The following is a 40,787-nucleotide window of genomic DNA, read 5'->3' as shown; positions in this document are numbered from 1 at the left end:
CAATAATTTTCCAGTTTTCATAATACCAAAGTTTTTTTGAATCAGGTTGTAATATTAGAACAAAGCATTTATAAGTTTTATCTAACCAGCCCATTTTATTCCTTTATTTTGCAATGTCGCCCAACATCTCAAACATGGCCGACGCCCGCGAAGCGGGTGTGCCGAGCGCCCCGCCGGTGAGGAGCGCTCTATAACTCCCCAAACACGCGACGAATCCGGCGGGATAAGCGCGAGCGCCGAGCACCGCAGGGGCACAGCCCCGAGGAGCGCAGCGGCCATGTTTTGTTGGGCGCCCGTTTTCGCAAGGCCCTTAAACAGATTACCATTCAATGATGGCGAAAGCCCAAAACACTGTTGAACGGGACGTCTAAAAAAGTGTACTTATAGCCATCCTAAATATTTTGCGATAACATAAATAAAAATAATATTCTTACAGAATGATTTATTCCAAAAAACTTACTGTCAATTCACACTTTAAAGAAAACCCTACATAATAAAGCCCATGATTCAGGCGAAAATGGCGCCTAACAAACCTTGGTTGAATTATTGTTAATGTAAAAAAGCATGATGTAGATGGAGCCAATGTCAACCGAAAAAAAAATTGGGGGAAAATAGGATAAATATTTTATAGTGCGATGGTATTGTTCGTATAACATATCAGAATGAAGAAATGGAGGAAACAGAGATGGGATCCCATAAGATTCTCGATATGTTGCTTAATACCTACTCTTACAAAAATGAGCCTCAATATATATCCAATAAAGATATATACGAATTCTTTCTCCAAAATAAAAAAATAATCAATTACAATGACTTTCTCATTATAAAAAATTACTTCTTTGAGAACCTGAAGGCCCCCCGGAAAGTCTTCTTTGAGCTTGATAAATGGTTTAAAGAATCAGGAAATGACGACCGGGTGTCGGTTATTGATGGGAAAAATATCCCGCGTCCGATATACCCCCGTCATTTCAATGAGTATAAAGAAGCCCTGAAGTTGAAGCGTTATTCTCAAAAAACCATTACAATGTATTGCGGGGCCCTTGGGGCCGTAAATCATTGGCTCCTATCCAATGGGTTTGGCCTCATTGATGATGCGTCGGACCATCAATTGCGGTCGTTTTTTCTCTATATGACCAATACGAAAAAAGCGTCCCTCTCCTCGATGCGCATTCACCGGTTTGCCATTTCCTATTATTTCAGACAGATTCTGGGAAGGGATGTGGATCTTTCTTTTGTTGAGGGATTGAGGGATTCCAAGCATCTGCCGGTCGTATTGACCCGCGAAGAGATACAGCGGATCCTCAATGTCATATATAATCTCAAGCACCGTACCATGGTGGCGCTGATGTATTCATCGGGCCTCCGGCTGTCTGAGCTTCTGAACCTGAGAGTGCGGGATGTCGGCCTTGAGGACCTGACCATTCATGTAAAGGAAGGGAAGGGCAGAAAGGACCGTATAACGATCTTTTCGGAAATAATCAGAGACGATGTGAGCCGCTTCATGCGGGGCAAGGAGCCGGATGAGTATCTTTTTCAATCAACGATAAAGGACGCCCGGGGTAAGTATTGCCGGCTTTCCGGCAGGACTGTGCAGAAAGTCCTTGAAGCGGCGCTGAAGCGCGCGGCCATAGCTAAAAAAGCCACGCCCCACGACCTGCGCCACAGCTTCGCCACGCATCTTCTCGAGAACGGCATCTCCATCCGCCACATCCAGCAGCTCCTGGGGCACAAGAACATAACCACGACGACTATATATACAAAGGTGTACAATCCCCGGCTGAAAGGGATCAAGAGTCCGCTGTGACAATTGTATTATAGTGCTGGAGAAAATTTGATATATCGCGGCCGCCTTGGCGGGCACGAGACCTGGCCCTTGACAGGTTTAACCTGGGCGAAGCCGAGGGCTCGATTCGACAGTTTAACGGCTCACTGCGGCGCCTTGGTAGCGTGGCCCCTTAAGCCCCGCGTCAGGGATGACGCGGGGATGCGATCGTCTGCAGGAGGCTGCATACGATCGCCGCATAGAGTAAGATTTTTTTAATGAAAAGGCCCAGCCTGTCGCGGCGCCTGAGCGACCGGTGTGAGTGGGAGCGCGAGGAGGCCATAGCCCCGGGTTTAAACCCGGGGCTATGGCCTCCTCGCACAATTGCCGAACAGCTCCCGGCCCGGGGTAAATGAAAATGATTATTCACGCGCCCCGCAGGGGCAATTAAAAACGATACCCTATGTTCGCCAGCACGAGGAACTTTCTCGACTCGCTTCCCCGCATCAGGGTTATCTCCACGGGCCCTATGATGGAATTGTAGCCCAGGGTCAGGCCGTACCCGTATTTGAGGTCGTTCTTCAGGTGATGTTTTATCGGAATGTAATAGCTGTAGTATTGCTCATATACGGTATTGTGCTCCCTGAACAGGTTGATAAATTTTTCCTTGACCCTGCCCACGCTGCCCCGGAGAATCAGGAAGAAATCCTTGTAGAACTCGATCTGGAATCCCACGTCCCCCACCAGCACGTTCTTGCCGTAGATCTGCATGAAATTGAGTCCCGTGAAGGGAAAGCACCCCGTGGTGTAGGTATTGAGGCCGCCGAAATAGTTTTCATATATGAAGGGGATGGTGCGACGATATATGCCCCAGTCGCCTTCTTTAAAATCATAGGCAACGTAGTACGGCTCCTTTGCCAGGATGAAGGCGCCCGTGAGCCCGAGGAACATGGCAAACCGCCTGTGGAAGGGTATGTATCCCTTCATCTTGACCGTGTATTTGTAAAAGTTCTTGTAGGTCGCGGTGTGCTTTATCATGCGCAGGTAATCGCTGAAGTATTTAACCTCGCCGTAGAACTGGTAGCCCGACGTGGGATAGAAGGTCTTGTCAAGGGTGTCGATCATCAGGTAGGCGTAGAGGTTCAGGCTCTCGATGTCCTTCTGGCTCGGGTCGCTTGGCGCCACATGGGCCGTTATGTTGGTGAAATCCTTCTGAACGCCGACGCCGATGGCGATATACTGGAGAATGACCGTCTGAACCACGAGGTCCGGGCCGTAGTTGTGGTACTTGTAGCTCGACAGGATGTCGCCCCCCTTGTACGTATTCATGGAATACTGGTCATAATGGAATTTCACGCCGAACCCGATCCCCGGCTTCCGCAGTCCCGTGTGAATGAAATAGGAAACCACCACGCCGGGGTACTGGCTCAGTCGGGCGTCGATGGATATCTTCGATCCCTTGCCCGCCAGGTTCCGGAGGGTCATGTTCAGCAATACGGAGGCGCTCATGTCCGAATCGTAGCTCAGGCCCACCTTGAGAAATATGCCTGACAGCTCGATGACACGGATGATGAGGGTCACGCCGTCTCCCCCGGCCGGCTCGATCTCGTAGGTGACCCGCTGGAAGAAGCCGCTCGCGTAGACCCGGTCTATGGCCTCGACCAGGGTATCGCCGGTGACCAGTGCGGGCGGCGTGAGGTTGAGCTTTCCCAGCACCAGGTTGCGCGATACGTGGTTGAGCCCCCTGATGTCTATGCCGGTGATCTTCAGCTTCTGCGTCACCTTGATGTCGGTCAGATCAAGCTTCCTTAATATCGAGATGGGAAAAGTCGGCGTTCGCAGGTCCTCCGGGTACCTGTTCTGCTGTTCCACCAGCGCCTCAAGCTCCGGGATCATGAGGCGGCCGGCCTCCTCGCCGACGGTGATCAGCTCCCGCCCCTTGTTGAAATCGCTCGAGCTGAAGCCCTTGATGTCGGGCATGATGAGGACATCGGCGAGGTTCCGCTCCTTTTTGGTCGATCGGTACCCGAGAAAGCTGATGGACTGGTCCATGATCTGGATGACCGATGTTATTTCATCTTTCTTGTACAGCGGGGCCCCGACGTCCACGGCGATGACGATATCTGCGCCCATGGCGAGGGCGTCTGATACCGGAAGATTCCTGATGACGCCGCCGTCGACCAGGAGATGGCCGTCGATCTCGATGGGAGTGAATATTGTCGGGATGGCCATGCTGGCGCGCATCGCCTCCGAAAGCGAGCCTTTCTTGAGCACGTAGGCCTCGCCGGTCACGATGTTGGTGCCGATGCAGCGGAACGGGATGGGGAGCTTGTCGAAATCGCTTATATCCTTTACGTGCTGGGTCAGCTGGGACATCATGGTGGTGAGCCGCTGTCCCCGCTTGAATCCCGTGGGGAGCATGATCCCCTTCTTCGCTATCTGGAAGGAGGTGATGTACTTGTCATGTTCCCCCTTTTCCTCTATGGAGGTGCTCCGGCGGGAGATCTCGTCGGCCAGCATCGCGTCCCAGTCCATGTTCAGGACCAGCTGCTCCAGCATGTCGGCGGTGTAGCCCGACGCGTAGAGCCCGCCCACGATGCTCCCCATGCTCGTGCCGGTGATGAAGTCGACCTGGAGCCCGGTCTTTTCGATGATCTTCAGGACTCCCACGTGGGCGATGCCCTTGGCGCCGCCCCCCGAGAGGACCAGGGCTATCTTCGGGCGCTTCTTGTAATGGCTGAATAGCTTGTTCTTGTCGATCTGGGCCGATGCTGACGCGCTGAATCCCGCCATGAGCCCGATAAGGAGGAGGGGGATCGTCGCCATGTATGTTTTTGATGTTTTACTCATTGGCCGGATCGTTGCTCCAGGGTAATAATCAAAATCTCAGGTGAAATATATATCATTACCGTGGTTTGTCGATAATTATTTTTTATCCTCACCCGCCTCACTTCCATTACATGGTTGTATCCTATCAGCTAAGATAATGCCCCCCCGACCCCCGGAGGGGGCGTGTATAACAGTACTCCAGTCTGCGTTAGGTATACCGCATAAATGAAATTTTGTGCATCTCTAAAATACTCGATAGAATGTCATAATAATTTGATTAATATAAGGGAACCTCGAAAAATCAAATTTGGATGTTCCCTTGTGGGCACTTTCAGTGTAAAAATTAGAATTTTTCAATGTTGATATATTGAAAATTCTAATTTTTAGAGGTGCCCATAATAAAGTTTCTTTTTTCCACAAGGAATTCTATCACTCACGCCCCCACTGGGGGACGGGGGGATATATAAGGTAAGTACTGGTCAGCCGTTAGCGAGGGTGCCCGGCGGGTTTTATCACCCCGTGAAATTCACCGAGGGAAACAGGACATAGGGCGCCAGCACGGAGCCGATCCGCTCGCGCTCGGCGCTCAGGACGATATCTCCGGCAAGGAGCCTGAACAGGTTGTCCGATATCATGCAGTCCTTGACGCGGCCCCTGATGGCACCGTTCTCGATGAGATAGGCGAGCTCCAGGTTCCCGGAAAAGTCGCCGGTCAGGGTGTTCGACTGGCCCAGGCCGATGAACTGCTCCACCAGGATGCCCCGGGAAACGCCGCGGATTATGCCTTCCCTGCCGTCGCGCCCCGGCTCTATGACGATGTTGCTGTAGGAGGGATAGGGGAGCGACGAATAGCCCCGGGCCCCGTTGCCGCCGGGGGTCAGGTTCAATTTCTGCGCGTATTTCAGGTCGGTGATGAAGTTCTCTATCCTGCCCCGGTCGACCAGGCGCTTGTCCCCGGCCGTGACCCCCTCGTCGTCAAAGGGATAACTGTAGGGCGAGCCGGGCACCTCCGGATCGTCGCGCACCGTCAGGGAGCTGTTGAAGAGCGCGGCGCCCCGCTTGTCCGCGAAGGGGGATATGCCCTTCCAGACCGCTTTCGCGTTCAGCCCGCCGGTCATGATGCCGATGACGCGGGCGAAGGCGCGGGGCGAAAGGATCACCGGGACCCGGCCGCTGCGGAGCTTCCGCGTCGACAGGGCCGCCTCGATCTTGCCGATGATCGCCGATCCGAGATTGCCGCAGGGGGCGGGGGCGAGAAAGGAGGCGCTCTCCCCCGCGTCGATCCTGGCGCCGTCGTCGAGGATCAGCGTCGCCCCGATGGAAACCGAGTAGCGGCTGCTGCGGTAGGAGAGGTCCAGGCCGCTGGAGTTGACGATGCGCATGGACCCCGCCGACCTGCTCACGGTCATGTCCACGGTGGCCCCGGGGAACCGGCCGGTGATCGCCGCGATGGTCTCCCGGGCCCGTTCGATCTCATCGGCCGGGTCGAAGCGCTCGATGGCGCCGTCATAGGGCTCGAAGGCCCTGGCGGACTTCGCGGGGAGATCGAAATCCTCGCTGTCGCCCCAGGCCGAGAGGGTCAGGGCCCGGTCCGCCGTTTCCTCCAGGCGGGTCGGATCATTGGTGTAGGAAAAGCCGGTCTTGCCGTCCACGTTCACCCGCACGCCGTATCCGCTGTTGTGCCGCTCCGTGACCGCGTGGAGCCTGTTGTTGGCGAAGGATATGGGCATGCCCGATCCCCGGACCTCGATGATGTCGAACCAGCGCGCCTTGCCCGATAGCCTGTCCCGTATCCGCTCGATCACTGGGCGCCTCCTATGAGGACGTCTTTAATCAGGAGATGGGGGCCGCCGAAGGAGACCGGCAGGGGCCCCTGGCCGCCCTTGCCGCACCCCCCCAGGCCTCCGAACATCCGGCGGTCGTTTCCGATCATGTCGATATTGCGCAGGGTGGTGAAGACATTGCCGGTGAGGACGATGTCCTTGTACATCTTTCCCGGTTTTCCGTTCCTGATCTCGTAGCCGTAGGCGGAGGTGAAGGTGAACATCTCCAGGTTGGTCTCCCCGCCGATCATGCCGGCGGCGTACACGCCGTCGCCCGCGGCGTCCAGTATCGTCTCGCGGCTGTGGTCGCCGTTCTCGATGTAGGTGTTGGTCATGCGCACGATGGGCTGGTTCATGACGCCGATGGCCCTGGCGTTGCCGGTCGTCTCCTCTCCCATTTTTTCAGCCGTCTCGCGGGAATGGAGCCTCCCGGAGAGGAGGCCGTTCGTGATGAGCCTGGTTTCGCACGGAAGGACCCCTTCGTCGTCAAAGGGAATGTAGCCTGAAAGCTCCGGCATGTCCCCGCAGTCGACCACGGAGAGCTCCGGGGGGCCGAACTCTTTCCCGAAGACCATCACCTCCCGGAGCCTCTCGTTCTCGTGGACGAAGTCGGCCTCGGAGAGGTGGCCGAAGGCCTCGTGGATGAACACGCCGGCGAGCTTCTGGTCGGCGACGACGCGGTAGGTGCCCCCGGGGACCGGCTCTGCGGAGAGGAGGTCAACGGCGATTTTTACCACGGCATCGGCAAGGTCGTCACGCCCCTCCGCGATCTCGTAGCCGCCGTAGCCGGACACGGATTCCCCGTAGGGCTGGATGACGGAGCCGTCCCGCGCCACCGAGGAGAGCTGGACGCCGCAGTAGGCGCGGTCATAGGTTATTTCCGATCCCTCGGAGTTCAGGTAGGCGTATTCGCTGATGACATCGCGGTATACCGCGCGGGTCGTCTGGATTTTCGAGGATGATCGCAGTATCCCGTTATAGCCGCTGATGAGGCGGAATTTCTCGTCCAGGGGGATCCGTGTGAAGTTCTTTCCCATGGTCGTGGCGAAATGCTTTCGCACCGCGTTTGCACGGCGTATCCGCGTCTTTTCGGTCAGGCCCAGGGACGACGAGATGGCGATGCCCTGCCTGAAATGCCGCTCGATATCGGAGAGGTCGTTGAAGGAGATGAAGCCCCAGGCCCCGTTGTTGAGGACCCGGACGGAGCCGCCGACGGTGTCGCCGGAGGAAAAGGTCTCCACCTGTTCCCCCGATAATGATATGGATGTTCCCGTGCTGGCGCTGAGGCGTATCTCCGCGAATTCGCAGGGGCACACCGAGAGGAGGGCGCGCGCCCGGGAGATGGCTCTGTCAAGGCCCTCACGCATCGGGTTTCCGGCCGTCATTGTTTTCCAGCCCCTGCCGGATGCTCTGTTTCGCCCTGGCCATGAGGTCTTCTATGTTTTGTTCCGTGTACCCGGCGATATCGATGGGCTTGTGAATGATCATCTTCGCGTTGCCGGGGAAGAGGCCGATGGTGTTGGTGGGAAGGATCTCCTTTGTCCCTATGATGGTGACCGGCAGGACCGGCAGGCCCAGGTCGATGGCGAACTTGAAGGCCCCTTTCTTGAATTCGAGGAGCTCTCCCGTGGCGCTCCTGGTCCCTTCCGGAAAGAAGACGACCGATGTCCCGTTCTTCATCTTCGACTTCGCGGCGTTTATGGAATCGATGGCGCCCTTGCTGTTGGAGCGGTCGATGTAGATGTGTCCCGCCTTGTAGCAGTAATAGCCGAGGATGGGGACCTTCCGGAGCTCCATCTTCATGACCCAGCGGAAGTCGATGGGGAGCCAGCCGTATATGACGAAGATGTCATACTGGCTCTGGTGGTTGGCGACGATGACATAGGATTGGGCGGGGTCGATGTTTTCCGCGCCGAAGACCTTTACGAACATCGGCGTTATGAAGCTGTTGAAGCGGGCCCAGACGATGCCCGCTATTTGAATGGAGCGCTCGCTGGCGGTGAACAGAAAGATGAATATCACGATGAAGTCCAGCGTGATGAACATACCCAGGAGAGGGAAAAATACCAGGTATTTATACACTTGATACAGGTTGTAAAGTATCTTGTTGTCTCTCATACGTACTCCTGAAGCAAATTTTAGGTAATGGTTCATATTTATATTTTTTTTATTTTCCGGATCCGGTTGCTGTCAGAGGGCCGCCGGTTGAGCAAATGATAAACTCCAATCTTCCGATTAAGAAAATGGATAATTGTTAAGCAAATTCAATTGTCAAGTAATAATTACTATAAATGAAGCTCACTGCGATAATGGCTTTTTTCCATTTAAAGGTAGTTCCCTCAAATAGCAGGGGTCCATCGGAAATCTTCTGTATTGAAATATTCATTGGACTTGTTGCATAACTTTTTGTGGGGTTTTAAGGGCGAAGCCTCTTAAAAAGCCCCGCAGCGCCGCACTGCCTGCGCCGAGCCGAGCAAGTTCGAAGTGGGTGCCTGCAAGCTGGAAACGCCAGTTTCCCAACAATTCTAATATTTGAACAAATGTATGATTTTTGTCCATAAATAAAAAAATTTTTTTTGATAAAAAAAATAAAATCTGTCGATTATAAAAATAGAAAAACTCCAAGGATGGAGGCAAAGGAAATGGATGTCACATTAATAACAAACACCCCATATTCAATACCGCGATCAATTGACAGTTCCGATGCGTATCCCGGCAAGCTCATCGGTGAAAAGAATCCCGATGTCGCCACTGACTATCCGCGGCAGGACAGCATTAATGACAAAATGCTGAAGGAAGCGATGATGAACCTGCAGGAGGTACAGAATTTTCTGTATATGATCATCGGGTCACGGTTGAGAATCGAATCAAATCACAATACTCCCGGGACCAATGTCAATACCTGCGCGTAAAATTCCTACGGTCACGGTTTGAGGAATCAATACTCGTTCCCTGGTTGTCCGCAGCCCCTGGTGATATGCCTGCATTAGTCACAGGGGCCGTGGTTTTCCCGCAACTCCCTGATTTCAAACAAATAATCGAATTAACAACAGCAGAAAATATGAATAGTGCGGAATCTTCATTCTTAACACTATTTCTGTTAAATCTATCTATTTTCGATGAAAAATCTCCACCTTATGCACATGATAAAAAAACTGGATATTAATGAAAAATTGTTGACCCCATATTGCAGTTTGTTGTTTCATAAACATTGTTTCAATAAATGACATATATTAAATTTTATATCTAATTCCTTGGTGGTGAATAATTATCAACAAAGGATAAATCGTTCCCCCCGTAGATTAAGTATCAACAATCCAGTGAAATGGGGCGGCTGTGATGGTCGTTTTTTGAAATATTCACAATTTGTTCATGTTATGGGTCCATTTGTATCTAAAGAGGTTATTGATTTAAATCGATAAGTAAACATAAAGGATTTGTTTATCGCCGGATCATTATACAGCGTATTTTCCCGCAGCCATCCGTGTCAGCGGAAGAAATGGATTGCAGGCACCGCAAGTCCGGTCACATTACATCAATAAAAAAAGAACGGTCAATGAGCAGGGAATTACAGGAAAAAGCCGAGCGGATCATCCGGGAATTGAAAGATTCACTGGTTCCTATTAAGGAAGAGATAGAGATATTGAAAAGCAGTTCTGATGAAAAACGCACAAGGACTTTAAGGTAATTGTGAGGGAGCAGGCATGCCACCAAAAGGAGAAAGAAGAAAACAGCAGATCGTCGATACCGCCAAGCAGATGTTCATTGAAAAGGGGTTCCAGAGCACCCACATCGGGCAGGTATGCGAGAAACTGGACATTGCCCGGGGCACCGTGTACCAGTACTTCAGAAACAAGAAGGAGATCCTCTACGCCATTCTGGATGACGTGCTCGAAAACATTGAGGACATCTTCGATCAGGATGATTTCAACGAGTTTTTCAGCGGCAATCCGGGCACCGAAGCGGTACTGGAATTCATAAACAAGCGCCTGATGTCATGCATCTCCGTTCTGCTGGGAGAGCCCATTGTCATCAAGCTCATATACAAGGAAATTGTCGGCGTCGATGAGGACGTCAATGTTCAGGTCAGCAAGGCCGTCTCGTCAATAGCAAAATATGTGGCCCGCGAAGTGGAAGACTTGATGGCCCGGGGCGTGTACAAGCAGACCCTGGACCCCAAGATAACGTCGATGATGATCGTCGGCGGCGTCATGCTGGTGGTGTACGAATGCGAACTGTCGAAGCAGAATGCCCTTGACCAGGATCTCATCTCGATTATAGCGAAGAACTATCTCTACGGCGTATTGAAATAACATTAAAAAAAGAATAGTTTTCGCAGAGGCGCTGAGTCGCAGGGTCTTGATAATTTTCAAATGATATTTATAACTTGAAAAGTAGAAAATTGATCTTAAAAAATGTATTAATTCCCTGTTTTTGCTCTGCGCCCCTGCGTCTCTGCGAGAACCTTTTCAACTATTAATCGCACCATGCCATGAACAGAAAAAGAAAAACTTTTCTCATGATCTCCCTGTCGTTCATCGCCGCCGCATTACTGGCGGCGGCGGCCGGGCGTAATGTCCTCCTCGCGAACGAAAAGAGCGCGGAGCGGGAGATTGCCGGCCTTGTTGCCGGTATCCTTGACGAGACCGATGATGCGGCGAAGCAGGAGCTGATCAAGAAGCTGCGCTCCTATCCGCCCCGCGAGGTATCCGCGCGCTGGGTCAAGGAGCTCGACGGCGCGGTGCGGGAGAGCACCATCGTGCGCGTCATCGACGCCATGTCGGAATTCAACGACCGCAGCTTCGTTCTGCCCCTGGCGGAGCATCTCGTCAGCTCGCACTACGCGGTGAGGAAAAGCGCGGCCCGGGCGCTCAAGAGAGTCGGCGATGACCGGCTGTTCCCGGTGATTCTGAAGATGGTCAACAGCCCGGTCCCGGTGCACCGGATCTATTTCATCGAGGCCATGAACTATCTCTTCGACCAGCGGTTTTACCCTTCGCTGACGGGCCTCCTCCGCGACGAGAACAAGTCGATACGGATTTACGTGCTGAACTGCCTCAAGGAGAACAGGATCACGGAGTCGCTGGCCCTGGTCAGGGGTGCCGCGATGGGAGATAAAAACGACGAGGTCCGGATCGCCGCCATCGAGGCGATCGGCGCCATGCGCGACGGCAACGGCCTGAACGTGCTGCACGTGACGATGAACGACAGGAACCGGGATGTCCGCAGCGAGAGCGTCAAGGCGATTAGCCTCATCGGCTCCGCCGCATCGGTCAACCCCCTGTCGCTGCGGCTCCTCGCCGAGGAGGACAATGAGATCAAGGATCTCATGATCGAGACCCTTTCCTCGATGCGGCGGGTGGGCGATATCAGGGGCCTGGAAAAGATCCTCCTGAACGACTCGAACCTGGGACTCAGGATAAAGTCGGCCTACGTCCTCGGCTTTTCCGGGAGCCAGCAGGCGTTTTCGGCCCTGCATCACGCCCTGAAGGACTCGGATTTCCGCGTCCGTGCCGAGGCGTGCAACTCCATCGGAAATTTCCGCAACCGCCAGGCCCTGGCGTGCCTCTTCGAGGTCCTTGAGCGGAACGAGGAAGTGTATGTCAAATCGGCGGCGCTCTACGCCGTGCGGCGCATCAATGACAAGACATCCCTCATGGGCCTCTTCGACCTGTACACCAGGGAGAAGGACCCCATCTTCCGGGAATTGCTGCAGGAAGCGATCCGCGACTATATCAGGCGCTTCATATAAGAGGGGATGTCCGCCCATGGCCATGTCCGACGACGAAATAGACCTGCTCATCGAAAAGCTGAAGAAGCGGTACGCGGAGTATTCGCGGAAAAACCCGACCTGGTTCAATATCGACGCCTTTAACGACCGCCTCCTCATGGCCTACCGGAACCGCATGAACATGGAAGCCTTCATCCTCGCGGAGATAGCCAACTTCGAGAAGGTCAAGCAGAAGTACGATAAGAAAAAGAACGAAAAATCCTTTTCGGAGCAGGTCGACAAAATCATCGAAGAGATGACTGCCCGCGTTAAAAAATACCCGCCCATACAATTCCACCCGAAGGCGGGGGTGGAGATCGCCCATTTCTACGGCGCATTGTCCGAGTTCGATCGCCACTATTTTGCGGTCCTCTTCGTACTGGCGGAGGACAAATCGCTCAAGGACAGGCTCATCGCCTTCGAGGGCGAGCTGAACAATCTCGCGGCGCCCCGCGGAAAGCTCCCGGCGAAGCGGATCGAGGACCACCTGATGAAGCTTCGCCTGGGGCAATCCTCTGAAATCGAGATCGAGCGGGATAAAAACGACTACCTCAAGGAATCGGCCTTCCTCCTCCATGAGATCGTCGATTTCTGCGACGGCCTTGTGGAGGCCAGGAACCCCGAATGGGAAAATCCTCTTCGCATGAGCAAGCTCTTCGTCGAGGACGGCAGGAGAAAAGTCATGGCCATACTTTTTACCGGTCTCACCGGATACGGCGCCATCATGAAGGTGCGCGATTACGCGGCCGGGATCATCGATGACTTTCGTCTCACGGCGTTCAGGCGCCAGCGGTAACCGGAGCGGCCGCTTCCCGCCCGTGATCTACGGCGACCGGTCTCACATCCTCATCCGGTACAGTTTCGTATTCATGGATATGTCGCAGGAAAAGCCGCTTCCCTCGGAAAATCGTATGTTGCCGTGGAGCTGGTGACGCACGATTTCACGGATAATCGTCAGCCCCAGCGAGGGAGACTCGAGGGGGTCGATCTCCGGCGAAAGGCCTATGCCGTCATCCCGGTACATCAGGGTAATCTCATTGTCGGACGCGCGCAGCGTGATGCCGATGGCGCCGCGGCGGTTTCCGGGAAAGGCGTGCAGGACCGAGTTGCTGATGAGCTCGTTCAGCACCAGGCCGAAGGGGATGGCGGTGTCGATCGAGACATTGCAGGGATCGACATCCTGCTTGACCGATATCCTGCCGGCCGCTGCCTGGGAATTGCTCACGATCAGGGTGACAATGTCCGCTATGTAATCATTCAGGCTGATGGAAGCCAGGTCCTTTGATTCATACAGTTTCTGGTGGACCAGGGCCATGGTGCGTATCTTTGACCCGATGAGGTCGAATGCCGCCCTGTGGGCCTCGTTGCCCGGCTTCTCCGCCTCGAGGGACATGAGGCTGTAAATGACCTGCATGTTGTTCTTCGTGCGGTGATAGAGCTCTCTCAGCAGCACCTCCTTTTCCCTGAGGGATTCCCTGACGCGCTCCACCATCTTTTTCTGCTCGGTGATGTCCCGCGCCGAGGTGATGACCGCCTTCACCCTTTTCTGCTCGTCGAATTCGGGCATGAGAATCCAGTCAATCCATGTTCCGTTGGGCAGCTGGAACTCGATGCGGTGGGTGGAGCGGTTATCGATGACGAACCTGGTCGCCTCCTCCCATTTTTCGCACAACCCTGCCGGGAAGTCCAGCTCACGGTGCGTTTTTCCGATATAGGCCTCGGGTGGTATGCCGGTCTGCTGTTTCACAGCAGGGTTCACATACAGGTGTCTTCCCTCGGTATCGAACCGCATGATGACATCCAGGGAATTCTCGGCAAGGGCCCTGAAGGTCTCCTCGCTGGAGCGGAGGGCCTCTTCGGCGTCACGCTTGTCGGTGATGTCCCGGATCGACTCTATGATGCCGATAATGTCGCCGTTGGTATCGTAAATGGGGGAGGCTATGGCCCAGATGTAGCCTCCCTTGCCCTCGTAGAGCGCCGGCGCGTAGGCTTCTCCAAAATAGGTGCCGCCTTTGCGCTGGACAAAGGAATACTTCAACTTGAGCTCTTCGTCATCCTTTCCGATAAGGTCCATGAGGTATTCGCGCGGGCTGCCATAGAAGAAAACCGCAGCCTCGGCATGGTCTTTGCCGATCATGTCGTTCCTGTGCGCTCCGGTCATCTCCTCCATGGCGCGGTTCCACTCTATTATCTTTTTATCCTTATCGATGATAAAGGTGGCATCGGGAAGGAACTCGATGATGTCGGCGAGGCGCCGCTCCGATCGGCGGAGCGCCTCCACCATCGCCTCCCTCAGGGATTCCATTCTTTTCTTCTCGGTGATATCATGCAGGATCCCTTCAACGCCTGTTACGGCTCCGTCGTCGTCCCGTATGAAATGGCTGCTCGTTGACACGTATATCACCGTACCGTCACGGCGCTTGAGCCGGGTCTCGAAGCCGGTTACCGAGCCTGCCTTGTTCATGGTTGCGATGAAGATCGATCTGTCTTCCGGGTCGGCGTAGATGTCACGGGCGATGTCAATGCCGATGACCTGGTCCAGGGTGTCATATCCCAGGAGCCCGAGGACGGAGGGGCTCGCAAAGGTGAGGCGTCCCTCCATGTCGGCGCGGTAATAGATGTCCTGCATGTTGTCGATGATGGCCCTGAAGCGGGCCTCGCTCTCGCGGATCAACGCCTGGTCCGCCTCCTTCTGCGATTCCGCCTTTCTGCGCTCGGTAATATCGATACCCATCCCGAAAAAGAACTGCAAAACCCCCTTGCCATCAAATACCGCTTTCCCGTGCCATTCCACAAGGATCTCATGGCCGTCCTTCGCCACGATACGGTTCTCATTGAGGGTGTCCCTCTTCATCTCTATAATATCCTGAAACACCATGTCCAGGGCGACCCTGTCGTTTTCGGGCACAAAGGTATTCATATAATCCTTGCCGATCACTTCGCTTTCGGCGTAACCCAGGGCGGACAGCATGGAGCGGTTCATCAGCATGGTCCTCCCTTCGCCGCTTATGACCACGATAAAGGCAGGGGAGGTCTGGATTAGGGTCATGTTGAAATCGTGCTCGTTCTGGAGCTCTTTCTCCGCTTTTTTCCGCTCGGTGATATCGCGAATGATTGCCCACAGGTTGCGGGGAGCCCCGTTATTGTCTCTCCCCATGTAGGTCCTCAGTTCAACGGGTATGATCGTTCCATCTTTGCGCTGGTACTCCTTCTCATAGATGTCGGAATAGCCCCTGGGGTACACCTGGTTCGAGACGATCGATTCCTCAAAGTGGTGCCATTTTTCCGGAGTGAAATCCTCGTATTTCATGCGGAGGAGCTCGTCCCGCCCGTAGCCCAGCATGGCCATGAAGCTCTCGTTGAACTCGAGAAGCGTTCCGTCGAGATCGGTGACAACGAAGGCATCCATGAGAGAATCGTACAAAGCGTGATACTTTTTTTCAGACTCCTCCAGTTCCTTCAGGGCCGTCTTGCGCTCGCTGATGTCGCGCACGATGGCCAGCAGGTTGGTCTGGCCCATGATGTCGATGCGTTTCAGGGATACCTCTGCATCGAACGGGGTGCCGTCCATGCGTGTGTGGACCCATTCGAAAGACTGGGACTGCCCTGCGAAGGCCGCCGAGATCTTCTCCAGGGCTTTTTCCCTTGAATCCCTGCCGTCAGGCTGAAGGGGGGGCGAAAAGGCATAGGGAGTCTTGCCGAGGATATCCTCCCTGGTGCAGCCGAATAGTTCGCAGGTCCTCGTGTTGCAGTCGGTGAAAACGTCATCCTTCACGGTGAAAATGGCGTCATTGGCGTTCTCAAAGAGGGTGCGGTACCGGGTCTCCGAGTCGAGAATATCTTTCATGGCCTGGTGTTCCGCGGTGACGTCGCGGAAGTACCATACGCGGCCCAGGTACTCCCCCGGCCTGGTCATGACCGGCGATGAGTAGCGGGCGAACACGCGGCCGTCTTTGAAGGTGATCTCATCGATGCTTGTTTCGGCCGGATGATCGTAAAGATAGCGTACCCGCTCCATGAATCCCGTGGGATCGGCAAGCTGCGTGAGAATAAAGGACAGCGCCCGGTCATCCGAACGCGTTTCAAGTATTTCCTCAGGAATGGACCATATCATGGCGAATCGCTTGTTATAAGAAAGGATTTGACCCTGTCCGTTCACGATCAGTATCCCGTCAAGGGAGGTTTCCTGCTGGGTCATGAGAAGGGTATTGGCGATACGGAGCTCTTCCTCGGCCCGTATGCGCAGGGTGAGCTCCATGCCAATTTCCCTTGTCCTCTGGACGACACGTCGTTTCAGCAGCTGTGTCCATGCGAGTATCGCAACGATGAGAATGAGCGCCAGTCCCAGGGCGGCGGCCCCGTACGGCAGGAGCCACAAGGGCACCGGGGACGGCGGCTTCATCGATCCAAGCCAGGTGTTGTATATTTTTTCGTAGCGACCGGTCGATTTCAGGATGGTGATACCCTGGTTGAGGACGGCCGCCAGCTCCCGGTCCCCCTGCCTCACGGCAAAGCAGTATTCCCTTGGCTGGAACGGCGGGCCCGCGGTGGTTATGTTGGAGAGGCCGTACTTCTTCGCGTTATAGAGGCCCTGGGACTCCGCGAGGAGCGCCGCGTCGTATCTGCCCGAAGAGAGCATCCTGATGGCGTCAAGCTGGGATTCTGCCGGCACAAGGAAGGGCGTGATATAGGTCTCCGCCGCGTAGTCGTTCATGATGTCGCCCTTCTGCACGATGACCTGCTTCGCCTGGAGATCTTTCAGGGAAGTGATGGAGGAGCCTTTACGGACGAAGATTGAATGGTTCACGATGGTGTGGGGTATTGAGAAATCTACCAGCCTTTCCCGCGCCGGCGAATAATACATGCCGAGGAGCATGTCGATCCTCCCCTGTTCAAGGTCGGCGCGCGCCTCGTTCCATGGCCCGAGGCGTATTTCAACGTCAAGGTCCATGATCCTCGCAATGGCGCGGATAAGGTCGACATTAAATCCGGCGGGTTTCCCCGACGCATCCAGGAATTCGTAGGGTGGGTAGGAATAATCGCCCCGCGCCATGATATGACGCCTCGGAATATCCTTTCCTGCCAGGGGCGGGCTTGCTATCAGGTGCAGGGCGGTGACGAGAATAAGGGTGATTCGTGTGATGGTCATGATCTCCCGTTTATTCCAAGGTGTTATACGGTGTGACTGTTAATTACATCATGCGGCAGTTACTCTGATTTCAAAGGCGGATTCATATCACCCTCATTCACCTGTACCCCTTTAAAATATACAGGAGTATTCCCCTGGCGTCAAGTGAAATTGGTTCACCAGGGTTATCAAACAAGGAGCCGCTGGGAAGGAGGCGTGTTTTCACCGCTTTAATTCCCGGTGAGATATGTCGGCAGCAAGCGGAAAAGTCAACCTCCGGGGCGCCGTTGCCTGATCCGTGCCGGAGCTTCTGAGAGTGAGCCCCTTACAGCTTGAATTTGAAATTCACTATGCGGGGGTGAACGAGCTTTTCGAAGTCTCTGTACTTCATTCTAATAAGCTCGGTATGGGTGCCGGCGTTAAAAAAGATATCATCATCCTTTGTCAGATCGTCCGAGATGATCTCATCAAAACCGTACAGGTTTCCGAAGGGAGGCATGGCGCCCATCTCGCAATCGCTGAACCTGCTGATGAAGTCCTTTTCCATGGCCAGCTCTACATCCTGCGTTTCATACAGGGCCTTCAGGAGTGACAGGTTCACCTTCTGGTTGGCCGTCATAACCACCATGATGAGCTTCCCGTTGACCTTGACCATCACCGGCTTTGCCATTTCATAGCCGTGAACATGGGCCATGTGCGCGGTCTGGGTCGATGAATAGGCAAGGGGGTGGCGAATGACCTCGAACTGAATATTGTTGTTTTTCAAGTATTCAATGAGCTTCTCTCCTTTCATGATTATTCCCTCCTCTGTTAATGGTAGTCTCGCTATCATATAAGTTAGTTTATATGCATACCTGAGTCAAAATTAATTACCGGTATTAGCCATCTGGCTGGATTCTGGAAAATCCGGAGCTTTACCGCGGGGTATTTTGCAAAATCGTGTTTTTTAATGCGTAGCCCCTCAAATGGCATGATAATGTTGCCTCCCGTAGACGGCTTTGCGGAGCCGCACACAAAATATTTGAAATGAGTGGGATTGTTGGTTATTATAGGATTGCCGGGGATACATACATTAGTACCGGGGAGGAGGTTGTCGATGGAGGGAAAAACATCGTTTTCCGTGCTCGAGAAGGAATTCATGCATGTCCTGAGGAGCGAAATCAACAGCTCCGAAGATAAGATTGACCTGGAAAATCATTTTTCAAACACCATGAAAGCCCTTTTAAAAAAGGTCTTTGAGCATGAGCATATCAGCTGTGACGTGGACGATGCCGATGTCATGTTCAATCCGAGGGCCAGAAATTATTACACGATCAGCGGCAAGCTGCTTCAGATGAAACCGTTCCGGGGCCTCTGGGTCGGCTCCGATCTGCCCAATGTCATCGGCAGGTTCGCTGATTCCGCCCACAAAAAGTTTCTCCACCTGGAGAGGCACAGGGAAAAGGCCAGGTTTAAAATACGGTGAGGCACCGCCGTACGGCGTAACACCGTGGCTCCGTAATTGACAGATACCGTATGGGTTTTTAGAGAGGACCCTTCATGAGCGATTACTCGAAGGCGGGGTAATACCTGCGAGCGGGGCTATGCGAATAAAACCTTCCTGCCCCGCGGGCAGCCGGTCCTTTCGCCGGAAAAAAAACTTTAATGCGGTGATAAAAAATCATTATTTGGAACCTTTTGGCCGGGAGCGGGGTCATACGTTCAAAATTCGAATAATTCTGAAAGTGTATGCGAGGAGGAACAATGCAGAAAAGTAACAAAGTGATACTGACGGCGGCAATTCTGGCGCTCATGGCACAGCCTATGCTGTTCGCCCAGGCCGGCGGGAAAAAGGGTCCCGCGGGCAGGAAGGGAGACAACAGGCCGATGATGGCGGAGTGCCATGGTAAGTTTTTCGGCGATCCGGTCCGCATGAAGAAGGACCTCAATCTCACCGACGAGCAGGTGACCAGGATCGCTGATATCAACAAGGACCACCGGAAAAAGATGCTTGATTACAAGGAAAAGCTGGCTCCTAAGGAAATCCAGTTGAAAAAATTGCTCCTGGAAGATACCGTTGACATGGCCAAGGTCAGGGCGCTTCTGAAGGAGATCGGCGACCTGAGGGTCGAGCTCCAGGCGCTGAGGATAGAGCACCGGCTTGACATCGAGAAGGTTCTCACCGCTGACCAGAAAGCCAAAATGCGGCAGCACCGCATGTACATGATGAAGAAGAAAGGCAAGGGCCGGCAGTGCCCCATGGAGCAGCACCGGGGCCACGGCGGCGGGCGCGGCATGAACATGTAGGCTTGCCTCGGCACAGGGGCCAACGATCCAGATGACGGATATTGAATTCGCTGCCATAGTGGGAAGAACGAAGAAAGTCGTACTGGGGGCCGTGCGCAAGCACCTCGCGGTACGATTTTCTTTCGCCATCGACGACGTGGTGCAGGAAACGTACCTGCGGGGATACCGCCATCTCGCCGCCGGAAGGTTCAGGGAAGAGTCGTCGGTCGAATCATGGCTCTACGCCATCGCGAGGAACGAATCGATCAGGATGAACGGAAAGCTGGCCCGCGAGGAGGAAAAAGCGGCGAGGGCCGCCGAGGAGCGGGAGCTCTCAATGGCCGGAGCCTCCCTGAGCGATGAGGCCCTCGCCATGGACCTGCTCCTTGAGCGGCTGCCGGAGAAATACAAGACGGTGATGACCCTGAAGGCCCAGGGCGTTACGGAAAAGGAGATAGCCCTCGCCCTCGGCATCACCATGGGCACGGTCAAGTCCCGATTTTCCCGCGGCAAGGAGATGCTGCAGAAACTATCCGGGGAGGTGGTATGATGGAACCGGGGAACAACGAAGGGTTTTTCAACGAGAGGATCGACGCCAGGCTGAAGAGCGCCGAGTGGGACCTCGCCATGGCGCGGACCGTGCTCGGGCGCCGCAGAAAAAAGCGGTACATCCTCGGCGTTTCCGGCTCCGTCGGATCAATGGCCGCGGCCGCGCTGGTGGCGCTCCTTGTGACCGCCGCCCCGGAAGTAACCCCCTACGGCGAAGGGCTTCACAGTCTCGTCAACGCCCAGGTGCGGGGGACCTGGAACCAGGTCTTTGCCGACAGGCAGGCCTCGGAAAGCGACACGTCAATTTTTGTGGAAACCCAGGATGACCCCGGCGTCGATACCATCATAGACGAGACACTGGCCCAGAGGCTGTAATGACAGGCACGATCTCCCCCTGCCGTATCATTGAGGACCGCGCGCCGGGACCGGATACCGCCGCTGGCGCAACCATCAGGCGGAGTATTCACGCCGCGGCCTTCGATTGCCGGATTCTCTCGACCGGATAATGCCGTTGAATTTTATCAAGACGAACATTCCATCACCGGTCATAAAACTATCTTGTCTGCGTACAGGGCTTCGATCTCGTCGGCGCCGTAGCCGAGCCAGTCACTGAGGATCGTCCTGCTATGCTCCCCCAGGGACGGCGCCGCCATCCGCAGCGAACCTTCCGCGCCGGAGAACCTGAATGGAAAACCGGGTACGTCTATCTCGCCGAACTGGCCGTGGGGCACCTTCATGAACATGTCCCGCTGCTTCAGGTTCTCATCGCCGTTCACCTGGTCAATGGTGTAGGCAATGCCGCAGGGTATCTTCTTTTCCTCCAGGGCGGCTATGATATCGCGGGACGCGTGCCGCGCCGTCCACTCTTCAATGATGGCGACCGCCTCGTCATGGTTCTGGACCTGGACGATGATGTTGCTGAACCGGGGGTCCGACGCGATCTCGGGGCGGCCGATCAGCTCCATGAGGTCCTTCCACTGGCGCGCCGTGAGGGAGACGATGGCCACCTTGCCGTCCCTGGACTTGAAGAAGCCGTAGAAGGGCATGCGGTCCGAAGAGTTGAGCACGTCCCTCGGCTTCCGGCCCAGGCGCTCGGCCACGTCTCCCAGGATCGGCTCCAGGGCCCTGTCGATCATGGCCCGGTAGTTGTTGTAATACATCACGTCCTGCATGGAGAGGTCGATGTACTGCCCCTGGCCGGTCTTCATCCGGTGGATCAGGGCGAGGAGGGTCGCGATGGCCGCGTAGGCCCCGGAGGTGAGGTCGCCCCAGTAGTTGTTCGGGAGGAGGAAGGTGTCCTGGTCGTTCCAGTACTGGCCCCCCACCGCCTGGGCGATGATGTCGAAGGCGGCCCGGCCCGGCCGCACGCCGGTGGCGCCGAACCCGGAAATGGCTGTGTAGATGATGTCCGGCCTGATCGCCCTGATCTCATCATAGCCGAGGCCGCATTTTTCCAGCGAGCCCGGAATCAGGTTGTGCACGAACAGGTCCGACCGGGCCGCGAGCCTGCGGACGATGTCGGCGCCGCGGCTGTCGCGCCAGTCCAGGGCGAGGCCGTACTTGTTCCGGTTGAACACCGAGTAACAGCGCTCCGCCCCGGGCATCAGCCTGAATATCATCCTGAGGGTGTCGCCGCCGGGAGGCTCCACCTTGACGACCTCGGCTCCCATGTCGGCCAGTATCTGCGTGCACCGGGAACCGGAAATGAACTGGGTTATGTCAATGACCTTGAGTCCGGAAAGAATCTGCATGGCGGCGCTCCTTCTGTGCGTATATGTATATACCGGCCGGCTTTCACGCTACTCCGATAGGACAGTTCATGCAAGGATAATTTCACGATCGGTATAAAAATAGCGATGATGATTCGTTCCTGCCGGGCCGTTTTGTTATTGACAAGGAAATTGAAGAAGATGAATGGTCATTCATTAACATGTGGCGGCAGGTGATCCCGTCCCCGGCCGCAGCCGGACAGGGAGAGGGCGATGGCTGAGAGAAAGAACCGTACAACACAGCAGGAATTGATCATCGCGGAATCGAGCAGGCTCTTCTGGGAAAAGGGCTACGCGGAAACGAGCATGAAGGACATAGCCGCCGCCTGCGGGTTCCGGCCGGCGAACATCTACAACTTTTTCGACAGCAAGGAAACCATCCTGTTCGAGATCCTCTATCAGGAGATGATGGATATCGTCTCACCCATCCGGTACCTCAGGGACGACGAAGCCGTGGACCCGGTGGAGGCCCTGCGCCTGATGATAGAAAACCACGTGAAGCTGACCCTCGGGGAAAAAAGCTCCTCGAAGCTGCTCTTCGACGTGGGACTGAAGAACCTGACGCCGGCCAACCGGAAGAAAATAATCAGGCTCAGGGACGATTATGACGCCATCGGCGCCGCCATCGTGCGCCGGGGAAAAAAGGCGGGCCTGTTCGCCAGGGACATCGATGACAAGATCGCCGTGTTCAGCATCGGGTCGATCATAGCGCGGTCGCGGATATGGTATTCCCCGAAGGGGCGATATTCCGTTGATGAGATCATAGAGCTCATGTTCAGGTTCGCCCTGCGCGGCCTCGGAGGCGGAGAGTCCTTACTGAAGAAATAGACGGTACCGGCCCGCCGAGGGGCGTCGGCCGCGTATATAAATTAATGGTCGTTCATTAACTAACAGTTTCCTGAAAAACTCCCTCCTTGGAGTTTTTCAGGGTCGGTTTTACGAAGTGAATTCGTAAAACCTCACATTTTTCTCGGCTAATGCCTCGAAAAATGGCGATACATCCATGTATCGTTTAGCAGTTTGCTATTTTTCAGCAAACTGCTAAATAGCGGAGCGATTATCAGCCAGGAGGTGCATTCGATGGAATACCGACACATACGGTATAGCAGAGAAAACGGGATCGCGCGGATCGTGCTGGACCGGCCCGACGTGCTGAACGCGCTGAACCGCGCCATGGCGGATGAGATCCTCGACGCCGTGCGGGTGATTGCGGCCGATGAATCGGCCAGGGCCCTGGTGATATGGGGCAGCGGGAGTAATTTCGCCGCCGGCGCCGATGTCGGATCGATGGTGGACCTCACCCCCGCGGAGGTGCCCGCCTTCGCCTACAATGACGCCTTCAACGCACTGGAGGATCTTCCGGTGCCCACGATTGCCGCCCTGTCAGGTTTCGTCCTGGGAGGGGGCCTCGAGCTCGCCCTGGCCTGTGATTTCAGGATCTGTTCACGGGACGCGAAGCTTGGATCGCCTGAAATTAAGCTGGGCATATTCCCCGGGGCCGGCGCCACGCAGCGCCTGCCCAAGCTCATCGGTCCGAGCCGGGCCAAGGAGATGATCTTCCTGGGAAAGAGCGTCGACGCTGAAACCGCTCTCCGGTACGGGCTCTGCGACAGGGTCGCCGAGGGAGACCCCGTCACAGAGGCCCTGGAGATGGCGGCCCAGCTGGCCAGGCAGGCGCCGGCGGCCATCCGCATCGCCAAGGGGGTGATCAACTACGGCCTGGGAAGGGACATCAAAATAGGCGTCGCCTTCGAGGAAAAGGGTTTCGCCGAGCTCTTCACCACGGCCGACCAGAAGGAAGGAATGAAGGCATTCCTTGAAAAAAGAAAACCGGTCTTTACCGGGAAATGATCCCAAGGAGGACCCATCATGAAAACACCGCAGGAGTACATCGAAAGCCTTCGAAAGCTGAACCTGAACGTGTACATGTTCGGGAAGAGGGTGGACAACGTGGTGGACAACGGGATCATCCGCCCCTCCCTGAACGCCGTGGCCGTGACCTACGCCCTGGCCATGAAGCCGGAATATGGGGAGATCATGACCGCCACGTCCCATATCACCGGCAAGAAGATAAACCGCTTCACCCATATCCATCAAAGCGCGGACGACCTGGTCAAAAAGAGCAAGATGGGGAGGCTCCTGGGGTCTCTCACCGGGTGCTGCTTCCAGCGCTGCGTCGGCATGGACGCATTGAACGCCCTGTCCATGACGACCTTCGACATCGATAGGAAATACGGGACCGACTATAACAGGCGCTTCCTCGCGTACCTGGCCTACGTCCAGGAGAGCGACCTGGTGTGCGACGGCGCCATGACCGACCCCAAGGGGGACCGTTCGCTGCCGCCGCACCGGCAGCAGGACCCGGACCTGTTCCTCAGGGTCGTGGAGGAGCGGAAGGAGGGCATCGTCGTCCGCGGCGCCAAGGCCCACCAGACCGGCGCGGTGAATTCCCACGAGGTCATCGTGATGCCCACGATGACCATGGGCGTGGAGGACCGTGACTACGCCGTGTCCTTTGCAGTGCCGAGCGACGCCGCCGGCGTCACCTACATCATGGGCCGGCAGTCCTGCGACACCAGGAAGCTCGAGGAGGGTACCATCGACCGGGGCAACGCCCTCTTCGGCGGCCACGAGGCGCTGATCGTGTTCGATAACGTGTTCGTGCCCCGGGAGAGGGTCTTCATGTTCAGGGAGCATGATTTTTCCGGCCAGCTGGTGGAGCAGTTCGCCTCCTATCACCGCCAGAGCTACGCCTGCAAGGTCGGCGTGGGGGACGTCCTCATCGGCGCCGCCCAGACTGCGGCCGAATACAACGGCGCGGACAGGGCCTCCCACGTGAAGGACAAGATCATCGAGATGAACCACCTCAACGAGACCCTCTACTGCGGGTGCATCGCCTGCGCCGCCGAGGGCCACCGGGAGCCGAGCGGGACCTGGTACGTGGACACCCTCCTGGCCAACGTGCACAAGCAGAACGTGACCCGCTTCCCCTACGAGATCGCGCGCCTGGCCCAGGACATCGCCGGGGGCCTCATGGTCACCTGCCCGTCGGAGGGGGACCTCGCGTCGCCCGAGACGGGGAAATGGGTGAAGAAGTACCTGCAGGGGCGGAGCGGCGTCCTCACCGAGGACCGGGTGCGCATCCTCCGGCTCATCGAGAACCTGACCATGGGCTCCGCCGCGGTGGGGTATCTCACCGAATCGATGCACGGCGCCGGCTCGCCCCAGGCCCAGCGGATCATGATAGGGCGGCTGGCGAACATGAAGGAAAAGCAGAAGATCGCGAAGAAGCTCGCCGGCGTGGCCGGGAGCGTGGAGTGACCATGTCAATGGCCGCCGCCCGGCGGCCCCGCTATTCGCCGGCGTGTTCGGCCGCCGAGGCCTTGCCCCTCTCGATGTTCACGAAGAGCGCGATTACGATGGCGATGAAGAAAAAAACCGAGCAGGCCAGGATCGCGTTTTTCATGCCGAAGCTGTGCTGGAGGATGCCGATCCCCATGAGCCCCACGATGGCGGCGAGTTTGCCGGTGAGGTTCCAGAGGCCGTAGAATTCCCCCGATTTCGTGTCAGGGGAAAAGAGCCCCACCATGGCGCGGCACGCCGACTGGGTGGCGCCGAGGCCCATCCCCGCCAGGGACCCGATCACCAGGAACACGTGCTGTACCTCCCAGGACGTTCCGAGGAGGCCGTTCAGGAACCCCGTCAGCGGCTCGACTCCGTAGATCATCGTGACCGATGCGACCCAGAGGACCAGGGTCGATACCAGGGTGCCCTTGGCGCCCCACCGGTCCTGGAAAAAGCCGAAGAGGAGCGCTCCTCCCGCGGCGGTCAGCTGGGTGAGGATGAACATGATCATCTGCACCAGCCCCGTCCACTTGATCACCTGGTCCCCGTAGATGAAGGCGAAGCTGATCACGATCGAGAGGCCCGCGTAGGCGAAGAAGAAGGAGGCCAGCAGGATGATGAGGTCCCGGTAGTCCCTGATGTCGACGAAGGTTTTCTTCAGCCGCTTGAAGCCGAGGGTGAAATAGTTGTCTCCGGCCGGAAGGGCCCGGGCCGCGCCGCGCTCCTTCACCCAGAGGAAGGTGGGGATGGCGGCGACGAGAAAAAAGGCGCCGGTGATGGGTCCCACCAGGCGGAGGTTCGGGAAGTTCTCCATGGTGAGAGCCCCGAGACCGAAGAGGACCATGGCCGTCGACGACAGGCCGCCGAAATATCCGAGCCCCCAGGCGTAGCCGGAGATCTTCCCCAGGTCCTCCGGCGGGCCCAGGCCGGGAAGGAAGCTTGAAACGAAGGATTCGCTATAGGAGAAGCCGATATTCGACAGGATGATGAGGACCATGGCCAGGGCGACGCTCCCCGGGGACACAAAGTAGAGGCCGGCCGTGGCCACAATGGTCAGGACATAGCTGCCGAAGAGGAATTTTTTCTTTGCCGCCGTATAGTCCATGATGGCGCCGAAGAGCGGCGCCGACAGCAGCACCACCAGGTAGCTGATGGAAAGGGAGGCGCTCCAGAGGAGATTGCCCAGGCGGAACTCGGGGGCGTCTCCGACGATTAATTTTGGAAAGATGACGCAGAATACGACGGTGATGATGACCGTGGTGTAGGACGAGTTCGCGAAATCGAACATGGCCCATCCGAAAATCTCCTTGCCCGGTGCCCTCTGCGCGGTTGCCATGGCGGCGCCTCCTTCACGTGGTATTTAAGGATACTACTTGTCGAAACTGAGCTCCCGGCCCTCCTCGCTTTTCTCGTAAAAGACCCACGCCATCTCCGCGCCGATGATGAAGAGGAAGCAGGTGTACCATATCCATATCATCAAGATGACGATGGTGTTCAGGGAGCCGAAGATGGACGTGTAGTCGTTTATCTCCCTGATGTAATAGGAAAAAAGGGACTTCACCACTTCGTAGCTGAAAGATGCGAAGAGTGCCCCCTTGAAAAGGGACATGTTCGTAAGCTTTTTCGGCGGGATGAAGCGGTAGATTATGAATATCAGCACGGTGTTCATGACCAGGGTCGTAACGGAGGATATGATCAGTGGGATCTCCTCCACCGCGGTGATGAAGGTGTTCAGGATGCCGACCTTGTTGAGGTTCTCTTCCATCAGCAGCGCAAGGTCCATGTTCTTCAGTACGGCGATGAAATTCGAGAACAGGGTGATGATCAGTATGGAGGTGGCCATGCCAATGATGATGAAGAAGTGGCGGATCTTCGCCTTCCAGTACTTCCTGCTCTCGCCGATGCGGAAGGCCTTTTCCAGGCCGCGCTCGATGATGTCGAAAACGAAGCTGCCCCACCAGAACAGGAAGGGCACCCAGATGAAGGCCAGGTAGCGCTTCTTGTAGATGATCCGGTCGATGACGGAGATGAAGCGCTCGATGTCGATCGAGGGGAGCTGGCTCTTGAGCTGGGTGGTGTAAAACGCGGCCAGGGCGTCGGACTTGTAGAAGAAGCTCATGATGGCGATGATGACCAGCGAGAGGGGAATGAAGGATATAAGGAGAAAAAAGGCCAGGGCGCAGGTGGACAGCTCGCCGTCATGGTCGCCGAAGTTTTTCATGACCGTGCGGAGATCGACGAGCAGGAAGTCCTTCAGGGCCCTGATCGGTTTCAGTGCGACGATTTTTAATGTGTGCAGCGCTTTTTTGATGTTCATAGATTGCCAGCTCAATGCACTCCTCGCCCCGACGCCTTGATACGGGCTCTGTCCGACTCCGCATGATGGATGTTATCCGGCAGGAGCGGGTTTCCGCCTCTTCACGCCGCATTATAGCCGGCATGTCCGGTTATTTCAAGAAAAAAATTAATCGTCCCTTCCGCCCAGGAGTCCCGCCCTGATGAGGAAGTAGATCAGGGTCACGATGGAGGAGGCGGCAGCGGCGACATAGGTCATGGCCGCCGCCGACAGGACGCTGCGCACGCCCTGGAGCTCGCCCTGGGAGATCAGGCCGTAGGAAGCCAGCATCTCCTTGGCGCGGGACGACGCGTTGAATTCCACCGGCAGTGTGATCACCTGGAAGACCACGACCGCGCTGAAGAGCACGATGCCGATCTTGACCAGGCCCAGGAAACCGAAGATGAAGCCGGCGAGGATGATGATCCAGGAAAGGCTGGACCCGATGTTCGCCACCGGCACCATGGTGTTGCGCAGGACCAGGGGCGAATAGGCCCTGGCGTGCTGTATGGCGTGGCCGGTCTCGTGGGCGGCGACCCCGATGGCGGCCACGGAATTGCTCCTGAAAACATTAGGGGAAAGGCGGATTACTTTCTTTGACGGGTCGTAATGGTCAGAGAGAAAGCCACCTGTCTCGGTGACTGCCACGTTGGTAAGGCCGTTCCGCCTGAGGAGCTCCGCGGCGACATCGGCGCCCGTCATCCCCGATGCCGACATCACCTTTGAGTATTTATTGAAGGTGCTCTTGACCTTCAGGGAGGCCACCAGGGAAAGGATGAGGACCGGCGCCATCATCATCCAGTAGAGCGGATCTATTCCGTAAAACATTTCATTCCTCCGGTATATATCGCATAGTTATTATCTGTTCAAAAATATATACGATCCTTTGTCATTGCGCGGCGCCTCAACGCGGTTCCCGGGCCATTCGAGGGGCGCTTTGTTCGCGATGACAGACTTTTTCATTCTGATCGGACAGTCTTTATATATGAATTGTTACACTGATATTTGTCAATTTTTTAATATCATTGGCGTTTCCGGCGGATATTAACCGTATGACCGGTCCGGGATATGACCCGGGCGCCCAAGGGGCGTTAAGGCCCGGGGAGCGGCCGCGGGGTGATTTCAATTAGATTTGACAATAATGAGAACAGATACTATCTTTGTATTATATTAGGCTCGTTGCTATCAAGATTTCTCCTCATCCCGTAATAACGGGATCCGTCGAAATGACAGTTTGCAACAAGTCAATTATCGACAATGGATACGGTTATTGAAAATATTCCTTGCAATCCTTCATTGTACAGCAGCGTTTATTCTCTTATCGGGGAGCGTGACGGCCGCCGCGACCATTGAGAAAAAAAACCATGACCGGAACGATGCGGGCCATGGGTCGCCCTCCATCCATTCCAGCTGGTCACGCTATAGCTGGGGCCTCTACTACAGGAACCTGGCCACGCGGGACAGGAGTTCATCGGAGCGGGACGGCTACCTGAAAAAGGCGATCCAGTGCTTCAATGAGGCCGCCGCCTCCGGCGGCCCAGCCGACAAGATCTATTTCCAGCTCTCGGAATGCTATTTTTACCGGAACGATTTCGCGGCATCCCTCGAGTATGCCCGCAAAAGCCTGGCCGTCAACAAAACGGACATGCGCGTCTATAACAGGATCTACCATATATACCTGAAGCAGAAGAACTACGATGCCGCGGCGGCGATCCTGGAAGAGTACCTGAAGGAGAAGCCGGAATCGGTCCAGATCATGTTCGTCCTCGGCGAGCACTATTTGAAGAACCTGAACGACCCGGACAGGGCGACGGCTGCGTATAAAAAGGTTATCGCCCTGACCGATCAGCTTCCCATCGAGGATTATTACAAGGAACAGTCGTATCTCAGCCTCGCCTCGATCGCCTACCGCAAGGGCGATATCCCCGAAGCCATAGCGATGTACCGTAACGTGCTGGCCATCAACAAGGAAAACATCGACGCCATCTATTTCCTCGCCCTCACCTGCATGGATGTGCATGACCTTGGCGCAGCCGAGCGGTACGCGCTGCAGTTCATTGAAAAGCGGCCCGGCGACAAGGTTATATTGTCGATACTGGGAAGGATCTATTACCTGCGCGACGACATGAGGGCCGTGAACTTCCTGGGAAGGGCGAAGAACGCGGGGTCGATGAGCGGCATACTGGCCTGGGGGCTCTACTCGGAGCTCATCCGCAAGGACGATATGGCTGAGAAGCTCCTGGCCGGCGTGGTGAAGATTTCCCCGCGCACCATCTCGGTCCACCTGGCCATGGCCCGGATCAACGCCCGCAAGGGGGACGCGAGCGCGGCCTTCAACGAGTACGTGACCACGGGCGTGCTCATGTTCAACAGCAAGCTCTACGAGGAGTCCAAGCGCTGTTTCATGGAGGCAAGCAAGCTCAACGAGTCGGTCCCGGGCGTGTATTACTACCTGGGGAAGGCCTACGAGGAGACTCAGCAATATTCCCTCTCGCTCTATTACTATATCAAGGCGAACAGCCTGCAGCCCGACCTTGACCTGATGCTCCATATCGGCTATCTCTACGGCGTGAAAAAGGAGTATGACGCGGCTATACACTACTTCAACCGGGCGTCGGCCCAGGAGCCGTCGAATTCGCGGCCCTATTTTTTCAAGGGCCTCCTGTCGATCTGGCAGGAGGATTATCCGGCCGCTGAGCGCAATATCCGGCAGGCGATCTCCCTCGACGAGAAAAGCGAGACCTATCATTTTTACATGGCCGTGGTGCTGGAAAAGCTTTCGAAGATCGACGATGCGATCATGTCCCTTGAAAAGGCGATCAAGTACAATCCGAAGAGCGCCCGGGCGTACAATTTCCTCGGCTACCTCTACGCCGACAATAACATGAAGATCGACGAGTCCCTGGCGCTGATCCAGAAGGCCCTGGACATCGAGCCGGACAACGGGGCATATACCGATTCCCTCGGCTGGGCCTACTTCCGCAAGGGCAATTACCGGCGGGCCCTCGAAAAGCTCCTTGTCGCCGAAGGACAATTGAGCAGGGCGAACGCGAACGACCCCGTGGTGTACGACCATATCGGCGACACCTACCTCAAGCTGGGCAACGTCGACGGCGCCCTGAAATACTGGCGTAAATCCAACGAGATAAAGAAGACCGACACTATAGAGGGCAAGATCAAGCACTATGAGAAGAAATAACGGTTTCTCCATCATGGCGAACATCATCATCCTTGCCGCCGCGGCGGCCGCCGCCCTGGGATGCTCCACGGCAACGGTCCGCGACGACGCGACCATCAAGGGGCAGTATCATCCGGCCGGCAAGGAGGGTATCCGCGCCATGGTCGACAGCATTGCCGTCATCAATAAAAAATGCCCCGAATCCTACGCCCTCGATTTCGACATAAACGGCACCTACGGCGACAAGAAGAACAAGATACTGGGGAACGCCCAGTATGATAAAAAGCGGCGGGCCATGCACGTGGCCTTCGTGGATTACATCTTCAAGAGCCCGGTCATGACCATTCTCCGGGAGGGAGACACGGTGCGGGTCTACTACCCGGTTGAGAAGAAGATGTTCGTCGACAGCTCCAAGACCATCGACCTGGCCAATTACGGCGGCGTGACAATCGACTTCGACATGTTCCACGACATCATTACCGGCGCCATCCCCCTCATAGCGGGTTATTCGGTGAAACAGGGCCTCGCCGCCAATGACGGGAAAGGGTCCATGCTGATTCTGGAAAATCCGAAGTATTATCAGACCATATCGTTCCAGGGCAATGACCCGGACAAGATCCTCCTCATCAACAAGAAGACCAGGGAGAAGCTCGAGATATACGTGAAGAAGCCCTTTGCCCAGGGGGCCAGCCGCATCTATTCAAACATCATGATCGTGGCGCAGGGCGTCCGTCTCCGTCTCGACATCACCTTTAAAAAGATTCAGCTCAACGGTCCGGTGAAGGTCAAGACCGTGAAGGACATCAAGCTTCCGGACAACCTGAAGGTCATCCAGATGTAGGGGGCCGCGCCGGGTCGGAAATCAATTAATTCTATAAGGACTGGTGGATACTGTATCCAGCAGGCCTTTAATTATTTCACGCACCAGCTTATAAGTTAAAAAAATATCTTGCGCATATTTGCATATCAATAAAAAATAGTCCTTGACATGATGCGCGACATAATGAAATAGTGAGCCCCAAAGTATTATGTCTCCTCAGGAAAACGATCCCTGTAATTGATACCGTAAGACTGACGAACGATGAGAATGGATTACGTCAAACACGAAATATGCGGAACTGAACTGCGCCTGCGGTTTTTGACGGACGAGCTTGTCTTCAATACCACCTCGTTCATCCTGGAGTTCATCGAGAAGACGCTCCAGGCGTCGAAGGCGGACCGCGTCGTCCTCGACCTCGACGGGGTGGTCCAGATAGACTCCTCCGCCGCGGGCATGTTCATATCTCTTAAGAACAGCATGAGGAAATCGGGGAAAACCCTCGTATTCCAGGGGCTCACCGACGGGGTCATAAAAATTTTGCGTTATCTGGAAGTGGACCGGTTCCTGGAGTTGGACGCAGCCTGATATCGATTATTGATCTCTGCGCCAGGGACCCGCGTCATCGACAGCGGGTTTTTTTGCGGCCCGGCGGGCTACAGTGATGACTTGATCCACTGCACCAGCCGGGCCCTGGGCATGGGTTGCGGTTATGAAAAAAACGCATCCATCCAGCCATACCAATCCCGTGATGTATTCCAAAGGCGCTATGGACGGCAGTAATAATCTGCAGGCCCTGTGTACACTATTGTTGGGATAACCTATATGGACAAATTGATAATCTGATTGACAATTTGTCCAAGACATGTTACATTAAACGCATGTATAAAAGAATGCTTGGGGCGAAGCTCCTTTCGCTGGCAAAACAGTACCCGGTAGTAACCCTTACCGGTCCGAGGCAATCGGGAAAAACGACACTGGTTCGTATCTGTTTCAAAGATAAGTCCTATGTAAGCCTGGAAGATCCCGATATGCGGGAATTCGCCCTGTCCGATCCTCGCGGGTTCCTGGGACAATTTAAAGACGGCGCGGTCATAGATGAAGTCCAGCGGGCGCCAGATCTTCTTTCGTATATACAGGGAGTCGTCGATTCGTCGAAAAAATCCGGTATGTTCATACTTACCGGTTCCCAGCAGTTTCTTCTCCTTGACCGTGTCAGTCAGTCCCTCGCGGGACGCACCGCGCTGTTGAGCCTCCTTCCCCTGAGTCTGCAGGAATTGAGAAAGAACAGGCTGACGCCAGAAAACCTGGACGCTCTGCTCCTCAGCGGGGGTTACCCGTCGATATACGACAGGGGGCTTAATCCCTGGGAGTGGAACGCCAATTATGTCGCTACCTACCTTGAACGGGACGTGCGTTCCATCAAGAATATCGGAGATCTTTCCCTTTTTCAGCGCTTCCTCTCCCTCTGTGCCGCGAGAAGCGGCCACCTGCTTAATTATTCCGAGATAGGCAATGCCTGCGGGATCACCCACAATACCGTCCGGTCATGGATATCGGTCCTCGAAGCAAGCTATATCGTGTTCCTGACGAGGCCCCATCACGGCAATTTCAGCAAGCGTCTGGTCAAGACGCCCAAGCTCTATTTCCACGATACCGGCCTTCTCTGCTATCTGCTGGGCCTTCGCGACAGGAACGCCCTCTCGCTCAGCCCGTTTCGCGGCCATATTTTCGAGACCCTTATCATGGGTGAGATCGTAAAACATTTCATGAACAGGGGGGACAGGCCGGCGATTTCTTTCTGGCGCGACAAAACAGGCAACGAGATCGACTGCATGATCGATTTCAACAACAGCATAGTCCCGGTGGAAATCAAGTCGGGCGCGACGATACTTCCCGATTATTTCAGCGGCCTCGCGTACTGGAAAAAAATATCCGGATCCCATTCAAAGGGCTATGTCGTTTATGGCGGCGATACCGGCCAGAAACGCAGCGATGCAGAGGTCGTTCCCTGGATGGATATGGATTCATTTCTCAAGACGTTATGAATATCCGCGCCAGGGACCCGCGTCATCGACAGCGGGTTTTTTGCGGCCCGGCGGGCTACAGCGACGACTTGATCCACTGCACCAGCTGGGCCTTGGGCATGGCGCCGGCGATATCCTTGATCCTTGCTCCGCCCCGGTAGAGGTGGAGGGCGGGGACGCCCCGGATATCGAAACGCCGCGCCAGCTCCTGATCGGTCATGGCGTTGACCGTCGCTATGGTCACGATCCCGGCCATTTCAGAGGCGATCTCGTCCAGCACGGGACGAAGGCTCAGGCAATGGGGTCAGGTGGGAGTCCAGAACTCGACCAGGACCGCGCCGGGCGCCGATTCCACTACCCGGGAGAAGGTCGCGGCCGTCACCTCGACGGGGCGCCGGGGAAAGCTCAACGCCGCGCCGCATTTGCCGCACCTGGGCCCGCTTCCCAGTTTATCCGCGCGGACCCTGTTGGCGGACCCGCACGATTGGCATCGAAGAAGAACCGCGTCCATGGCTCCCTCCTATCCGCACCGCGAAAAGCCGCAGGACCGGCACACGGAGCAGCCCGATTCGAATTCGAGGGGGCCGTGGCAGTCGGGGCACACGCCGACCATGACGGTTTCCTTCAGCTTGCCGTTGGTCTCGGCGATGTTCTTGGCCGCTTCATGGAGGGTGTCATCGGTGTTGGGCGTCTGGGCCACGCCGGCATGGCGCTCCAGGGCCTTGGCTATGGCGTCGGCGCAGGAGTAGATGCGTCCTCCCTTTTCCCAGGCCTGGTTGGGGCAGCGCACTCCCTTGATCTGCTTGATGATCTGGTCCTTGTCGATGCCGCTGCGCAGGGCCAGGGAGATGAGGCGGCTCACCGCCTCGGTCTGGCTCGCGGCGCACCCGCCCCCCTTGCCCATGGCCGCGAAGACCTCGAAGAGGCCCTGCTCGTCCTGGTTGATGGTGACGTAGAGGGAGCCGCAGCCCGTGGCGATCTTCCGGGTCGATCCCCAGGTGATCTCGCTGCGCGGCCGCGGCGTGATGGGGCCCTGCGGGACCGCCGCGGCGGCGCTTTCCGTGAAGGATCTGCCGTCCGCTTTCTGCCGGGTCTCGAGGACCTGGTTCTCCCGGGACTGGTCGCGGTACACGGTCACGCCCTTGCACCCGAGATGGTAGGCCGACAGGTAGACCTGCTCGATCTCCTCCACCGTGGCGTCGCTCCTGAAATTGACGGTCTTCGACACCGCGTTGTCCACGTGCTTCTGAAAGGCCGCCTGTATCCGGATGTGCCATTCCGGCGAAATGTCGTGGGCGCTCACGAAGAGGCGCTGCGCGTCCTCCGGGATCCCGTCGATGCCCAGGGCCGATCCGTGCTCCGCGATCCGCGTCATGATGTCGTCGGTGAGGAACCCGCGCTCCCGAGCCGTTTCCTCGAAGAGGGGATTGGCCTCGACCAGGATGTTGTTGTCCATGACGTTGCGCAGGTAGGCCAGGGCGAAGATCGGCTCGATGCCGCTGGAGGTCCCGGCGATGATGCTGATGGTGCCGGTGGGCGCGATGGTGGTGGTGGTGGCGTTGCGCAGCGGCGCTGCGCCCTCGTCGGCGTAAGAGGATCTGTCGAAATTGGGGAAGGCGCCGCGCTCCCTGGCCAGCTCCCGGGAGGCGCGCTTCGATTCCTCCTGGATGGTCCCCATGATCGATTCGGCCGTCTCAACGGCCTCCTCTGAATTGTAGGGAATGCCCATGCGGATGAGGACATCGGCGAACCCCATGATGCCGAGGCCGATCTTCCGGTTGGCCAGGGTGTTCTCTTTTATCTGCTCCAGGGGATACCGGTTCAGGTCGATGATGTTGTCCAGGAAGCGGACCGAGAGCCCGGTGATTTTCCGCAGCGCATCGTAATCGATGACGTAAGAGCCTTTTTCCTTCTTGATGACCTTGTTCAGGTTGATGGAGCCCAGGTTGCACGACTCGAAGGGGAGGAGCGGTTGCTCTCCACATGGATTCGTGCTTTCGATGACGCCCACCTTCTTGAGCGGATTGGCGGCGTTGATGCGGTCGATGAAGACGATCCCCGGCTCGCCGCTCTCCCAGGCCTTGCGCACGATGAGGTTGAACACCTCCCGGGCCTTGAGCGCGGCCGTGGCCTGCTTCGTGTTGGGATTGATAAGGGAGTACTCGCCGTCCCGCTCGAGGGCGTCCATGAAGTCGTCCGTAAGGGCCACGGATATGTTGAAATTGGTAAGGGCGTTCCTGTCCTCCTTCGCCCTGATGAAGTCGATGATGTCCGGGTGGTTCACCGACAGGATCGCCATGTTGGCGCCGCGCCGGGTGCCGCCCTGCTTGATGGTTTCCGTGGCCGCGTTGAAGATGTTCATGAATGATACGGGGCCGCTGGAGACGCCCGCCGTGGACTTGACGATGTCGTCCTTGGGACGGAGGCGGGAAAAGGAGAAGCCGGTGCCGCCGCCGCTCTTGTGGATCAGGGCCATGTTCTTGACCGCGTCGAAGATCCTGTCCATGGAATCCTCCACGGGAAGGACGAAGCAGGCGGAGAGCTGGCCCAGGGGCCTGCCGGCGTTCATGAGCGTGGGCGTGTTGGGAAGGAACCGGAGGTCCGCCATCATCTCGTAGAATTCATCGGCGCGCCTGTTGACCTCGGACGCCGGCGATCCGTGGAGGAGGTCCGCGGAGGCCACGAACCTGGCCACGCGCTTGAAGAGCTCCTCCGGCGTTTCAATGATTGCTCCCTTGTCGTCCTTGGCAAGGTACCGCTTCTCCAGCACGATGCGGGCGTTTTCCGTAAGCTGTGGTTCTTTTTTGGAAGAAATGATGATATCGGTCCACTCCATGTCTCTATCCCGGTAACGAAAATGATAACGTGTTGAAAGGCAGCGCGCGATGCCTGTTAAGAATCCCCCCAACCCCCCCGGAGGGAGGCTTTCAGGACAGCCCCATCGCGCGGTGCTCCTGTTTATAAGTATGATAATTGATTGTTAAGAATCAATAATGATTATTAGACTTGTTGCAAAACTTCGTTTTGCGATTACAGGAGAGCCCCTGCGGGGCTTTTTTCGGAGGCTTCGCCCCCGGCCTCGTAAATAAAATGAGAAAAACAACAAGTCTTTTGAGGAAACCGCCGGCATCGACCGGTCCCGTGCCCCCAGAGGGTACATATTAAAGAAAAAAACTGCTCTTTTATTGAAAGACAAGCAGTTTCCTGAGGTCCCCGTGCTTAATATAGTAAGGAGGGGATTCTTATTCAAGGAAATTGTCAAGAAATATTTATTATGTCTTATTGCGAAAATAGACCGCTGATAATTATTATTCTCACCGAACAACCTGGATGGGAAAAAGTCATTGACTCACATTGCTCAAAGTGTATACTATTTAGCATTCATTCACTTTTATTATAGTTATGCTAAGATATATACGGTATACTCTATCATATATTCACATTCTTACAATGGCCGTGTTCGCGGCCATTCTGCCGTTACTGGCATGTTCCGGGAATCAGAGCGGCACCGACCGGGTGAAGATTACCGGGGTCAATGCATATTATACCGAGGCTGACGTGGCCAAAGGGCCGAAGACCCTGGAGACCACCATCCGCGTTACCATGTCCCACGGCGCCCACGAAAAGGCGGACATGCGATGCGTCGCCTGCCATCACAAGCACTCCAACGATGAGCGGATAAAAAAATGCGCCTACTGCCACAAGGGCCTGGAGGGGGCGAAGCTGTTCCATAACTTCTGCGTCACGTGCCACCGGGAGAAGAAGAAGGGACCGGTCCCCTGCAACGAATGCCATATCGAAAAGAAAGGGACCAGCGCTTACAAGGACATTGAAAAGATGTACGGAAAGACCTTCGTCTTCGACAAGAAGAGCCATAAGGCCCATGAAGAGGCGGCGGTGGAATGCAACGTCTGCCACCATGACGCGGGCAAGGAAAAGAACAAGAAGAAGTGCTCCGCCTGCCACGTGGGCAGATCGAAGATGGTCATCCTCCACTATTTCTGCAAGGATTGCCACAAGAAGCAGAGCGGCCCGGTGAAGTGCCAGGAATGCCATGCCGGCGTCAAGTCGGATTACCAGAAGGTCAGGGACGTCATACCCCTGGAAAAAACGGGGCACCGGCTGCCGCAGATCCGTTTCAACCATAAGGCCCACGTGGAGGAATACAACACCGAATGCGTGGACTGCCACCACCTGGGGTCCATGAAGAAGTGCTCCTCGTGCCACGGGAAAAAGGACGAGGGGGCCGTCATCAATCTCAAGGCGGCGTTCCACCAGCAGTGCCACGAATGCCACCGGCGCACGGCGGGGCCGCAGGGGTGCCACAGCTGTCACAGGGGCGGGGACTAGACGATCACTCCAGAGGCGGGGAGGCGGGTCATGAACCTGTTTGGACGCGTATACGCAATCTTCAAAAACATCAGCATCCGCAATAGGGTCAAATACGTCCTTCTCTCGGTATGCGTGTTCATATCCCTCATTTTTGTCGCCGTGAATTACCTGCTGACCGGCTCGTGGCTCCAGGACCTCATCCTCGCCAATTACAGCGAGATCGCGACCAAGCAGTTCGAGTTCATCGAGTACTGGATGGAGCGCCGCGCCGAGCATATCGAAAAGCTGTCGAAGGCGCCCCTGGTCGTCGAAGCGGCCGTGCAGATGGACCAGGGGGGCAGGGTCGCGCCGAACACCGCGGCCGCGCTGAAAAGGTATCTCGACGACGTGATGTACGACCAGGGCTCCTATGCCTGGATCCTCCTCGTCGACAGGAAGGGGAACATCGGCGCCTCAACCGACGGCAGGCGGGGCCTCCTGGACGAGGAGATGTTCGAGCGGATACCGAAGCGCCATGACATCCATATCTTTCCTTCATACGTCGAAAAGCTCAAAAAGGGAAAAACCGTCATCCAGCCGATCAGCTTTCCGGTCTTCGGCGGGAACGGCGCCGCGCGCGGCTATATCATCTGCGCCATAAACATGATGGTCATGGACGATTCCCTGAGCATCATCAATCTCGGGAAGAACGGGAACGCCTATATCATAGACGCGAAGGGGCAGGTCGTGTGCTCGTCCCGCGATTACGAGTTCAAACACGGCGTCGGCGTGCTGAACGATTATTATATCGCCGCACAGGACGCGGGCCGCGGAACCGGGTTCCAGCTTGTGGACCCGAAGTCGCGGCAGCCGGTCAAGAGCGTGGCGGCCTGCCTGGAGAGCGGCCACGCCGGCCATGACAGCTACACCAACCATGAGGGAAGGGACGTGATAGGGATCTGGAAATGGCTCAGCTATTTCCAGTGGATGTTCCTGATCGAGATCGAGAAGAGCGAGGCCTTCGCGGCCATCACGAGGACCATCATGATCTATCTCGCCATCGGCGCCCTCTTTGTCGGCTTTTCCGTCGTCATCGCCCTGCGCCTGTCCCGGGACATCAACCGGTCCATGACCTCCTTCATGGAGTCCTTTGGGAAGGGAGCCCTCGGCGACCTCTCGGTGCGCTACCCCGTGTCGGACCGGTCGACCGTCACGGTGTTCCAGAAGAAAGACGACGGGTACATCCCCTACGACCGGGGCCGCGGGTTCTGCTTTTTCGAGATCGGGTCCATCGCCCGCCGCCTGGGCAAGGAGGCGCTGTGCAGGGATATTCTGGAGAAGAAATACAAGTCCTGCGTCCAGTGCGGGGTCTACAGGGTGAACACGGAAAACCAGATGCACAACCTGGGCGTGTGGTTCAATCTCTTCATCGCGAAGATCAACGATGTGGTCAGGAGCACGATGTCCCTGTCCCAGGAGCTCTTTGTCTCATCCGACGAGATGTCCTCCTCTACAAGCGCCTTTTCCGATAACGCCAACACCCAGGCGACGTCGGCGGAGGAGATCATGGCCACGGTGGAGCAGCTCACCGCCGGCTTCACCAACATATCCGACCGGGTCAAGGAAGAGAACCTGAGCCTCAAGGCCATGGTCCACCGGGTCAACGAGCTGACCAGGATCATCGACACCATGGGAGACAAGGTCAAAAACACGCAGATCAACACCGATGATTTCATGGGCAAGGCCAGGCACGGGGAGCGGCTCCTCAATGACATGAACCAGTCGATGATGAAGATCAACACCAGCTCCAACGAGGTGATGAGCATCATACAGATCATCGACGGCATATCCGAGCAGATCAACCTCCTGGCGCTGAACGCCTCCATCGAGGCCGCGCGGGCCGGCGAGGCGGGCCGCGGCTTCGCCGTGGTGGCCGACGAGGTCTCCAAGCTCGCGGACCAGACCGCGTCGAGCCTGAAGCAGATCGACGGCCTCATCAAGGCGAACAACAGCGAGATACGGAAGGGCCTGCACAACGTGGAGGACACGGTGGAGACCATCGCCGCCATCATCGACGGCTTCAACCTGATCAGCGGGATGATGAAGGAGATTTCCGACACCATGGAGATCGAGCTCAACACCAAGGCGACCGTCGTGGACGAGATGGACAGCATCAAGGAGCGTTCCGACGCCATAGAGGACGCGACGCACCAGCAGATGGTGGCGTCGGACGAGATCGTCAAGGCCGTCAGCGTCATCAACGAGACGACCCAGCACATCGCCGCCCGGGCGGAGGAGCTGGCGGCGAACTCGGAAAACATGCGCAACGAGGCGGATCTCCTCAACCGGAGCATAAGCTATTTCAAGCAGGACGATTCGGATAAATAGAAGGGACGCCGCGGCCCCTAGCCGGCGGTGGAATAGAGGATCTTGCCCGAGTCGGCGAAGCTGTAGTCCCCCAGGGGCTCCACGGTCTTCCTGAACTTCTTCGACTGCAGCGATTCGATGAAAAGCTGTATCCCCTTTTCGAAGAAGGTGTCCTTGCCGATAACCATGTCGAAGCTTTCCCGCGCGAGGGGGATGAAGGGTATGTCCATGAGCTTGGATATGGCCACGGAGGATATGCCCGCGTCGGCCTTGCCGGAGAGGATGGAAAGGCCTATCTCGAAATGGGTGTTCACCACGTTCTGATAGCCCTCGATAGAGGCCGCGTCGATGCCGGCCTTTTTTAAATTATGATCGATAAAGAGGCGAATCCCCGAGCCCTCCTGCCTGTTGATGAAGCGGACGCCCGAGGCCAGGTCCTCGATTTTTTTCACTTTTTTAGCCGCCTCGGGCGACACCATGATGCCGATCTCGCGGTAGAAGAGGTGGACCAC

The 40,787-nt window shown here is 56.1% G+C and carries 32 protein-coding genes (1 of these 32 running past the window's edge); 18 read left to right on the top strand and 14 right to left on the bottom strand.

What is annotated here, in order from left to right:
- The first annotated feature begins 994 nt into the window (after nucleotides 1–994).
- On the top strand, nucleotides 995–1,804 hold the full coding sequence (locus KA369_16665; GenBank protein MBP7737616.1) for a tyrosine-type recombinase/integrase: 810 nt from the start codon (nucleotides 995–997) through the stop codon (nucleotides 1,802–1,804).
- A 405-nt stretch (nucleotides 1,805–2,209) separates the two neighbouring features.
- Here KA369_16665 and KA369_16660 read toward each other — a convergent pair whose 3' ends face one another.
- From KA369_16660 to KA369_16645, 4 genes are all read right to left on the bottom strand, one after another.
- On the bottom strand, nucleotides 2,210–4,612 hold the full coding sequence (locus tag KA369_16660; GenBank protein ID MBP7737615.1) for a patatin-like phospholipase family protein: 2,403 nt from the start codon (nucleotides 4,610–4,612) through the stop codon (nucleotides 2,210–2,212).
- Between the two features lie 491 nt (nucleotides 4,613–5,103).
- The gene (locus tag KA369_16655; GenBank protein MBP7737614.1) at nucleotides 5,104–6,396 is read right to left on the bottom strand and encodes a TldD/PmbA family protein; all 1,293 of its coding nucleotides are present in this window, start codon (nucleotides 6,394–6,396) and stop codon (nucleotides 5,104–5,106) included.
- A complete protein-coding gene (locus KA369_16650; protein MBP7737613.1) occupies nucleotides 6,393–7,799 on the bottom strand; it encodes a TldD/PmbA family protein in 1,407 nt (468 codons plus the stop codon). Before KA369_16650 ends, KA369_16655 begins: the two co-directional genes overlap by 4 nt.
- Entirely contained in the window at nucleotides 7,774–8,517 is a 744-nt protein-coding gene (locus tag KA369_16645) for a 1-acyl-sn-glycerol-3-phosphate acyltransferase (protein MBP7737612.1), read from the bottom strand. The genes KA369_16650 and KA369_16645 overlap by 26 nt, the downstream gene beginning before the upstream one ends.
- A gap of 539 nt (nucleotides 8,518–9,056) precedes the next feature.
- Here KA369_16645 and KA369_16640 point away from each other — a divergent pair.
- From KA369_16640 to KA369_16625, 4 genes are all read left to right on the top strand, one after another.
- The gene (locus tag KA369_16640) at nucleotides 9,057–9,326 is read left to right on the top strand and encodes a hypothetical protein (GenBank protein ID MBP7737611.1); all 270 of its coding nucleotides are present in this window, start codon (nucleotides 9,057–9,059) and stop codon (nucleotides 9,324–9,326) included.
- A gap of 792 nt (nucleotides 9,327–10,118) precedes the next feature.
- A complete protein-coding gene (locus KA369_16635; protein ID MBP7737610.1) occupies nucleotides 10,119–10,727 on the top strand; it encodes a TetR/AcrR family transcriptional regulator in 609 nt (202 codons plus the stop codon).
- 179 nt (nucleotides 10,728–10,906) lie between these two features.
- Nucleotides 10,907–12,166: a HEAT repeat domain-containing protein gene (locus KA369_16630; GenBank protein MBP7737609.1), complete on the top strand. Its 1,260-nt coding sequence runs from the start codon at nucleotides 10,907–10,909 to the stop codon at nucleotides 12,164–12,166.
- Nucleotides 12,167–12,182: 16 nt separating this feature from the next.
- On the top strand, nucleotides 12,183–12,980 hold the full coding sequence (locus KA369_16625) for a hypothetical protein (protein ID MBP7737608.1): 798 nt from the start codon (nucleotides 12,183–12,185) through the stop codon (nucleotides 12,978–12,980).
- Between the two features lie 42 nt (nucleotides 12,981–13,022).
- Here KA369_16625 and KA369_16620 read toward each other — a convergent pair whose 3' ends face one another.
- Both KA369_16620 and KA369_16615 read right to left on the bottom strand, forming a co-directional pair.
- Entirely contained in the window at nucleotides 13,023–17,333 is a 4,311-nt protein-coding gene (locus tag KA369_16620) for a PAS domain S-box protein (protein ID MBP7737607.1), read from the bottom strand.
- Nucleotides 17,334–17,637: 304 nt separating this feature from the next.
- A complete protein-coding gene (locus KA369_16615; protein ID MBP7737606.1) occupies nucleotides 17,638–18,105 on the bottom strand; it encodes a YbaK/EbsC family protein in 468 nt (155 codons plus the stop codon).
- A 303-nt stretch (nucleotides 18,106–18,408) separates the two neighbouring features.
- On the opposite strand from KA369_16615, the gene KA369_16610 reads away from it, so the two are divergent.
- The 4 genes from KA369_16610 to KA369_16595 all read left to right on the top strand — a co-directional run bounded on the left by KA369_16610 (nucleotide 18,409) and on the right by KA369_16595 (nucleotide 20,501).
- Nucleotides 18,409–18,777, top strand: a complete 369-nt coding sequence (locus KA369_16610; protein ID MBP7737605.1) for a hypothetical protein — start codon at nucleotides 18,409–18,411, stop codon at nucleotides 18,775–18,777.
- A 278-nt stretch (nucleotides 18,778–19,055) separates the two neighbouring features.
- Nucleotides 19,056–19,598 (top strand): Spy/CpxP family protein refolding chaperone, encoded by a 543-nt coding sequence (locus KA369_16605; protein MBP7737604.1) that lies wholly within the window; start codon nucleotides 19,056–19,058, stop codon nucleotides 19,596–19,598.
- A 31-nt stretch (nucleotides 19,599–19,629) separates the two neighbouring features.
- A complete protein-coding gene (locus KA369_16600) occupies nucleotides 19,630–20,127 on the top strand; it encodes a sigma-70 family RNA polymerase sigma factor (protein ID MBP7737603.1) in 498 nt (165 codons plus the stop codon).
- Nucleotides 20,124–20,501, top strand: a complete 378-nt coding sequence (locus KA369_16595) for a hypothetical protein (GenBank protein MBP7737602.1) — start codon at nucleotides 20,124–20,126, stop codon at nucleotides 20,499–20,501. Before KA369_16600 ends, KA369_16595 begins: the two co-directional genes overlap by 4 nt.
- A 170-nt stretch (nucleotides 20,502–20,671) precedes the next feature.
- On the opposite strand, the gene KA369_16590 is transcribed toward KA369_16595, so the two are convergent.
- Entirely contained in the window at nucleotides 20,672–21,877 is a 1,206-nt protein-coding gene (locus tag KA369_16590) for a CoA transferase (GenBank protein MBP7737601.1), read from the bottom strand.
- A 231-nt stretch (nucleotides 21,878–22,108) separates the two neighbouring features.
- Here KA369_16590 and KA369_16585 point away from each other — a divergent pair, with 231 nt between their 5' ends.
- The 3 genes from KA369_16585 (at nucleotide 22,109) to KA369_16575 (ending at nucleotide 25,216) form a co-directional block, all read left to right on the top strand.
- Complete coding sequence (locus KA369_16585; GenBank protein MBP7737600.1) at nucleotides 22,109–22,723, top strand: TetR family transcriptional regulator; 615 nt, start codon at nucleotides 22,109–22,111, stop codon at nucleotides 22,721–22,723.
- 252 nt (nucleotides 22,724–22,975) lie between these two features.
- The gene (locus KA369_16580; protein ID MBP7737599.1) at nucleotides 22,976–23,746 is read left to right on the top strand and encodes an enoyl-CoA hydratase/isomerase family protein; all 771 of its coding nucleotides are present in this window, start codon (nucleotides 22,976–22,978) and stop codon (nucleotides 23,744–23,746) included.
- A gap of 18 nt (nucleotides 23,747–23,764) precedes the next feature.
- On the top strand, nucleotides 23,765–25,216 hold the full coding sequence (locus KA369_16575) for a 4-hydroxyphenylacetate 3-hydroxylase family protein (GenBank protein ID MBP7737598.1): 1,452 nt from the start codon (nucleotides 23,765–23,767) through the stop codon (nucleotides 25,214–25,216).
- A gap of 31 nt (nucleotides 25,217–25,247) precedes the next feature.
- Here the strand turns inward: KA369_16575 and KA369_16570 are convergent, their stop codons facing one another.
- From KA369_16570 to KA369_16560, 3 genes are all read right to left on the bottom strand, one after another.
- Nucleotides 25,248–26,576, bottom strand: a complete 1,329-nt coding sequence (locus KA369_16570; GenBank protein MBP7737597.1) for an MFS transporter — start codon at nucleotides 26,574–26,576, stop codon at nucleotides 25,248–25,250.
- A 33-nt stretch (nucleotides 26,577–26,609) separates the two neighbouring features.
- Entirely contained in the window at nucleotides 26,610–27,557 is a 948-nt protein-coding gene (locus KA369_16565) for a YihY/virulence factor BrkB family protein (GenBank protein ID MBP7737596.1), read from the bottom strand.
- Between the two features lie 147 nt (nucleotides 27,558–27,704).
- Nucleotides 27,705–28,403, bottom strand: a complete 699-nt coding sequence (locus KA369_16560) for a zinc metallopeptidase (protein MBP7737595.1) — start codon at nucleotides 28,401–28,403, stop codon at nucleotides 27,705–27,707.
- 502 nt (nucleotides 28,404–28,905) lie between these two features.
- Between KA369_16560 and KA369_16555 the strand changes: the two genes are divergently transcribed.
- The 4 genes from KA369_16555 to KA369_16540 all read left to right on the top strand — a co-directional run bounded on the left by KA369_16555 (nucleotide 28,906) and on the right by KA369_16540 (nucleotide 33,618).
- Nucleotides 28,906–30,774: a tetratricopeptide repeat protein gene (locus KA369_16555; GenBank protein ID MBP7737594.1), complete on the top strand. Its 1,869-nt coding sequence runs from the start codon at nucleotides 28,906–28,908 to the stop codon at nucleotides 30,772–30,774.
- Nucleotides 30,761–31,594: a hypothetical protein gene (locus KA369_16550; protein ID MBP7737593.1), complete on the top strand. Its 834-nt coding sequence runs from the start codon at nucleotides 30,761–30,763 to the stop codon at nucleotides 31,592–31,594. The genes KA369_16555 and KA369_16550 overlap by 14 nt, the downstream gene beginning before the upstream one ends.
- A 246-nt stretch (nucleotides 31,595–31,840) precedes the next feature.
- Nucleotides 31,841–32,158 carry an STAS domain-containing protein gene (locus KA369_16545; protein ID MBP7737592.1) on the top strand — a complete coding sequence of 106 codons (318 nt, stop codon included), beginning with the start codon at nucleotides 31,841–31,843 and terminating at the stop codon, nucleotides 32,156–32,158.
- A 293-nt stretch (nucleotides 32,159–32,451) separates the two neighbouring features.
- Nucleotides 32,452–33,618, top strand: coding sequence for an ATP-binding protein (locus KA369_16540; protein ID MBP7737591.1), 1,167 nt, complete (start codon nucleotides 32,452–32,454; stop codon nucleotides 33,616–33,618).
- A gap of 55 nt (nucleotides 33,619–33,673) precedes the next feature.
- Here KA369_16540 and KA369_16535 read toward each other — a convergent pair whose 3' ends face one another.
- The 3 genes from KA369_16535 to KA369_16525 are packed head-to-tail and all read right to left on the bottom strand — an operon-like array spanning nucleotide 33,674 to nucleotide 36,433.
- Complete coding sequence (locus tag KA369_16535; protein MBP7737590.1) at nucleotides 33,674–33,877, bottom strand: hypothetical protein; 204 nt, start codon at nucleotides 33,875–33,877, stop codon at nucleotides 33,674–33,676.
- 24 nt (nucleotides 33,878–33,901) lie between these two features.
- Nucleotides 33,902–34,108 (bottom strand): hypothetical protein, encoded by a 207-nt coding sequence (locus tag KA369_16530; protein MBP7737589.1) that lies wholly within the window; start codon nucleotides 34,106–34,108, stop codon nucleotides 33,902–33,904.
- Between the two features lie 9 nt (nucleotides 34,109–34,117).
- On the bottom strand, nucleotides 34,118–36,433 hold the full coding sequence (locus KA369_16525) for a vitamin B12-dependent ribonucleotide reductase (protein MBP7737588.1): 2,316 nt from the start codon (nucleotides 36,431–36,433) through the stop codon (nucleotides 34,118–34,120).
- A gap of 614 nt (nucleotides 36,434–37,047) precedes the next feature.
- Here KA369_16525 and KA369_16520 point away from each other — a divergent pair.
- Both KA369_16520 and KA369_16515 read left to right on the top strand, forming a co-directional pair.
- The gene (locus KA369_16520) at nucleotides 37,048–37,947 is read left to right on the top strand and encodes a hypothetical protein (protein MBP7737587.1); all 900 of its coding nucleotides are present in this window, start codon (nucleotides 37,048–37,050) and stop codon (nucleotides 37,945–37,947) included.
- Between the two features lie 30 nt (nucleotides 37,948–37,977).
- Nucleotides 37,978–40,296: a methyl-accepting chemotaxis protein gene (locus KA369_16515; protein ID MBP7737586.1), complete on the top strand. Its 2,319-nt coding sequence runs from the start codon at nucleotides 37,978–37,980 to the stop codon at nucleotides 40,294–40,296.
- A 17-nt stretch (nucleotides 40,297–40,313) separates the two neighbouring features.
- Here the strand turns inward: KA369_16515 and KA369_16510 are convergent, their stop codons facing one another.
- Nucleotides 40,314–40,787, bottom strand: partial view of a helix-turn-helix transcriptional regulator gene (locus KA369_16510; protein MBP7737585.1) — the 3' portion only. The gene runs 417 nt beyond the window's last position; 474 of the gene's 891 nt are visible here — the last part of the coding sequence; the start codon falls outside the window, past its right edge — the gene reads right to left on this strand; it ends in the stop codon at nucleotides 40,314–40,316.

The organism is Spirochaetota bacterium, assembly GCA_017999915.1.
In the GTDB taxonomy this organism is placed as follows: domain Bacteria; phylum Spirochaetota; class UBA4802; order UBA4802; family UBA5550; genus RBG-16-49-21.
The sequence above is the reverse complement of the archived record's forward strand: the minus strand, read 5'-3'. Positions and strand labels throughout refer to the sequence as shown.

Bases quoted from the DNA above. Each gene is read 5' to 3' on its own strand.
- KA369_16660 (MBP7737615.1), bottom strand. From the start codon at position 4,612: ATGAGTAAAACATCAAAAACATACATGGCGACGATCCCCCTCCTCCTT.
- KA369_16650 (MBP7737613.1), bottom strand. From the start codon at position 7,799: ATGACGGCCGGAAACCCGATGCGTGAGGGCCTTGACAGAGCCATCTCC.
- KA369_16640 (MBP7737611.1), top strand. From the start codon at position 9,057: ATGGATGTCACATTAATAACAAACACCCCATATTCAATACCGCGATCA.
- KA369_16635 (MBP7737610.1), top strand. From the start codon at position 10,119: ATGCCACCAAAAGGAGAAAGAAGAAAACAGCAGATCGTCGATACCGCC.
- KA369_16630 (MBP7737609.1), top strand. From the start codon at position 10,907: ATGAACAGAAAAAGAAAAACTTTTCTCATGATCTCCCTGTCGTTCATC.
- KA369_16625 (MBP7737608.1), top strand. From the start codon at position 12,183: ATGGCCATGTCCGACGACGAAATAGACCTGCTCATCGAAAAGCTGAAG.
- KA369_16620 (MBP7737607.1), bottom strand. From the start codon at position 17,333: ATGACCATCACACGAATCACCCTTATTCTCGTCACCGCCCTGCACCTG.
- KA369_16615 (MBP7737606.1), bottom strand. From the start codon at position 18,105: ATGAAAGGAGAGAAGCTCATTGAATACTTGAAAAACAACAATATTCAG.
- KA369_16610 (MBP7737605.1), top strand. From the start codon at position 18,409: ATGGAGGGAAAAACATCGTTTTCCGTGCTCGAGAAGGAATTCATGCAT.
- KA369_16605 (MBP7737604.1), top strand. From the start codon at position 19,056: ATGCAGAAAAGTAACAAAGTGATACTGACGGCGGCAATTCTGGCGCTC.
- KA369_16600 (MBP7737603.1), top strand. From the start codon at position 19,630: ATGACGGATATTGAATTCGCTGCCATAGTGGGAAGAACGAAGAAAGTC.
- KA369_16595 (MBP7737602.1), top strand. From the start codon at position 20,124: ATGATGGAACCGGGGAACAACGAAGGGTTTTTCAACGAGAGGATCGAC.
- KA369_16590 (MBP7737601.1), bottom strand. From the start codon at position 21,877: ATGCAGATTCTTTCCGGACTCAAGGTCATTGACATAACCCAGTTCATT.
- KA369_16585 (MBP7737600.1), top strand. From the start codon at position 22,109: ATGGCTGAGAGAAAGAACCGTACAACACAGCAGGAATTGATCATCGCG.
- KA369_16580 (MBP7737599.1), top strand. From the start codon at position 22,976: ATGGAATACCGACACATACGGTATAGCAGAGAAAACGGGATCGCGCGG.
- KA369_16575 (MBP7737598.1), top strand. From the start codon at position 23,765: ATGAAAACACCGCAGGAGTACATCGAAAGCCTTCGAAAGCTGAACCTG.
- KA369_16570 (MBP7737597.1), bottom strand. From the start codon at position 26,576: ATGGCAACCGCGCAGAGGGCACCGGGCAAGGAGATTTTCGGATGGGCC.
- KA369_16565 (MBP7737596.1), bottom strand. From the start codon at position 27,557: ATGAACATCAAAAAAGCGCTGCACACATTAAAAATCGTCGCACTGAAA.
- KA369_16560 (MBP7737595.1), bottom strand. From the start codon at position 28,403: ATGTTTTACGGAATAGATCCGCTCTACTGGATGATGATGGCGCCGGTC.
- KA369_16550 (MBP7737593.1), top strand. From the start codon at position 30,761: ATGAGAAGAAATAACGGTTTCTCCATCATGGCGAACATCATCATCCTT.
- KA369_16545 (MBP7737592.1), top strand. From the start codon at position 31,841: ATGGATTACGTCAAACACGAAATATGCGGAACTGAACTGCGCCTGCGG.
- KA369_16540 (MBP7737591.1), top strand. From the start codon at position 32,452: ATGTATAAAAGAATGCTTGGGGCGAAGCTCCTTTCGCTGGCAAAACAG.
- KA369_16530 (MBP7737589.1), bottom strand. From the start codon at position 34,108: ATGGACGCGGTTCTTCTTCGATGCCAATCGTGCGGGTCCGCCAACAGG.
- KA369_16525 (MBP7737588.1), bottom strand. From the start codon at position 36,433: ATGGAGTGGACCGATATCATCATTTCTTCCAAAAAAGAACCACAGCTT.
- KA369_16520 (MBP7737587.1), top strand. From the start codon at position 37,048: ATGGCCGTGTTCGCGGCCATTCTGCCGTTACTGGCATGTTCCGGGAAT.
- KA369_16515 (MBP7737586.1), top strand. From the start codon at position 37,978: ATGAACCTGTTTGGACGCGTATACGCAATCTTCAAAAACATCAGCATC.